The 56567-nt window shown below is 60.6% G+C and carries 46 protein-coding genes, 5 tRNA genes and 1 pseudogene; 17 read left to right on the top strand and 35 right to left on the bottom strand.

Annotated elements, in window-relative coordinates; genetic code table 11:
* Positions 1-230 (top strand): hypothetical protein (locus DCC24_RS12410; RefSeq protein WP_233242880.1); only part of this gene is annotated, 230 nt, incomplete at its 5' end.
* A 241-nt stretch (positions 231-471) separates the two neighbouring features.
* On the opposite strand, the gene glgB is transcribed toward DCC24_RS12410, so the two are convergent.
* The 8 genes from glgB to cysS form a co-directional block, all read right to left on the bottom strand.
* The gene (glgB, locus tag DCC24_RS10725) at positions 472-2718 is read right to left on the bottom strand and encodes a 1,4-alpha-glucan branching protein GlgB (RefSeq protein ID WP_110099904.1); all 2247 of its coding nucleotides are present in this window, start codon (positions 2716-2718) and stop codon (positions 472-474) included.
* Positions 2715-4823, bottom strand: a complete 2109-nt coding sequence (locus DCC24_RS10720; RefSeq protein WP_110099903.1) for an alpha-1,4-glucan--maltose-1-phosphate maltosyltransferase — start codon at positions 4821-4823, stop codon at positions 2715-2717. Before DCC24_RS10720 ends, glgB begins: the two co-directional genes overlap by 4 nt.
* A gap of 79 nt (positions 4824-4902) precedes the next feature.
* Entirely contained in the window at positions 4903-5694 is a 792-nt protein-coding gene (locus DCC24_RS10715) for an ABC transporter ATP-binding protein (protein WP_110099902.1), read from the bottom strand.
* A complete protein-coding gene (locus DCC24_RS10710; protein WP_110099901.1) occupies positions 5687-6664 on the bottom strand; it encodes an ABC transporter permease in 978 nt (325 codons plus the stop codon). Before DCC24_RS10710 ends, DCC24_RS10715 begins: the two co-directional genes overlap by 8 nt.
* Positions 6665-6763: 99 nt before the next feature.
* Positions 6764-7765: an ABC transporter substrate-binding protein gene (locus DCC24_RS10705; protein WP_110099900.1), complete on the bottom strand. Its 1002-nt coding sequence runs from the start codon at positions 7763-7765 to the stop codon at positions 6764-6766.
* An 81-nt stretch (positions 7766-7846) separates the two neighbouring features.
* Entirely contained in the window at positions 7847-9967 is a 2121-nt protein-coding gene (gene glgX / locus DCC24_RS10700; RefSeq protein WP_233242881.1) for a glycogen debranching protein GlgX, read from the bottom strand.
* A gap of 8 nt (positions 9968-9975) precedes the next feature.
* Positions 9976-10899, bottom strand: a complete 924-nt coding sequence (gene rlmB / locus DCC24_RS10695; RefSeq protein WP_110099898.1) for a 23S rRNA (guanosine(2251)-2'-O)-methyltransferase RlmB — start codon at positions 10897-10899, stop codon at positions 9976-9978.
* Positions 10896-12344: a cysteine--tRNA ligase gene (cysS, locus tag DCC24_RS10690; RefSeq protein WP_110099897.1), complete on the bottom strand. Its 1449-nt coding sequence runs from the start codon at positions 12342-12344 to the stop codon at positions 10896-10898. Before cysS ends, rlmB begins: the two co-directional genes overlap by 4 nt.
* A 183-nt stretch (positions 12345-12527) precedes the next feature.
* Between cysS and DCC24_RS10685 the strand changes: the two genes are divergently transcribed.
* Positions 12528-13070, top strand: a complete 543-nt coding sequence (locus tag DCC24_RS10685; RefSeq protein WP_110099896.1) for a hypothetical protein — start codon at positions 12528-12530, stop codon at positions 13068-13070.
* Positions 13071-13196: 126 nt separating this feature from the next.
* Here DCC24_RS10685 and DCC24_RS10680 read toward each other — a convergent pair whose 3' ends face one another.
* Positions 13197-13877 carry a response regulator transcription factor gene (locus DCC24_RS10680; protein ID WP_110099895.1) on the bottom strand — a complete coding sequence of 227 codons (681 nt, stop codon included), beginning with the start codon at positions 13875-13877 and terminating at the stop codon, positions 13197-13199.
* Positions 13874-15007: a cell wall metabolism sensor histidine kinase WalK gene (locus DCC24_RS10675; RefSeq protein ID WP_110099909.1), complete on the bottom strand. Its 1134-nt coding sequence runs from the start codon at positions 15005-15007 to the stop codon at positions 13874-13876. The genes DCC24_RS10680 and DCC24_RS10675 overlap by 4 nt, the downstream gene beginning before the upstream one ends.
* 321 nt (positions 15008-15328) lie before the next feature.
* Between DCC24_RS10675 and phoU the strand changes: the two genes are divergently transcribed.
* The gene (gene phoU / locus DCC24_RS10670; RefSeq protein ID WP_110099894.1) at positions 15329-15991 is read left to right on the top strand and encodes a phosphate signaling complex protein PhoU; all 663 of its coding nucleotides are present in this window, start codon (positions 15329-15331) and stop codon (positions 15989-15991) included.
* Between the two features lie 68 nt (positions 15992-16059).
* Positions 16060-17367: a DUF4921 family protein gene (locus DCC24_RS10665; protein ID WP_199223056.1), complete on the top strand. Its 1308-nt coding sequence runs from the start codon at positions 16060-16062 to the stop codon at positions 17365-17367.
* Positions 17368-17408: 41 nt separating this feature from the next.
* Here DCC24_RS10665 and DCC24_RS10660 read toward each other — a convergent pair whose 3' ends face one another.
* The 4 genes from DCC24_RS10660 to DCC24_RS10645 are packed head-to-tail and all read right to left on the bottom strand — an operon-like array spanning position 17409 to position 21868.
* Entirely contained in the window at positions 17409-18410 is a 1002-nt protein-coding gene (locus tag DCC24_RS10660; RefSeq protein ID WP_110099893.1) for a hypothetical protein, read from the bottom strand.
* Positions 18407-20689 carry a chorismate-binding protein gene (locus DCC24_RS10655; RefSeq protein WP_158524666.1) on the bottom strand — a complete coding sequence of 761 codons (2283 nt, stop codon included), beginning with the start codon at positions 20687-20689 and terminating at the stop codon, positions 18407-18409. Before DCC24_RS10655 ends, DCC24_RS10660 begins: the two co-directional genes overlap by 4 nt.
* Positions 20690-20734: 45 nt before the next feature.
* On the bottom strand, positions 20735-21481 hold the full coding sequence (locus DCC24_RS10650; protein ID WP_110099891.1) for a phosphoglyceromutase: 747 nt from the start codon (positions 21479-21481) through the stop codon (positions 20735-20737).
* A 42-nt stretch (positions 21482-21523) separates the two neighbouring features.
* Positions 21524-21868, bottom strand: coding sequence for a DUF2516 family protein (locus DCC24_RS10645; RefSeq protein ID WP_110099890.1), 345 nt, complete (start codon positions 21866-21868; stop codon positions 21524-21526).
* A gap of 84 nt (positions 21869-21952) precedes the next feature.
* On the opposite strand from DCC24_RS10645, the gene tmk reads away from it, so the two are divergent.
* The 4 genes from tmk to DCC24_RS10625 all read left to right on the top strand — a co-directional run bounded on the left by tmk (position 21953) and on the right by DCC24_RS10625 (position 25798).
* Positions 21953-22717 (top strand): dTMP kinase, encoded by a 765-nt coding sequence (gene tmk / locus DCC24_RS10640; RefSeq protein ID WP_110099889.1) that lies wholly within the window; start codon positions 21953-21955, stop codon positions 22715-22717.
* The gene (locus DCC24_RS10635) at positions 22714-23946 is read left to right on the top strand and encodes a DNA polymerase III subunit delta' (RefSeq protein WP_110099888.1); all 1233 of its coding nucleotides are present in this window, start codon (positions 22714-22716) and stop codon (positions 23944-23946) included. Before tmk ends, DCC24_RS10635 begins: the two co-directional genes overlap by 4 nt.
* Positions 23947-23963: 17 nt before the next feature.
* Positions 23964-25607, top strand: a complete 1644-nt coding sequence (locus tag DCC24_RS10630) for an alpha/beta hydrolase (protein WP_110099887.1) — start codon at positions 23964-23966, stop codon at positions 25605-25607.
* Between the two features lie 114 nt (positions 25608-25721).
* Positions 25722-25798 (top strand) — tRNA-Thr (locus tag DCC24_RS10625).
* Positions 25799-25856: 58 nt separating this feature from the next.
* Here DCC24_RS10625 and DCC24_RS10620 read toward each other — a convergent pair.
* The 3 genes and pseudogenes from DCC24_RS10620 to DCC24_RS12405 all read right to left on the bottom strand — a co-directional run.
* Entirely contained in the window at positions 25857-26921 is a 1065-nt protein-coding gene (locus DCC24_RS10620) for a tartrate dehydrogenase (protein ID WP_110099886.1), read from the bottom strand.
* Positions 26922-27020: 99 nt separating this feature from the next.
* Positions 27021-30326, bottom strand: coding sequence for a carboxyl transferase domain-containing protein (locus tag DCC24_RS10615; RefSeq protein WP_110099885.1), 3306 nt, complete (start codon positions 30324-30326; stop codon positions 27021-27023).
* A 99-nt stretch (positions 30327-30425) separates the two neighbouring features.
* A pseudogene (locus tag DCC24_RS12405) lies at positions 30426-31027 on the bottom strand (gamma-glutamyltransferase); the annotation flags it as partial.
* 62 nt (positions 31028-31089) lie between these two features.
* Between DCC24_RS12405 and DCC24_RS10600 the strand changes: the two are divergent.
* Positions 31090-31536 carry a DUF418 domain-containing protein gene (locus tag DCC24_RS10600; RefSeq protein WP_158524665.1) on the top strand — a complete coding sequence of 149 codons (447 nt, stop codon included), beginning with the start codon at positions 31090-31092 and terminating at the stop codon, positions 31534-31536.
* 16 nt (positions 31537-31552) lie between these two features.
* On the opposite strand, the gene DCC24_RS10595 is transcribed toward DCC24_RS10600, so the two are convergent.
* Positions 31553-32029, bottom strand: a complete 477-nt coding sequence (locus tag DCC24_RS10595) for a hypothetical protein (RefSeq protein ID WP_183145620.1) — start codon at positions 32027-32029, stop codon at positions 31553-31555.
* Positions 32030-32087: 58 nt separating this feature from the next.
* Complete coding sequence (locus DCC24_RS10590; protein WP_110099881.1) at positions 32088-33095, bottom strand: NAD(P)H-quinone oxidoreductase; 1008 nt, start codon at positions 33093-33095, stop codon at positions 32088-32090.
* A 148-nt stretch (positions 33096-33243) separates the two neighbouring features.
* On the opposite strand from DCC24_RS10590, the gene DCC24_RS10585 reads away from it, so the two are divergent.
* Positions 33244-33331: transfer RNA gene (locus DCC24_RS10585), tRNA-Ser, on the top strand.
* Between the two features lie 134 nt (positions 33332-33465).
* On the opposite strand, the gene DCC24_RS10580 is transcribed toward DCC24_RS10585, so the two are convergent.
* Positions 33466-35379 (bottom strand): AMP-binding protein, encoded by a 1914-nt coding sequence (locus DCC24_RS10580; protein ID WP_110099880.1) that lies wholly within the window; start codon positions 35377-35379, stop codon positions 33466-33468.
* Between the two features lie 191 nt (positions 35380-35570).
* On the opposite strand from DCC24_RS10580, the gene DCC24_RS10575 reads away from it, so the two are divergent.
* A tRNA-Ser gene (locus DCC24_RS10575) sits at positions 35571-35659 on the top strand.
* 218 nt (positions 35660-35877) lie between these two features.
* Positions 35878-36192 carry an XRE family transcriptional regulator gene (locus DCC24_RS10570; RefSeq protein ID WP_110099879.1) on the top strand — a complete coding sequence of 105 codons (315 nt, stop codon included), beginning with the start codon at positions 35878-35880 and terminating at the stop codon, positions 36190-36192.
* A 4-nt stretch (positions 36193-36196) separates the two neighbouring features.
* Here the strand turns inward: DCC24_RS10570 and DCC24_RS10565 are convergent, their stop codons facing one another.
* Together DCC24_RS10565 and DCC24_RS10560 are read right to left on the bottom strand one after the other, a co-directional pair.
* Positions 36197-37060, bottom strand: a complete 864-nt coding sequence (locus DCC24_RS10565; RefSeq protein WP_110099878.1) for a hypothetical protein — start codon at positions 37058-37060, stop codon at positions 36197-36199.
* Positions 37061-37116: 56 nt separating this feature from the next.
* Complete coding sequence (locus DCC24_RS10560) at positions 37117-38346, bottom strand: MFS transporter (RefSeq protein ID WP_233492069.1); 1230 nt, start codon at positions 38344-38346, stop codon at positions 37117-37119.
* Positions 38347-38544: 198 nt separating this feature from the next.
* Between DCC24_RS10560 and DCC24_RS10555 the strand changes: the two genes are divergently transcribed.
* Complete coding sequence (locus DCC24_RS10555) at positions 38545-39978, top strand: phosphomannomutase/phosphoglucomutase (RefSeq protein WP_110099877.1); 1434 nt, start codon at positions 38545-38547, stop codon at positions 39976-39978.
* A 14-nt stretch (positions 39979-39992) separates the two neighbouring features.
* Here the strand turns inward: DCC24_RS10555 and DCC24_RS10550 are convergent, their stop codons facing one another.
* From DCC24_RS10550 to DCC24_RS10540, 3 genes are all read right to left on the bottom strand, one after another.
* A complete protein-coding gene (locus DCC24_RS10550; protein ID WP_110099876.1) occupies positions 39993-40175 on the bottom strand; it encodes a hypothetical protein in 183 nt (60 codons plus the stop codon).
* Between the two features lie 63 nt (positions 40176-40238).
* A complete protein-coding gene (locus DCC24_RS10545) occupies positions 40239-40514 on the bottom strand; it encodes a hypothetical protein (protein WP_110099875.1) in 276 nt (91 codons plus the stop codon).
* 178 nt (positions 40515-40692) lie between these two features.
* A complete protein-coding gene (locus tag DCC24_RS10540; RefSeq protein WP_110099874.1) occupies positions 40693-42534 on the bottom strand; it encodes a phosphoenolpyruvate carboxykinase (GTP) in 1842 nt (613 codons plus the stop codon).
* Between the two features lie 329 nt (positions 42535-42863).
* Between DCC24_RS10540 and DCC24_RS10535 the strand changes: the two genes are divergently transcribed.
* Positions 42864-42937 (top strand) — tRNA-Arg (locus DCC24_RS10535).
* Between the two features lie 119 nt (positions 42938-43056).
* Here DCC24_RS10535 and DCC24_RS10530 read toward each other — a convergent pair.
* From DCC24_RS10530 to upp, 3 genes are all read right to left on the bottom strand, one after another.
* Positions 43057-43590: a histidine phosphatase family protein gene (locus tag DCC24_RS10530; protein ID WP_110099873.1), complete on the bottom strand. Its 534-nt coding sequence runs from the start codon at positions 43588-43590 to the stop codon at positions 43057-43059.
* Between the two features lie 36 nt (positions 43591-43626).
* A complete protein-coding gene (locus tag DCC24_RS10525; RefSeq protein WP_110099872.1) occupies positions 43627-44445 on the bottom strand; it encodes a winged helix-turn-helix domain-containing protein in 819 nt (272 codons plus the stop codon).
* A gap of 259 nt (positions 44446-44704) precedes the next feature.
* Positions 44705-45340, bottom strand: a complete 636-nt coding sequence (gene upp / locus DCC24_RS10520) for a uracil phosphoribosyltransferase (RefSeq protein ID WP_110099871.1) — start codon at positions 45338-45340, stop codon at positions 44705-44707.
* A gap of 64 nt (positions 45341-45404) precedes the next feature.
* Here upp and tadA point away from each other — a divergent pair, with 64 nt between their 5' ends.
* From tadA to DCC24_RS10505, 3 genes are all read left to right on the top strand, one after another.
* Positions 45405-45905, top strand: coding sequence for a tRNA adenosine(34) deaminase TadA (gene tadA, locus DCC24_RS10515; RefSeq protein ID WP_369860272.1), 501 nt, complete (start codon positions 45405-45407; stop codon positions 45903-45905).
* 75 nt (positions 45906-45980) lie between these two features.
* A tRNA-Ser gene (locus DCC24_RS10510) sits at positions 45981-46068 on the top strand.
* A gap of 236 nt (positions 46069-46304) precedes the next feature.
* On the top strand, positions 46305-47801 hold the full coding sequence (locus DCC24_RS10505) for a cytosine permease (protein ID WP_110099870.1): 1497 nt from the start codon (positions 46305-46307) through the stop codon (positions 47799-47801).
* 59 nt (positions 47802-47860) lie between these two features.
* Here DCC24_RS10505 and DCC24_RS10500 read toward each other — a convergent pair whose 3' ends face one another.
* From DCC24_RS10500 to DCC24_RS10475, 7 genes are all read right to left on the bottom strand, one after another.
* Entirely contained in the window at positions 47861-50488 is a 2628-nt protein-coding gene (locus tag DCC24_RS10500; RefSeq protein ID WP_110099869.1) for a putative Ig domain-containing protein, read from the bottom strand.
* 258 nt (positions 50489-50746) lie between these two features.
* Complete coding sequence (locus tag DCC24_RS10495) at positions 50747-51889, bottom strand: bifunctional 2-methylcitrate synthase/citrate synthase (protein ID WP_110099868.1); 1143 nt, start codon at positions 51887-51889, stop codon at positions 50747-50749.
* Positions 51890-51936: 47 nt separating this feature from the next.
* The gene (prpB, locus tag DCC24_RS10490) at positions 51937-52866 is read right to left on the bottom strand and encodes a methylisocitrate lyase (RefSeq protein WP_110099867.1); all 930 of its coding nucleotides are present in this window, start codon (positions 52864-52866) and stop codon (positions 51937-51939) included.
* A 49-nt stretch (positions 52867-52915) separates the two neighbouring features.
* The gene (locus DCC24_RS10485; protein ID WP_110099866.1) at positions 52916-54433 is read right to left on the bottom strand and encodes an MmgE/PrpD family protein; all 1518 of its coding nucleotides are present in this window, start codon (positions 54431-54433) and stop codon (positions 52916-52918) included.
* On the bottom strand, positions 54430-55122 hold the full coding sequence (locus DCC24_RS10480; RefSeq protein ID WP_110099865.1) for a GntR family transcriptional regulator: 693 nt from the start codon (positions 55120-55122) through the stop codon (positions 54430-54432). Before DCC24_RS10480 ends, DCC24_RS10485 begins: the two co-directional genes overlap by 4 nt.
* Positions 55123-55359: 237 nt before the next feature.
* On the bottom strand, positions 55360-55497 hold the full coding sequence (locus tag DCC24_RS12095; protein WP_158524664.1) for a hypothetical protein: 138 nt from the start codon (positions 55495-55497) through the stop codon (positions 55360-55362).
* Positions 55498-55564: 67 nt separating this feature from the next.
* Positions 55565-55909 carry a hypothetical protein gene (locus DCC24_RS10475; protein ID WP_110099864.1) on the bottom strand — a complete coding sequence of 115 codons (345 nt, stop codon included), beginning with the start codon at positions 55907-55909 and terminating at the stop codon, positions 55565-55567.
* Positions 55910-56567 lie beyond the last annotated feature (658 nt).

The raw sequence follows: 56567 nt of genomic DNA, 5'->3' as shown, positions 1-56567 counted from the left end.
CAACAAAAATGAAGTCACGCCCCAGAAAGAACGATCAAAAGGCAGGCCGGAAAAACCCACCACTGGCCAAACCACAACCCCAAAACCAACGAGGCAAAAAAGAGGCCATGGCAACCAAACAAAAAAAATTTGGCATCAACAAACTTGGCACACTATCGAGTTATCAAACAACCGTTCACTTTCGAACTTTAGCGAATTTTTATCGTTTCCGTCCGAAGCAACTTTACTAATATATGCTCGCCACTCTCAGCTTGTCAACTTGATACGTCGTGATCTACATCACAAGCGCTCTGGTGCGAGCTAATATTAGGTTTTTTGTGGATGATGATCCGGTTCGTATCCCGTTCTCATCTGTGCCGACCGATCTTCGTTTCCGAACATCTCCCGGGCACGAGTGACAACATTACACGCTTTTTGCGTGAGTGCAAAATCGGGGTGAACTCCTTGTACTTCCCCGCGATGTCAAGGGTTTTAGCGCGGTGAGAGGTACAGGGTCGTCAATGTGGGAATAGTGATCTGCGCTTCATTCTTAGAGGGGTTTTCTGCGTTTGGGCGCGTGGTGACCTGTCCCAGGTTCCCTCCTCCGTATCCACCGTATTCAACGGCGTTGGAGTTGAAGATTTCGTGCCAGACTCCGGGTACCGGCAACTCGACGGTGTGGTCTCGGTGCTCAATGCCGGAGAAGTTGGTCAAGCACAATACCGGGTGCTGGTTACGGTCCCAGCGCAGGAACGCCACCAGGTTTTTCTCTGCGGCGTGCGCGTCGATCCACCAGAACCCTTCCGGATCATCGTCGAGTTCCCACAGTGCCGGGGTCTTACGGTAGAGCTGATTGAGGTCGGCGATTTCGTTCATCACACCACGGTGGCTGAGATTTTCGATCAGCCTCCAGTTCAACCCGGCATGTTCGGACCATTCACGGTCGGTGGCAAATTCTCCACCCATGAACAATAGCTTCTTGCCGGGATGGGCCCACATGAAACCGTAGTAGGCGCGCAGTGTGGCCAGTTGTTGTTCTCGGGTTCCAGGGAACTTGTTGACCAGGGCGCCTTTGCCATGCACGACTTCGTCATGGGAAAGTGGCAAGATGTATTTCTCCGAGTAGGCATAAACCATCGAGAAGGTGATCTCGTTGTGGTGCCAGCTACGGTTAACCGGGTCTTCGGCAAGGTAGTTGAGGGTATCGTGCATCCACCCCATATTCCATTTCTTACCGAAACCGAGTCCGTCCCAGGAGGTCGGGGCTGTCACTCCGGTGAAGGCGGTCGACTCTTCGGCGACCATGACAATGCCGGGATTGCGCTGGTAAGCCAACTCGTTGGCCCGCTGTAGTAACGAAATCGCTTCGAGGTTGTAGTTACCACCGTAAACATTGGGGACCCATTCACCATCATTGCGCGAATAGTCGCGGTAGAGCATGGAGGCAACGGCGTCGACGCGCAGACCGTCGACGTGGAATTCTTCGAGCCAGTACAAGGCGTTAGAAATCAGGAAGTTGCGGACTTCTTGACGTCCGAAATCAAAAACCTTGGTCCCCCAATCGGGGTGCTCACCTAACCGCGGGTCCTCGTATTCGTACAGTGGTGCCCCGTCGAATTGGGCCAGTGCCCACTGATCTTTGGGGAAATGGGCTGGTACCCAGTCGACCAGGACTCCGATTCCGGCTCCGTGGAGTCGATCGACCAGGTATTTGAAGTCATCGGGAGTGCCGTAGCGTGACGTGGGGGCATAGTATCCGGAGACCTGATATCCCCAGGACCCACCGAAGGGGTGCTCGGCCAGGGGCATGAATTCCACATGGGTGAAGCCGTGGATGGTCACGTAGTCAACGAGTTGATCCGCCAGGGTGCGGTAGCTGACTTTGGTCTGCTCGTGCATGACTTCTGGGGACCAGGACCCGGCGTGAACCTCGTAGATCGAGATGGGACCGTTGTGGACATTATGGGTTGCCCGGTGAGTTATCCAGTCCTGGTCGGTAAAGGTGTAGGCCTTCGGGTGATTCGGATCGAACACCCGCGATGCGGTGGCCGGGGGGACTTCCGTCCAGCGGGCCATCGGGTCGGCTTTGTCGACCCACTGACCATGAGCGCCCAGGATCTGGAACTTGTAGTGGGCGCCGTGACCGACTTCGGGCATCAGTAATTCCCAGATCCCGGATTCTCCGAGGCTGCGCATGGCGTGGAGTCGGCCGTCCCAGTGGTTGAAGTCGCCGATCAACCGCACCGCGCGGGCGTTGGGGGCCCACACGGTGAAGGAGGTGCCACCGGTTTCGGGGTGAATCCTGGCTCCGAGAATCCGCCAGAGATCTTCCACCCCGTGCTCGGAGTGGAAAGCTGCGAGATCCTCGTTCGACACGGTCGGCCAGTGGCGGTAGGGATCGTCGATCTCGAACTGGTCATGTTCGTCATCGGTGTAGCTAATCACCAGACGATAGCCGGGAATATCTTTGGGGTCCTCATGAGCGATGGCTCCGACCCAAATCCCGTCGAACTCATGCACCAGATCAATGCGGTCCCCCTCCTCGGTGACCGCGGTGACCGAGCGAGCAAAGGGGCGCAACACGCGGATGGTGAGTACCCCGGGTACCGCGTGGGCGCCCAGCACTTGGTGTGGCTGGTGGTAGCGGGCTTCCGAGACCAGTTGCAGGATCTCAGCCGGCACCTCGAGTGGGGCCGGGCCGGTACGACGTTCGGAGGGGTTGAGTGGTTGGTGGGTCACGACTGTTCTTCCTCAGGGGGCAACACGGTGAGAATGTGCGCCACGTGAATTCCGGGGTCCAGCCGGATGTAGTTCTGATCGGACCAGGTCCAGACCGCGTCGGTGATCAGGTCCTTGACCTGAAACTCCCCGGTTGCGGGCAACTGCAGGGCCGCACGGTCCAGGGTGATGGTGGCTTCTTGAACATGTTCCGGGTCGGTGGTCAGCACGACAATCACCCGGTCGATGCTGTCGCTGTGTTCCGGCCCGAGACTGTCGGTGACCAGGTCTCGATCGCGGTGGATGCCTGCCGGGGTAGCGTTGCGCACCTTGGAGTAGACCAAAATGTTCGGGGTATCAGCGGAGTGCAACTGCAGGTTCTGCAGCTGCCCTAGTGCTGGGTGGGTGGCGCGAATGGCGTTAAGGTGTCGCAGATAGGGTGCCAGCGAGTTTCCGGCGGCTTCGGCACCGCGAAAATCCCGGGGACGGTACTGATATTTTTCGTTGTCGATGTATTCTTCCGCGCCCGGACGCGGGACGTGTTCGAAGAGTTCAAACCCGGAGTACACGCCCCACAACGGACTGGCAGTAGCGGCCAGGGTGGCCCGGATAGCAAAGGCCGAGCGTAGCCCGGACTGCAAGAACTCGGTCAGGATATCCGGGGTGTTGACGAAGAAGTTGGGGCGGTAGAACGCCGGGGTGTCGTGGGAGATTTCGTGCAGGTACCCGGCAATCTCGTCGCGGGAATTACGCCAGGTGAAGTACCCATAGGACTGCTGGAATCCGATCTTTCCTAGCGCGTGCATCATGGCCGGACGGGTGAAGGCTTCGGCCAGGAAAACCGTCTCGGGGTGGTCCTCCCGGACCGTGGCGATCAGCCACTCCCAGAACCACAACGGCTTGGTGTGGGGGTTATCGACGCGGAAAATCTTCACCCCGAGCTTGATCCAGTGCAACACCACCCGGTGGATCTCTTCAGCAAGGCCCTGCGGGTCGTGATCGAAGTTCAGCGGGTAGATGTCCTGATATTTTTTCGGCGGATTCTCCGCGTAGGCGATCGTGCCATCCAGCCGGGTGGTAAACCATTCGGGGTGTTCTTCCACCCACGGGTGGTCAGGAGAACATTGCAGGGCCAGATCCAACGCGATTTCCAGCTGGTGTTTACGGGCGGTTTTGACGAACCGTTTGAAGTCTTTCTTCTTCCCCAAATCAGGGTGGATTGCATCGTGGCCGCCCTGCGGGCTTCCGATGGCCCACGGGGAACCGGGGTCATGTTCACCGGCGGTGAGGGTATTATTGGGACCTTTGCGATGGGTGGTGCCAATCGGGTGAATCGGTGGCAAATACACCACTGTGAACCCCATCTCGGCTACCTCGGCCAACCGCTTTTCGGCGGTGGCGAAACTTCCGGATACCCAATGTCCAGTGTCTTCGTCGATATAGGCCCCCTCCGAGCGGGGGAAGAATTCGTACCAGCTCCCCTGACCGGCGGCCAGGCGTTGCACCTCTAGCGGATACCCGCCGGTGGTTCCCACGAACGAACGCAGCGGCTGATCTTCCAACACCTGCTGAAGTTCGGCCGTGTTGATCTGTTCCAGTCGTTGTTGTGGGCTCAGCGAAGAATCCCGCAACACGGTGACAGCGTCGGCGAACAGCTCGCAAGCCTGCGGAGTAAACTTCTGGCGTTCGGGGCGGGACCGTTGGACGCGTTCAAACAGGTGCACGCCCTCGTCCAACATCAGTTGCACGTCAACCCCGGCATCAACCTTGATCACCGCGGCCCGGTACCAGGTCAAAAAGTCATCGGCGTAGGACTCGATCGCGAAGGTGTGCCGTCCGAGTGCGGAGGGCCGGATCCTGGCGTGCCACCGGTCAGTTCCCGGGGCGCCGGGATGCATTCTGACCCGCTGGACTTCGTTCCCCTCCGGATCCAGCAACACCACGGTGACGCCCAAGGAGTCGTGGCCTTCCCGGAAAACGGTGGCGCTGACTGGGATATCTTCTCCCAGCACGGCAGTTGCCGGGTAACGCCCCTGATCGACCACCGGGCTGACATCGATGACGGGGATCCGGGTTACGCTCGGGATCACGCTCTCGGCGGTGGGATTGACCTGGTGGGGAATCATCACGGTCTCTACGCTACCGTGGGTCTGCACCACGGGGCCAGAGTTGCCGGATGAATCGTTGCCAATCAGGCCTGGATGCCTAATCCAGCAGGGTTTTATCGTCCAGGACGGCACCTTTGATGCTGGCGAATTTCTCCAGTAAGTCAGCAACGCTCAACTGGGATTTCTCCTCACCAGAAACATCAAAGATGATCTCTCCGTCATGCATCATGATGAGCCGGTTGCCGACCTGTAGCGCCTGGGACATATTGTGGGTGACCATCAACGTGGTGAGTTGCTGTTCTTCGACGACCTTGGCGGTCAGCTCGGTGATCAGCTGGGCCCGTTGCGGGTCCAAGGCTGCGGTGTGCTCATCGAGGAGCATCACCTGCGGATGTGAGAAGGTCGCCATCAACAGGCTCAAGGCCTGACGTTGGCCTCCTGACAACAACCCGACCTTAGTTTTCAACCGGTGTTCTAGTCCCAGTTCCAGCACCGTCAGCTCACGGGCGAATAACTCGCGCTGCTCGCGACGGACCGCCATTGCCAACCCGCGGGTGCGCCCGCGCTTGGCTGCTACGGCCATATTTTGTTCAATGGTCAGATCCGGCGCGGTTCCGGCCAGCGGGTCCTGGAACACCCGCCCGACCAGGGCAGCACGCCGGTGATCTTTAGTACGGGTCAAGTCCTGACCGTCGATCAACACCGAACCGGTGTCGGGCATCAGCTTGCCGGCGATCACGTTTAACAGGGTGGATTTACCGGCACCGTTCGACCCGATCACGGTGGCAAAATCGCCGTCGTTCAGGGTCAGGTTAATGCTCTTCAGCGCCCGGCGCTCGTTAAGCGTGCCGGGGAAGAAGGTTTTGGAGATATTGGTGAGCTCAAGCACGATGACCCTCCTGGGATGTGGCCCGCGGTGCGGTCCCCGCAGTATGTTCGCTGGGCAGGTATTCAGGCATGGGTTGGACCGGACCCAAGGGATCTGCGTTAATCTCGCGCTTGCGTCGTAGTCTCCGCACGATCTTGAGCTTGGGCAACAGCAGCGCTGCGATGACGATCAGTGCCGAAATCAGGCGCATGTCGTTGGGGTTCAGCCCCAGCTCGAGAGCCCCTTGGATCGCCAGGCGATAAAGGATCGACCCGACGACCACCGCGGTGGTGGCGATGAACACGTTGCGTTGACCAAACAGCGCCTGTCCGAGGATCACCGAGGCCAGCCCCACCAGGATCAGCCCGATACCCATCGAGATATCAGCCGATCCCTGTGACTGGGCGACCACGGCGCCACACAGGCCCACCAGGCCGTTGGAGACAGCCAGACCGATGATCTTCATGGTGTCGGTAGAGACCCCGAAACTACGCACCATCGATTCATTATTACCAGTGGCTTGCAACGCCAGACCGAGGTCCGTGGACAAGAACCAGTCCAGAATCAGCTTGATCGCCAACACCACGACCAGCAGGATCAATATCGACACCCAAGTACGGGCGTAGGGGCCCATCCAGGTGAAGATCGTCTCGGTACCCAACAGTGGCACGTTGGCCTGGTTACCCATGATGCGCAGGTTGATTGAATACAACCCGAGCATGGTTAAAATTCCCGCCAAGAGCGGGTTGATGCCACCTTTGGTGTGCAACAGACCGGTGATGATCCCGGCCAGCGCCCCCACCACGAAGGCCGCCAACATGGCCAGCAACGGGTTGCTGCCCCCATGGACCATCATCATCGCTGCCGTGGCGGCACCGGTGGTAAAGGATTGGTCCACCGTCAGATCTGGGAAATCCAGGATCCTAAAGGTCAGATACACACCCAACGCGAGCAACGCGTAGATCAGCCCGAGTTCAATACCCACCAGCATCTCGGTATCGGTTCCTTTTCGACTTGTCTTTGTCTTGTCCGTTATGTTGTTCTGTGTTTCGTTGATTCTCGAGCGGGCCTGTTGTCTGGCCGCGTTACCTTATTCGGTGTCGTCGCCGACGGTGACGGCCTCGTCGAGGGTCTCTTGCGGGAATTCCAGGCCCATCCGCTCGGCCGCGCCGGGGTTGACAGTCATTTCCATGGTGTCCGGCTCGGCACGGATGACGGCCATCTCTGCCGGGTCGGCACCGTTTTCCAGAATCTCGACGGCCATCTCACCGAGCTGTTGCCCCTGCGCATGGTAGTCGATACCAAAGGTGCCCACCGCACCGCGCTCGACCGAATCAGGTTCGCCGGCAAAGACTGGGATCTGGTGGTCTTCTCCGTAACCGATCACGGTTTCTAGGGTGGAGACAATCACGTTATCGGTCGGGACCCAGATGGCGTCCACATCCGAGAAGGTGTTCACCGCTTGCTGGACCTCGGAGGAGTTCGTCACGGTGGACTCTTCGATCTCGAAGTCGAGTTCTTCGGCGGCCTGACGAGCCAAGCGCACCTGGACCTCGGAGTTACTCTCCGCTGAGGAGTAGGGGATACCGATGGTGGTGGCATCGGGCATTACGTCACGGATCATCTGGAACTGGTCTTCGACCGGGTTCAGATCGGAGACTCCGGTGACGTTTCCACCGGGGGCTTCCCAGTCTTCCACCAGGTTGGCATCCACCGGGTCGGTGACAGCACCGAAGAGGATCGGACGATCGGTGATCGCCGACGCTACACCAATAGCCGAGGGGGTTGCCACGGCCACGATCAGATCCAGGTCGCTATTATTGGCGAAGTTCCCGGAGATGGAGTTCACCGTGGACTGGTCTCCGGCGGCATTTTGCTCATCGTAGTCAACCTCGAGTCCGGCTTCCTCCAGGGCCTCTTTGAAGCCTTCCCTGGTAGCATCCAGAGAAGGGTGAGCCACGTACTGGGAGATCCCGACCTGGTAGGACCCGCCGTCGCCTCCCCCGGAACCGTTATCGCCGCATCCAGATAGTGCCAGGCTGGCCATCACCGCGGTCGCGGATACTGCCAGTAGGTCTCGAGTGTGTTTCATGAGCTCTCCAGTGATCGGTGAGTTGAGTGATACAGTCACCGCTGCACGTGCAGTGACCCAGATTACTTTACACCTCAGAAGCTAGGACTCGTGCCGTTGGACGGAATACATCGACACAGAAAACGGGGCGATGGTGTCGGTCTCACCGGGATAGATTAGTCCACCTTGCCGCGGACGGTCCGGCACGTTGGTGGTCAGCTCACGGACAAAAGGCAGACCCGAGGCGACCGGGATAACGTGTTCCTCGTCTCCGTCGGCAACCTCTGTAGCCAACTCGGCCAGATCGGGGATTCGGAACTGTTCGGATTCCAGCCCCCCATTGAAGACCACGAGACCGTCGACACTACCTTCGGGGGCGGAGAGCAACATTTGCAAGAAACGCTCTTGCGGGGATTCCCACTCGACCGCGCTCATTGGCCGGCCTTCGCCGTTGAACCACAGCATGTTCGACTGCGAGGGGTAAGTGTAGGGCTGGCCGGCCATGAAGTTGCGCCGAATGGTCAGCAACAGGCGCACCGTATCGTGAAGATCTTTACCTTCGGGTGTGTCCAACAGCGACCAGTCGGTCCAGGAGATCTCATTATCTTGACAGTAGGCGTTGTTATTTCCGCCTTGGCTACGTCCGATTTCGTCCCCAGCAGTAATCATCGGGACCCCCAGCGACAAGGCCAGGGTCGCCAACACGTTGCGCTGGGTTTGCATCCGGGCTTGGGAAACCGACGGCAAATCGCTGGGACCTTCCACCCCGTGGTTATAGGACCGGTTGTTATCGGTTCCATCTCGGTTATCTTCGCCGTTGGCCTCATTGTGTTTGTGGTCGTAGCTGACCACATCGGCCAGCGTGAATCCATCGTGGGCGGTGACGAAATTGACCGAGGCCAGCGGCGAGCGCCCGGATTCGGCAAAGATGTTCTGCGAGCCGGCCAGTACATCGGCGAACCGTCCCAGGGTACTGGGTTGTTCCCCGCGCACCAGTGCGCGCCGGCCGAGCACCCAGAATTCACGGACGATATCGCGATAGTGGTCATTCCAGTCGCAAAATCCGGGCGGGAATTGCCCGGTCCGCCATCCTCCCATGCCGACATCCCACGGCTCGGTGATCATCTTGACTTTGGACAGCACCGGATCCTGGGTGATGGCCACCAACAGCGGGTGGGTTGGCGAGAAGGTGTTTTCCTCGTCACGAGCCAGGGTGGTCGCCAGATCAAAACGGAAGCCGTCGACCCCGAAATCACTAGCCCAGGTGCGTAGCGAGTCCAGCGTCATCCGCACCACGGCGGGATTGGAAAAGTCCAGCGCATTACCACAACCGGTGGTGTCGTCGTAGTGCTCACCGGTGGGGTCCCACCGGTAGTACGCACGATCGCCCAACCCGCGCCAGCACAGCACCGGGCCACCTTGGCCTTCTTCAGCGGTGTGGTTATAGACCACGTCCAGGATGACCTCCAGCCCGGCCTGGTGCAACAGCTTGACCATGCCCTTGAACTCGGTGGCCACCGCCGCTGGGCCTTGAGCCTGGGATTCTGCTGTGGCGTAGCGGGGGTGCGGGGAGAAGTAGTTGATGGTGTTGTAGCCCCAGTAGTTATCCAGCCCCTTATCGACCAGGTGATTCTCGGAGACACAGTGGTGGACGGGCAACAGCTCGATCGTGGTGATGCCCAGATCTTTTAGGTAGTCAATCATCACCGGGTGAGCCATGCCGGCATAGGTGCCACGCAGGTGCTCGGGGATGTGCGGGTGTAGCTTGGTCTGACCCGCCACATGGGCCTCATAGATGACGGTGTCACGCATTGGTACCTGGGGGCGGGTCACTCCGTCCCAGTCAAAGGAACTGTGCATGGCCACCGACCACCAATAGCCTTCCCGCTCGGTCACCGCAGCAGCGTAGGGGTCAAGCAGGATGGCCTCGAGGATGTCTTCATCGGCGGTGGCGCGATCGATGATGGCATACATCGCCCCGTCATGCAGATCCGGGATCACCCCGTGGTGCACGCCACCGCTCAATCCCGGCAACTGGACGCGAGTGAGATCCTCCAGGCCGGGAGTGTGGTCCAGCGGTAGCCCGGCGGAGGTGAAGACCACATCAGCGGCCTGCAACCCGGGCGCGTAGACGGCAAAGTTCTGCAACCAGCGGTCGGGAACTTGTTCTAAGGACTCGGACAGCCCCCACGGGTTGGGCCGTGAGGGATAGGTGGATGTCATCGTTTCAGTCATGCACGACCGTTTCGTTGGCGGGAAATTTCATACAGGCTCACGCCCACAGCCACCGAGGCATTAAGTGACTCGGTGGACTCAACAATCGGAATCGAGACAATTTGATCACAAGTATCTGCAACCAGTCGAGACAGTCCTTTTCCTTCGGAACCGACGACCACGCACAGAGGTTCCGTGGCGAGAGGAAGCCCCGGCAGGGTTTGGTTACCGTGGCCATCCAGCCCGATCACAAACATGCCGGCCTTCTGATATTCAACGAGCATGGTCGGCAAATTCACGACCTGGGAGACCGGGAGCCGAGCAGCGGCACCGGCAGACGTCTTCCAGGCGGTGGCGGTCATGCCCACCGAGCGACGGGCGGGCACCACCACGGTGTCGACCCCAAATGCAGCAGCAGAGCGGACCATCGCACCCAGGTTGCGGGGGTCGGTGATGGAGTCCAGAGCCACGATCAATGGCGGCTCGTGCCGGTAGCCACGGTTCCAATCCGCCATCAGCTGCAGGCCCAATTCCGTGGCGTCCTGGTACTTATAGGGCGGAATGTGCAGAGCAATCCCTTGGTGTTTGGCGTCCCGGGTCATCCGGTCCAGCTCGGGCATGGTGGCTTCTAGCACCGGAAGACCTCGATCGGCGGCGAGTTTCAAGGCCTCACGGATCCGTTCGTCCATGGTCACGCCGGTGGCCACATACAATCCAGTGGCTGGAATCTCGGTGCGCAGGGCTTCCACGACCGGGTTGCGTCCGGCCACCGCATCGTGTTTGGTTTTCGGCGCCTTCGTGGGTCGTTTTTTCTTGGGTTTATAGTTTTTGTGCCAGGTGCGATCCTCGGCTTTGGGAGTGGGACCTTTCCCTTCTAGACGGCGCCGTCCTTGACCACCACTACCCTTCGTGGGGCCTTTTTTCTTGCGGGGGTTGCTCATGGTCTCGATGTCCTTTCTGCCAGGTGCCACTCGGCGCCCGAAGGCGTGTCCTCGATGGTAATCCCGGCAGCGGCTAGCGTGTCGCGAATGGTATCGGCGGTAGCCCAATCTTTATCCGCGCGCGCCTGGGCCCGAGCGTCAAGCTGCGCCTGAATTACCGCATCCAGCACCTGGTTGTTTCCGGCCACGTCATCGTTTTCTGGGACATCATCCAGCCCGAGGACGCTAACCATCGTATTGACCTGATCCAGCGCTTGGGCCGCAGCGACAGAATCTCCGGTATCCAGAGCAATATTACCGGCACGCACGGTGGCGTGCAGAGCAGCCAACGCCTGCGGGACATTCAAGTCATCTTCCATAGCCGCCCGGAATTCCGGGGCCACCTGGCGCTCGCCGGTGGCCTCCACGGTACGGGTTGCCCGTGCTTGGAAGGACTCAATGCGTTCCACGGCTGCCTGGGCCTCTTGTAATGAGGAGTCTTGATAATCCAGTTGCGACCGATAGTGGGCCTGACCCAAGAAGTAGCGCACCGCGGTTGGGCGGGCCGAGGCCAACATTTGTTCGGGGGTGACAATATTGCCGATCGATTTCGACATTTTCTCCCCGTTGATCGTCACCAGCCCGTTGTGCAACCAGTATCGAGCGAACCCATCTCCGGCAGCCGTTGATTGGGCCAGTTCGTTTTCATGGTGGGGGAACCGCAGATCGAGGCCACCACCGTGAATATCGAACTGGGCGCCCAGATACTTGGTCGACATCGCCGAGCATTCCAGATGCCACCCTGGCCGGCCCCGACCCCAGGGTGAGTTCCAACCGGCGGTCTCGGGGTCTTTCGGGTCGGCGGCTTTCCATAGCGCAAAATCGCGGGGGTCCTTTTTCCCGCGCGGATCGGCATCGGCTGCATCCTGCATTTGATCGATGGACTGGCGAGTCAACGATCCGTACTCGGCCCATGAGGCCACCTCGAAGTACACGTCAGCTGAGCCGTCCAGGGCCGGATAAGCGTGTCCAGCCTCAATCAGCCGCTCAATGAGCACGATCATTTCCGGAATATGACCGGTCGCGCGTGGTTCATAGCTGACCGGACGCACCCCAACGCTCGTGTAGGCCTCGTGGAAGGCCCGTTCGAAACGGTAGGCCAGCACATACCATGGATCTTCGGACGGATACAGCGAATCGGGCTGAAAGTCTTCCCCATAGGAAGCCGCTGAGCGGTCGAGAATCTTGTCATCGATGTCGGTCACGTTACGCACCGAGATGACGTCGAAACCGCTGTACTCCATCCAGCGAATCAGGATGTCGAAAACAATAGCGGAGCGGATATGACCGACGTGTGGTTTGCCCTGCACGGTGGCACCACAGTAGTACAGCGAGACTTTACCGGGAACCAGAGGTTCAAAGTCGCGGATCTGTGCGGTCTTGGAGTCATAAAATCGTTGTGCCACGCGTACAGAGTCTACCGGGTCGACTTGCTGAACCCTAAGCTGGCATCGGCTGAATGTCGTCGGGTGCTCGGCTAGGCCCCGATGAGGGGATGCCATACAGAAGCATTCGCTAGCTTTTTACGGTAACCTCGGGGTTGAGTTATTTTGACTTTTTCATCGCACCTTTATTGAGGAGAAACCACCGTGAAGGGTTCTATTATCCGTCGCGCGACCGGAGTGGGATTGGTTGTCGCGGCCGCTTTCGGTACCAGCGGTTGCATGTTTATCAACGACCAGGCCACCACCATGGATTATGCGCCGTCCGACGGCGTCCAAGTCGAAGTCTCCGATATGGCGATCCGCAACCTGGCTCTGGTTTCTGATGAGCCCAATGGGGCCGGTCGCTTCATTGGTAGCCTGGATAACCGGTCGGATGCAGAGGCCACGGTCACTATTAAGGTCGGGTCTGACTCGGCCACGTGGACTGTTCCCGCCGGCGAACGGATTGCTCTGGAAGACGATGAGAACGCTGTGGTCATCGACAACACCACGGGTGCGCCCGGCGAGATGGTGGACTCTGAGGTCGAGAGCATGGGCGATTCAGCAGACCTTCAGGTCAGCGTGCTGGATGGCACTCTGCAAGAGTACCGGCAGTTCGTGCCGCAAGAAGACTTTGATCCGGAAGAAAACGTGGAACACCTGCAGGATTACGAAGGCCCCTACTCCGAGGACTACGAAGGGCACTAGCCCGCCTACCCCAGCGCGATCCGGGCCGTCCTACCGGCACACCACAACGGCGGTGGAACTGATCTTCACGATGCAGTCCCACCGCCGTTGTGGTGAGGAAAAGAAAACGCGACGAGAAGACGAGAACTAGAGCTCGAATTTATAGCCCAGACCACGCACCGTGACTAGATAGCGCGGTTCGGCAGGATCTGGTTCGATCTTGGTACGCAACCGCTTGACATGCACATCCAAGGTCTTGGAGTCACCGGCATAATCGGGGCCCCATACCCTATCGATCAGTTGCCCGCGAGTCAGCACGCGCCCGGAGTTGCGCAACAGCATCTCGAGGAGTTCGAATTCCTTCAGCGGCATCGCAATATTTTCACCGTCGACCGATACCACGTGCCGTTCAACGTCCATGCGCACATTGCCCGCTTCGATAATCGAGGCTTCGGTGTCTTCTGGTTCAGACTGGCGACGCAGTACCGCACGTACCCGGGCGACAAGCTCACGCGATGAATACGGCTTGGTGACGTAATCATCGGCGCCAAGTTCCAGGCCCACGACCTTGTCAATCTCGGAGTCCTTCGCAGTGAGCATGATGACAGGAACCGTCGAGTTCTGCCGAATCTGACGGATGACTTCGGTACCTGACTGTCCCGGCAACATCAGATCCAGCAATACCAGGTCAGCACCGTGGCGTTCGAACTCCTCAACCGCCTCATTCCCATCCTCAACGACGGTGGTTTCAAACCCTTCTCGTTCTAAAAGGTAGGACAGTGGATCGCTAATGGAAGGTTCGTCTTCCACCACGAGAATACGGCTCATGGCCGCTCTCCTTTCCCACCGTGATCGGTGGTGGTTTTCGTGTCATCTTTGTCAATAATATCCACAGTGTCAGGGTCGACAAGCGGAAGTCGGATCGTAAATGTCGATCCATGCCCCACGCGCGACCATACCGAAACTTCACCACCGTGGTTAGCAATCACGTGTTTTACAATACTCAGGCCCAGACCCGTTCCGCCGGTTCCTCGAGAACGGGCGCTATCGACGCGATAAAAACGCTCAAAGATGCGTTCTTGTTCGTCGACATCGATGCCCGGTCCCTGGTCCGTCACCGAGATTTGGACCAGGCCCTTAGCGATCTTGACGCCGATGCCCACCGTAGTGTCATCGGGTGAGTAGCTCACCGCGTTATCGATCAGGTTACGGATCGCTGTCATGAGCTGGTCAGCATCGCCGAAGACCATCGCATCGGCCATCTGCGCTGTCTTGAGCGTAATATTTTTCCGTTCAGCTTCCGTACGCACCCGATCCATCGCTTCACGGACCAGTCCAGGAATACGCACAGGTTCGGCCGTATCGACGTGGTCTTTACCCTGCAGGCGCGAGAGTTCGATAATGTCTTGCACCAAGGCACCCAAGCGCATTGATTCCACCGACAAACGATCGGCAAACCGTCGCACCGCCAGCGGGTCATCGGCTGCGTCATCGATCGCTTCGGCCAGCAACCGGATCGCGCCCACCGGGGTTTTCAATTCGTGGGAGACGTTGGCAACGAAATCATGACGGATCGCTTCGGTCCGAGAAACCTGTGAACGATCTTCGGCCAAGAGCAAAATGTATTCGTCACTCAATGGCGCCACCCGCAACTGGACCATCCAGGCGCCTTCTCCCAGCGGTCCACGCGGCAGTTCAAAGCGCTGGTCGATAATTGCACCATCAGCACGGACACGTCTGGTCAATTCGATCAGCTTGTGTTGGGCCAGCCGGTGGCCCCGAACCAGACCGAATGCATAGGCCGATGGATTAGCTCGCACTACACCGTCAACAGCGTCCACGACCGCATAAGCGCGCCCCACCACAGCCAAAACTTCAGCTGCGCCGGTGGGGATCGAGGGCTCGTCGACCTCGTAGTGGATCGCGTGGCGCTGTTCGGATGCTCTCAACGCCCACATGGCCAAAACACCCAGCACAACACCAGCTAATCCGCAGATGATGCCAATAACTACCGGGTCGTTCACACCTCAACACAGTACCGAATTTTTGGGCTTGCGTACGGAGAAAAACGCCTCTGGTCCACCGGAAGTTTTAAAGCCACCTATCGTGCACACCAAGCTAGTTTGTGTTTAAATGACGTTAACTTCAGTACGAGATGGTGGGACGTGGCCGCGCGCCTGCGGCCGGCTACTGTGCTGTTCTCCGTGCTCTGACTGCTCGTTAAACGGCGCGCTGACTAGACTGACAGCAAAGACACCCTAGAAAAGAGGACAATTCACATGCGTGAACTATTCCAGGCCGATATGAAGGCATTGGGAGACCAGCTGGAAGAAATTGCCGGTTTGGTGCGCCGTGCCGTTGAGCAGGCTCGCACCGCGTTCGAAACCGCCGATGTCGAGCTGGCTGAGACCGTTATTTCCGAAGATGCTCGGATCGACTATCTGCAGAACACCCTGGACGAGAAAGCCATCGAGCTGTTGTTGCTACAGTCGCCGGTAGCCACTGACCTGCGCACCCTGGTCGCAGCCCTGCGTATGTCGTCGTCGCTGGAGCGCACCGGCGACCTGGCTCGCCACATCGCTCAGCTGACCCGCTTGCGTTACCCCGAGCACGTCGTTCCGGAATCCCGCCGTGAAGCCTTCAAGGCTCTGGCAGACAACACCGTCGAGGTCGCCGTCAAGCTTGATGAACTGTTGAAGACTCACGACCTGGATCTCACCCGTGAGATCGTCAAGCTCAACACCGAAATCGACGAGATTCACGAAGCGAACTTCGCTGCCATTGCCGACCCTAGCTGGGAAGGTACCCCGTACCAGACCGCTGACGTCACCCTGGCTTCTCGCTACTTCGAGCGGATCGCCGATCACAGCGTTTCCATCGCTCGCAAGGTGGCCTACCTGGTCACCGGTGAGTGGGAGCCGAACGTGGCCTCCGCCGAGTAAGACTGTCACCTCTACCCCGCGCACGGCCCCGGTTCTCCACCGGGGCCGTTTCGCATACTGTAGGACTTATGGTTCCCACCTGGTCTGACACGCTGTACCCACCCCCGCTCACCAAGATGACCGACGGCACCGTCAAACAGACCAACCCATTTTCTGGCACCCAGGTGTGGACCGTCCCCGGCAGAGCCCATCGGCCCCTCAACGTAGCGAGCCCAGCAGTTAAGCCCCTCGACCCCGCCGGGGTCGACCACTTCTGTGCGTTTTGTCCCGGCAGACTGATGGACACGCCCCCGGAAAAATCCCGAATCACCGTGGGCTCAGCCATTCGGACCGGGCTAACTGCCAGCCAGGTGACCGAGGACCCGTGGAACTTCCGGCGGGTGCCCAACCTGTTCGAGATCCTCAGCTACGACTATTGGGCGAAAAACTACGGCTATCAGCTTTCTCATTCCGACCGTGATCGGATGCAACGGTATCTGGCAGATCCGGCAGGTCGGCAACACGTCGACGACATTGTCACCACCAAGCTCCAGGCCTCCGGTATCGAGTCGACCGCCACAGCCCGGGAAAACGCGACACTATCCTTCTTCGGTGGCGGCCACGAGCTGATCATCGGCCGCCACCATTTCCAGCCGGGAGCCACCCGGAGTGACCAGCTAGCCTCAGCCGGTACGTTGACACCCGATGAACATGCGGCGTTCTTTGAACTCAGCGCCGACGCGATGCACAGTATCTATGCCCACAACCGTTACGTGCGTTATGTCCAGGTCTTCCAGAACTGGCTCAAACCCGCCGGGGCAAGTTTCGATCACCTGCATAAACAACTGGTCGGCATTGACCAACCTCCCGTGTGGGCAGCACGTGAAGAAACTTTGCTACGCCAGAATCCCAACCTGTATAACGAAGCCGCCGTTGACTACGCTGGCTATCACAACCTCGTGCTGGCCGAAAACGAGCATGCGGTCATGCTCGCCGGGGTGGGGCACCGCTACCCCTGCTTGGAAGTGTGGTCCCGTTCCGAACACGCCCAGCCCTTCGACCACACCACCGACGAGCTACGGGGCGTCTCCGATCTCGTCCAGGCAATGCACGCCGCCACCGGTCCTCTCGTGCCGGCCAATGAAGAGTGGTACGCCCAGCCGATCGGTTCGGTTGTGAATATGCCGTGGCGGGTGCTGATGAAATGGCGGGTCTCCACGCTCGCTGGTTTTGAAGGTGGCACCAAGATCTATGTCAACACCATCGATCCCTGGACGCTACGCGATCGGGTCCTCCCGGAGCTCTTTCGACTCAGGGATGAGGGTCTCATTGCGGAAACGGTGGCAATCGGCGAGGAGTGCTCCTATCGGCTGAATTCACTCCGGTATCTAGATTGAGCAGTAGCGCACCGGGCAACCCAATACACTAGCCCCGCCAGCTAACCCGGCGCCACCTCGGTTAGCCCCTGTCGCCACTGTTGCTCCACGGGCCTGAAGCTGTCCAGCCACCGGAGGCGCAGGCGCTCGACCCATTCCAACAGATCCTGACTCACCGACGTCCGGCCTACGTTCGGAACAGTGTTCTCTGCCCCGGCCAAGATCACGGCGCTGGGGCCACGGTGCGCATTGAAATAGATGGCTCCCCCCGCTTGAGGATCGGTGACCCGGCGGAGGAAGTCATCGAGCAAGACCGTGCCTGCGGTGATGCGCATCGCCCCGAAGGTACCCCCGGTTTCTGCACACGCCTGTTGGAGCCAGGCCAGACTGCCGTCCACCAGTCTGGCCTCCCCGGAGAAGAACACCAGCTGATCGTCGTCAACCATCGCCAAGGCAGCGCTACCGGCTTCGCACACGGCTCGTCCGTCGTGGAGCACCACATCGTCGATGTCCACGTCCGCCTCTCGGATCGCCGTGGTCCGAGAGTCTTGGGTAAAGGTAGCCAATCTCGCCAGATCGGGGCCTTTGACCATCGGATACCGTCGTGGATCAGGGGTTGCCGGAATCCACAGGCGGGTTATCTGCCGGAACGGGGCCGCAACTCGTAACGACAAGGTCACCTTCGGCGTCGGAGCATCCCGGGCAGACCGATCCGGGATTTCGACCGCAATCCGGGGGAACAGATCCGGGCGCTCGGTGGTCGGGTTTGGCCGGTCGGTGACGTGTTCTGACAACGTTTGAATGCCTCGCCACCAAATGTGTTCGATCGGTGCAGTGCCACCGCTGAGGCAGGGCACAAGGCCAGCGGTCTCCGGTTGCGCACTCAATCGATACCACCCGTCCAGGAAGCGGTCTCGGTGGCGCCGGAGATCCGGTGCGGCACCGTGCCGAACCCGAAAAGACTCGGCCAACACCACCTGGTCCGCGTTCACTCGCCCCTCGGCGCTGGCCTCCGCCGGAACCGGGTCGAACCGGTCGCGGTTCAGGTCATAGACCAGCATCATGGTCGTTCCCCTTTCGGCCTTGTTCGGGTACTGTCGCCGGTCGTCTCCTGGACGGCGCGGTTGAGCGCGGTGATCAGCACCTGGGCTTTGAGATTGCGTTCGGCCAGTTCCGCCTGAGGGTTCGAGTCGGCGACAATGGCCCCACCGGCGCCGATCGAGACCCGTGATCCATGCCGGACCAGCGTGCGAATCACGATATTTAGGTCGGCTTCCCCTTGAGTTCCCAGCCAACCGATGGTGCCCGAGTACACACCCCGGGCGCCAGCCTCCAGCGCATCGATGATCTCCAGGGACCGGACTTTCGGTGCACCGGTCATCGACCCGCCGGGAAAGCTGGCTTCCAGTACCTCGGCCACGCTGGTCTGGGGCGCAAGCCGACCGGTAATAGTCGACACCATTTGGTGCACAGTTGCGTAGGTTTCGATATTCATCAGTTGTGGCACGTGTACGGTGCCGGGTTCGGCCACTCGGCTGAGGTCGTGGCGTAGCAGGTCCACGATCATGAGATTTTCGGCCCGAGTTTTCTCGTCGGTGGCCAGCTCGGCGATGATCTGCCGGTCGCGCTCGGGATCCGCGCTACGCGCCACGGTGCCTTTGATGGGCTTGGATTCGACAATTCGTTCCCCCACAGCGTTTTTCGAAATCGTCAGGAATCGTTCGGGCGAGCTACACAGGATCTCCAAACGATGATCGGTCCGACCGAAGCGGTCGAGCTCGAGCCCTGCAAAACAGTCAAAACACAAGTAACCCGAGTATGGCGCCGGGTTGGCCTGACGTAGCCGGCAATACAGCGCGAAGGTGTCGAGCTGTTCGGGCACGGTTTGGGTGTAAGTATCGGTCAGACATACCTCGTAGGCATCCCCGGCCGCCAGGTGTTCCTGGATCCGGTCGATTGCCTGTAGGTACTGCTCGTCACCCAGTTGCCAAGACCCGGTGTCACCGGGTGGGGTCAGCGAGCTGTCTTTGCTGAGGAGTCGCTCGTCGATTGCCGGTGGCGGGTCAGTCTGGGGACCCAGTGGCACCAGATCCTGGTGGAGATCATCCAGCAGCCGCGGGTCACCGATAGCGTAGAGGTGGACGGTATCGGGCTCGATCACAGTGAAACACTGTGGGCGCAACCAGTACCCGTCGGGTACCTGGGACCGATGACGTGGTGCCGTGAGGAGACCGGGGGTGATGTGCTGCCAAGCTTCATATCCGAAATACCCCAACCACCCACCACGGAATCCAACCGGCCCCGGGGCGGTGTGGCTGAGGTCAGTGGCGTCGGTTAGCAGGTGGTGGTCCTGCAAATATTCCAATACGTTCCCGCGGAGTTGCTGGAAGTTCCCGGCATCCGCAGCCGAGCCGGTGAGAACCCACAACTGCTCATCGGTGGCCCGGTAGCTGACCACTTGGGACAGCGGGCCGATATGTGCAGCCAGGATGCTGCGGATCGGTCCGGTGGCACCGGCTGAGCTGGGCGCGGAGGTATCCAGCCAGATCGCCACATCGGTCTCGGGCGTGCGCGCACGTGCGCGCAGGCGCGCGAAGGTCGCTGCGGTATCGGCCCGATACCCGTTGAGCTGGCGGTGATAGATCCGGTATTCGGCCCGGGCCTGGGGTTCCGGCTGGGATTGGGCGTGCTGGATGCTGGCCGACCGACTGTCCACAGGACTCTGGCAGGTGCTCCCGGATCCAGTAGGCGCGGTGTCTCCGAGAGCCAGAAAGTTCCGGATCAGATCTGGACCGTGCCCGGTCAGCACCGATTCGGGGTGATATTGCACTGCCCAGTGGTTGGTGGGCCCGCCCTGCTCATCGAGAACATTCAGCGCCATGACCACGTCATCCTCGGTGCGGGCATGCACCCGCATCCGGCCCTGAGGCAGATCGGTAACCTGCAACGAATGGTAGCGCACCGCGGTGGTGGGTTGGCGGATCCCGCAAAAGATCCCTTCCCCAGAGTGCTGGATCGCACAGACCTGGCCGTGGGCGGGGTGAGGTAGGCGGTCGATGGTGGCTCCGTGTAGCATCGCCAAGCCTTGCAGACCCAGGCAGACCCCAAGTACCGGAATATCACCGGCTGCTCGGATGATGTCGGCGGTGGCTCCAAAGTTTTGGGTTCGGGTGGGGGTCCCCGGACCGGGTGAGACCACCACATGTGTGTAGGCTCCGGCGCGCACTGCGGCCACCAGCTCAGCAGTGATCTCACGGTGTTCGACCACCGTGGGGGTGGTTGCCGAGATGGTAGCCAGTAGGTCGACCAAGTTATAGGTGTAGGAGTCCTGGTGATCGATCACCAGCAGACGGTGAGCCGACACCATCGTGGCGGATGGCCGGGCCGACTACTTGCCCTGGGAGGCCACCGCGGCAGCACCAGCTTCAGCGGCCTCAGGGTCCAGGTAGCGTCCCGGGGCGAGCGGGGCAAAGTCCGTATCCAGCTCGTAGACCAGCGGAATTCCGGTGGGGATGTTCAGCCCGGCAATATCGTCGTCGGAGATGTTCTCCAGGTGCTTAACCAGAGCGCGCAACGAATTACCGTGGGCAGCGATGAGCACGGTCTTGCCCTCGGCCAGATCCGGAATAATCGCGTCGTTCCAGTAGGGCAACAGACGCTCGAGCACGTTCTTCAAGCACTCGGTGCGCGGGGCGTTATCTCCCAGGTCCGCATAGCGGGGGTCACCGATCTGGGACCAGGTGGAGGAGTCTGCCAACTCCGGCGGAGGCGTATCGTAGGATCGACGCCAGATCATAAACTGTTCTTCGCCGTACTCATCGCGTACTTCGGTCTTATTCTTGCCTTGCAAGGCACCGTAGTGGCGCTCATTCAATCGCCAGGAACGCTTGACCGGAATCCACTGCCGATCAGCGGTGTCCAGAGCCAGATTCGCGGTGGTAATGGCCCGGCGCAACAGCGAGGTGTGCACCACATCGGGCAAAAAGCCACCCTCAGCCAGCAGGTCGCCGGCGCGGGTCGCTTCGGCGCGACCATTCTCGGTCAGCGGGACATCCACCCACCCGGTGAACAGGTTCTTTTCGTTCCAAACACTTTGGCCGTGACGCAAGAGCACGAGACGATAATTTTGAGTCATGGCTCCAGCATATCGGGTCTTGTCGGTCACCTCACCCGCGGACTAAAAGGCGTATCCGCCGGTATCTCCTTTGATCTCTCGGCGCGGACCGGCCAAGTACACCGCAGCCACACACAGCGCTACCAGAGTCAGCAGGCCGGTGGTTCCAACCTGGTAGAACAACAACGGCAGGGCGGTCATGATGGTACCGACGGCCGCCGAGATCCCGGTCAGCAACAGCCAGAAGTTTTTCGACTGACGTCCCACAGCCAGGAAGTCACGACTTTTGCGCCCCAGGCAATCGATGAACGCCCAGAGTTGGATGACCAGTGACACCACGGCAAAAATGATGCTGAGCCAGTGCTCAATGGTCAGCACAATCGCCCCGGGGGTAGATAATGTCAGCATGATGCTATTCTACGCGCAGATCCTGGTTTCGATCTCGATCACACCCTGAGTGTTGCTCGTCGGGTTTTGGGTAGACTGATCCGCGTGAGTCACCCCGCACCTGATCCTGCTTTTGCCCGTCGCCCGGACGCGCTCGACGACCGCACCGGGTATTTTGTGGTGTTTGAGGGTGGCGACGGTGCCGGCAAATCGACCCAAAAATCCCGGTTGCACAAGTTGTTGGCCGGTTTGCCGTGGGTGCATCCCGATCAGCGGATTATCCACACCCGGGAACCCGGCGGGACCCCGCTGGCCGAAAACGTCCGGACTTTACTGTTGGAGTCCCCACAGGAGCACATCACGCCGTTGACCGAGGCGTATCTATTCGCCGCGGCACGCGCCTCCCACTGTGCTGAGGTGATTGGCCCGGCACTACGGTCCGGACACGTGGTGGTCAGCGATCGTTTTCTGGCATCGTCAGTGGCCTACCAGGGGGCCGGCCGTCAGCTGGGCGAAGATCTGGTCTCACGGCTCAATGCCCCAGCGGTGGCGGGACTACGTCCTGATCTGACCATCGTGTTGGATCTCGACCCCGAGCTGGGCGCGCACCGACGCCGGGCACGACAACACAGTGTCGGTGAGGATCGAATCGAATCGGCCGGGTACGCCTTTCACACGCGGTTGCGGAACTCTTTCCTCGCCCAAGCGGCCGCCGATCCCGTACACCACCTCGTGTTGGATGCCACCGGTGAGGTCAGCGACATCGCCCACACCATTGCCCAGCGCGTGCAGCAGGATCTGCTGACCCGGGCATTGATCGAGCCGACGGCGTCGACCGGACCCGCGGGGCCCCCGGAGTCGCGCCGATGAACCACACCGTCAACTCCAGTTTCGCCACTGACTCGCATCTCTCGCGCCAGTTTCCGCCGGTCTGGCACCATCTGGCCGGCCAGCGCCACGTGATTGCCCAACTAACTCGTCCCGAGACACTGCGCGCCCCAGCCCACGCCTGGCTGTTTACCGGGCCTCCGGGGTCGGGTCGCTCCACCGCTGCCCGAGCTTTCGCCCAGTCGCTAGTCTGTCAGCGCGAGGAGCTCGCCGAACGTGGTTGCGGGCAATGTCCGGCTTGTACCACGGTGGCGGCCGGCTCTCACCCGGATGTGAAGATCCTGGCCACCGAGAAGGTCAACTACACGATCGAGGAAGTCCGCTCCCTGGTCGCCGAGGCCCAGGACCGCCCGGCCACCGCGCGCTGGCGGATCTTCATCATGGAAGATGCCGACCGGATGACCGAACGGGCCACCAACGTGTTGCTGAAATCCATTGAGGAACCCCCCGAGCGCACGCTGTGGATCTTGTGTGCCCCCTCCCCGGCCGATGTGTTGATCACTATTCGATCCCGCACCCGATCGGTCAACTTGGCGATCCCCTCGCTGGAGGATGTCACGGATCTGCTGGTCTCCCGCGACGGTCTCGACCCGCAACGAGCGCGATGTGCTGCCCAGCTGGCTCAACACCATGTGGGAATGGCCCGCTGGTTAGCCAGTCACGACGAGGCAATGCGCCGCCGGGATGAGGTGGTGCGCCTGCCACTGACCATTCGCACCGCCTCGGCAGCGGTGGCAGCCGCCGAAGAACTCGTCGCACTCACCAAGCAAGAAGCCGATGACTCGGCCACCGAACGCAATGCCGACGAACGCGCCAGCCTGTTGCGGTCCTTAGGGTTGAACGCGGATGAAACGATTCCGCCGAAACTGCGCCACCACGTCAAACGTCTCGAGGAGGAACAGACCGCCCGAACGAAACGTAGCGTGCACGATGCATTAGATCGGGCGATGATTGATCTGAGTGGATTGTACCGGGATGTGTTGATGATTCAGCACGTTCCGGATGCCACGACCCGTCACGATATCGAGCTGATCAATCCGCATTTGACCGATCAGCTACTCGACTACGCCCGTACCGTGACCCCGGCCCACCCTCTCAACGCGCTACAGGCCATCAACGAGGCCCGGCTACGCCTGCGGAGCAATGTCCCGCCCCAGCTGGCCCTGGAAGCCATGTTTCTGGCCTTGATCCCACGCCGACCCCGCCCCTGAGTGAGGAAGGATCACCGATGCCCCCATCCCCTACCGCCCCACGCTGGCTGTCTGACCGCACTACCACGACCGCTCTGGCGGTCATCACCGCGCTGAGTCTCGGGCTGTCGGCCTGCTCGTCTGAGCAAGACCAGAACAGCACTAACACCGGTCGCGATTCGCAGCCTGTCACTGACGGCCAGGGCTCTGAGGAACCCACCGAGAACGGACAGCCCGAGGATGAGAACCCCGGTATCTCTCGGGAGGCTGGCACCCTGGAGTCCTACTACGATCAAGACCTGACATGGTCCGAGTGCGAGCAGACGACGGACTTCGAGTGCTCGATGGTGCAAGTCCCCTTAGACTATGACCACCCCGAGGAGGCCTCGATCCAGATTGCGGTGACCCGTCCGGCCGGGACCGACGCGGATCAGCCCAGCCTCCTCGTCAACCCCGGCGGACCGGGTGCCTCCGGTGTTGATTTCGTTCAGCAAGACCCCGAGACCCTGTTTTCCCAGGATCTGCTCGAGGCCTTCAGCATCACCGGTTTTGATCCCCGCGGGGTGGGTGATTCCTCTGCGGTGGAGTGTTTCGATGATGCCGGTACCGATGAGTTGCGCGCCGTTGATGAGGGCGATCTCTCCGGCGATGAGGGGTTAGCGCAGGTGCGCGAGCAGGCCGAAGAGTATGCCAGCGTCTGTGATGAGAATTCCGGTGAGTTGCTCGATCATATCGATACCGATAGTGCTGCCCAGGATATGGACATTCTGCGGGCCGTGCTCGCAGATGAGAAGCTGAGTTACCTGGGTTATTCCTACGGCACCGCGTTGGGTGCCAGCTACGCGGAGCAGTTCCCGGATCGGGTTGGGGCCATGGTGCTTGACGGCGCGCTCGATCCGGCGGTGGGCACCGACGAGATCACCTTGGCTCAGGCCGAAGGATTTGAACAAGCCCTCCACGCCTGGGCCACCTGGTGCACCGAGACCCCGGATCAATGTCAGCTAGAGGGCTCCACCACGCAGATCGTGGAGACCGTCCGCGACCTGCTAGCCGATGTCGCCGAGACGACGCCCACCGCCGCCGATGGGAGGGATGTGCCGATCGGGACCTTCGTGTCAGGGCTGATCGTGCCTCTGTATTCCGAAGCGTCGTGGCCGTTGCTAGGGCAGGGCGTGACCGAGGCCATCGATGGTGACCCGTCGCTGGTGCAGTCCTGGGCTGATATCACGGCCGACCGGGCCCCGGATGGCACCTACACCACCAACAGTTTTGACGCCTTTAATGCCATCAACTGCGCCGACCACCCGGTCAATGCCGATCAACAGCACATGGATGCTCACGCCGAGCAACTCGCGCAGGTCTCCCCGACGTTTGGACCGTATATGTCTCATGGAGCGATCGCCTGTGACGTCTGGCCGATTGAGACCCCCGAGCCACGCCGTGAAGTCTCTGCCACCGGGGCAGACCCCATTGTCGTGGTGGGCACCACCGGGGATCCGGCTACCCCCTACCAGTGGTCTGAGGCCCTGGCCAATCAACTCGATTCCGGCGTGTTGGTCACCCATCAGGGTGAAGGCCACGGCGCCTACGTTGTCGGTAACGATTGCATCATCGAGGTGGTGGATGACTACTTGATCCACGGCACCGTACCGGAGGACGGCACCATCTGCCCGAACGCCTAGTCCTCGCCCTGGCGTGCCCCGAACGTCTGTGGTCAGCTGTCATGCTTGAGCACAACGTTTTGCTCAACGGCCACCGCAACCGCTATGATTTCTAGTCGTGGCTTGTTCAGCCTCGCCTCCTTAGCTCAGCTGGCCAGAGCAGCTCCCTCGTAAAGAGCAGGTCACCGGTTCGAATCCGGTAGGAGGCTCCAGACGTGCCCGGTCCGAGTGCCCGGGTTTTCAACGCCCCCGACCCGCAACGCTGATCTCTCAGCGAGTGACCCGTTCAGCAATGGCGGTTCCCAGCTCTGCGCACCCCGCGGTCCCGCCGAGATCCGGGGTGAGCACCGCGCCGTCAGCCAGCACCTGCTCGAAGGCGGTGACGATCGCCTGCCCCGCCTCGCGGTACCCCAAGAAGTCCATCATCATCGCACCGGCCCAGATTTGGCCAATCGGATTGGCGATCCCCTGGCCGGCGATATCCGGGGCGGAGCCGTGCACCGGTTCGAACAGCGAGGGAAACCTACCGGTCGGATTGATGTTCCCGCTCGGGGCTATCCCGATGGTTCCGGTGCACGCCGGACCGAGATCGGAGAGAATATCACCGAACAGGTTCGAGGCCACCACCACGTCAAACCGGTCCGGGTGCAAGACGAAGTGGGCTGCCAAAATATCAATGTGGAATTTTTCAACCTCCACTTGGGGGAAGTGTCTGGCGTGCTCAGCCACCCGCTGATCCCAGTAGGGCATGGTGATCGAGATGCCATTGGATTTAGTTGCCGAGGTCAGTTTCCGCTGACGCTGCTCGGCCAGCTCGAAGGCGAATTTCACGATCCGGTCTACCCCGGTCCGGGTCATCAAGGTCTCTTGGACCACGATTTCTCGTTCGGTGCCCTCGAACATGGTGCCACCAATGCGGGAATACTCCCCCTCGGTGTTCTCCCGGACCACCACGAAGTCAATCTCTCCGGGCTGACGGTGGGCCAACGGTGAGGGAACCCCGGGCAGAAGTTTCACTGGACGGAGATTGACGTACTGGTCGAACTCCCGGCGGAATGTCAGTAGCGAGTCCCACAACGAGATATGGTCGGGCACCGTCTGTGGCCACCCCACCGCACCAAAATAGATCGCATCAAACCCGCTGAGAATCGCTTTCCAGTTCTCCGGTAGCATGTGCCCGGTTTGCGACCAATACTGTGCCGAAGCAAACTCAAAGTGCTCAAATTCTAGGGGCACCTGATACGCTTCAGCAACGGCCTGTAAGACCTTGAGGCCTTCGGGCACGACTTCGTGGCCGATACCGTCTCCGGCAATCACTGCAATCCGATGAACCATGGTTCCTGTTCCGCCTCTCTGTGTGGATCGGTTGTGCCGTGAGCTGTCTGAAACCACTCTACGGTGCACGCTGGTATGACTCTGAGCTACCAGCCGTACTTAGGGGCGCACACCGAAGCAGGGCGCCCCGAGAAGACGCGGTAGCACCCGGTAGGCGTCATGGATCCACTCGCACAGTCGCCGGCGGGTGGTTCGGGGATCAATGATGTCTTGGACGCTGAACGTTTCGGCGGTTCGAAACCGTGAGGAGTACCGTTGCAGTTGTTCGGTGATCTCTGCCAAGCGCTGTCCCGGATGGGGATGAGTCGCCAACTCAGAACGGAACGCCGCCTCGATTCCGCCTTGGGATGGTAGCGACCCCCAATCTCCCGAGGGCCAAGCCCAGCTACGCACCGCCCGGTGCCGGTTGACAATCCCAGCACCACCGACCCCGTACACCCGCCGCAGAATGATCTCGGCCTGCGGAATCGTGGCCTGATAGATCGCACTGATTGCCCGAGCACCGAGCCGGATCGTGGCATCTCGTTCCGCGCGGGAGCCGATCGTCATCCCGGCCTGATCGGTCAAACTCACCAACGGCACGTGGAAGGCCTCACACAGGTTCACCAGGCGCTCGACCGCCATCGCACCCTCGCGGGATAACGTCGCACCGTGGGCCGGATTAGCGGTGATGACGCCAACCGGGTGTCCGTCTAGTCGCGCCAGCGCCGTGTAGGTGCCGGCCCCGTATTCGGCGAAGCGGAACACCGAGCCCCGGTCAAAAATACCCTCCACGATCGGCTCGATGGCATAGATCTGTCGTTCGTTGCGAGGAATCGCCGAGACGAGGGCCTCATCGGCTCGATCCACCGGGTCATCGGTGGCAATGGCCTCGGGGATCTCATCGACCGAGGACGGAAGGTAGGACAGAAACTCCCGGACCAGCCGATAGGCGGTCTGTTCATCGGCCACGATTCGTTCCACGGTGCCGTTGCCTCGGTGCACGGTGGCCCCGCCGAGTTCTTCTTTACTCAAGTCTTCACCGGTGGCGGCTTTGACCACCGGTGGTCCGGCCGTGAACAGTTGCCCGATCCCCTCGATCATCACCCCGAAATGAGACATAACAAACCGAGCCGCGCCGAGCCCGACCGTAGGGCCAGCACACACCGAGACCACCGGAACCCGGGAAAGATTGTCGACCACGTGATTCCACGCCGGGTTGACCGGCAGATACATTGCCTGGGCATCCAGCACTTTGGTGACCGACCCGCCCCCACTGGCCCCGTCGAGCACCCGCACCATCGGGACCCGCATTTCCCCGGCCAGTTGCTCGGTGAAGATTTGTTTGTCATAGATCGCGGCATCTCCGGATCCACCACGGATCGTGAAATCATCAACCCCTAACAGCACCCGTCGCCCCGCGAGCAAGGCGGTGCCGGACAAATAATTGGTGGGTTTGACCCGGATCAGACGACCCTGGTCATCGTACTCACCGAATCCGGTCAGCGCTCCGATCTCGGCAAAGGAACCTTCGTCAGCCAACTGTGCGATCCGTTCCCGTGCGGTAAGCTTACCCGCGGCGTGCTGGCGTTCGACTTTGGCTGTACCCCCGTGCTGGTGAGCGAACTCGCCTCGCCGGGCTAGCTCGTCCAACTCCGGTTGCCATTCCTCGAGGTTGGTCGAGCTGGTCCGGTCCGAACCCGCCGGGCGATCGGGGTCACTGGACTCGCTCGAGACGGCATTGTGGTCGGACATCGACTGACCATAGGCCAGTGGTTGCCCAGCTTCGACGGTGTCTCCGACCTCGACCAACACACCCTGCACCACGCACTCGGTGCGCGCCCGTACGGGATGTTCCATTTTCATCGCTTCCACCGTGGCCACCGTCGTCCCAGCCGGCACACGCTCGCCCGGTGTCGCCTCGACCGAGATCACGACCCCGGTGACCTGGGTGCTGATGGGTTGCGCCCCTTCAGGAACCGCGCGCCGGCTCTCTGCGGTGACCTGATGTGGAAGCGCTGCCCGCCTAGCTGATACGTCCTGCAACTGGTCGTCTAGTTGCCCGACTGGCGGGTGCTCTCGTAACTGCGGCAGTCGAGCCTGGAGATATCCGGTGGTGATAGCCCCGGACCGGAACTGCTCGTCTGTCAGGATCGCATGCAACAGGCCACGATTGGTGTCCACCGGAGCGGTCGAAAGGTCCTGTAACGCCCGGGCGGTCACCTGAGCAGCCCCGGCAAAGGTCTCCGAGCGTCCGATCACCTTCGCGATCAGCGAGTCGAACCGGGGATTGATCACCGCGGGTGCCCGAAGCGCGGTATCAACCCGCACATAGCGCCCGGCCGGTAACGATAAATGCTCCACCGTGCCCGCGGTGGGGGTCACCGTTCCGTCGGCCTCCAATACCTCCGCGTTGACCCGGACCTGAATCGCATACCCTCGCGATACCGGTGGCTGGTCCAGACCGAGTTCCGTCAGTGATGCCCCGGCCGCCAGGTGCAACTGAGCGGCCACCAGATCCACACCGGTGATCTCCTCGGTCACCGTGTGCTCGACCTGCAAGCGCGGATTGACCTCCATAAAGTAGAGGTCGTCGTCGGGTCCCTGACCGGTCACCAAAAACTCCACCGTCGCCAACGACCTCAACTGCACCGCCTCAACGATCCGTCGCGCCACTGCAGTCAGACGTTCCCGTAGCTGCTCGCTCAGGTGCGGGCTCGGCGCGATTTCCACGATCTTTTGGTGGCGACGTTGCACCGAGCAGTCTCGTTCTCCCAGCTGTTGCACGTGGTGCCCGTCTCCGATCACCTGCACCTCCACGTGGCGCGGGTCGGCCACGAATTTTTCGATCAGCACATCTGCGGCCCCGAAGAACTGTTGCGCTTCCCGGGCGCACTCGCGCATCAGTGACTCCAACTGCGCCGGATCCGACACCCGGCGCAACCCTCGCCCGCCACCACCGGCGAGCGCCTTAATCATCACGGTGCCGTGCTCAGCCAAGAATTCTTGAGCCTGTGGCAAGTCCGGGTTCAACCCCGTGGCAGGAACGACCGGACCCCCCACCGAGACAGCCAACTGTCGCGACCGGGCCTTATCACCGAAAACCTCCAGCACGTGCGCATCAGGCCCGACGAACACGATCCCAGCCTGCTGGGCGGCCCGGGCTAGCTCCGGATTCTCTGAGAGAAATCCGTACCCAGGGTGAAGGTAACTGGCCTGCACCGACTGCGCGGCTGCGATCACCTGATCGATATCCAGATACGGCCCCACCCCGGTACCGTTGAGCTCCACCGCCACGTCGGCGTGCCGGATGTGTGCCTGATCGTCGGCGGTATAGACCACGGCGGCGCTCATCCCCACCGCGTGGATTGCCTCCACGATACGCACGGCAATCTCTCCACGGTTCGCGACCAGCACGGTGGGCATCGTGGTCCTCCTGATCAAGGGTCTGAGACCTACGTCACTGAATATCCCTGTGAAGTCAATCACCGCCGGGGTGACGGTGTCAATGCAAGAGACGCCGCATCAGCCGGCCCCGGTCGAATCGCCGTCTATAATCTCCACGTCGCCATCGCGACGGGGATCTGGTGCCCCGGTGAGGGTCCTGGCCTCATAGTCGATCTCCAAGGCCTGAACGCTGCCGAATACCGCGTCGTTGCGGGTAGTGACCTGAATCTCCCAGCCCTGGTCCTCAGCCAGTTGCGTCACCTCGGCAGCAGGTTCCGTTTCCAAGGCCAAGGTTGAGCCCTGCAGACTGTGTCGCGGTCCGGTAACCGCCTGCTCAAGGCTGGCTCCGCTCAACGTCCACGGCAACACTGTGGAGGCCAAAATATTCGGGATCTGATGTCCCCCGGGGAACCAATGCCCAACACCGGCCGCCCTTGATCATCCAGGAGTAACACCGGTGCAGACCAACTGACCGACTTCCGTCCAGGCGCGGGCTGATTCTGCTCAGTGTCGAGTGCCGCGAACCGGTTAAGCTGATCGTTGAGAAAGAACCCGGCCACATACTCAGACTGATCCCCTCCCCAAAAACTGGTCAGGGTCTGCGTCATCGAAACCGTCATCCCACTGTCATCCACCACGGTGATGTGGGTGGTATTACCGGCTTGCACTGCTTCGGTCTGACGTTGATCGAGCTCAGCCTCGGCCGGCTGGAGCGAGGCCGCCCGTCGTTCAGCGCGAGCTGGTGTTCTTCGGCCTGGCCGCCACGGTCATCGGCCTGGGTACCGCGACCGCGTTATTGCACCTCTTCGGTCCTGTGGGCTCCGAGGCCGGTTGGGATCAGCTACGTACCGCGCAGGGGCACTCCGAAATGCCGTTATGGTTGCTCTCCAGCATCGGGATCGCAGCGGTTATTCTCGGTGTTTGTCTGCTAACCCAGCATTACCTGAAACGGTGGGTCCCGGCCCTGGTATCGGCCGGACGTCTCGCCTTTACCGTCTATTTGACCCACTTGATCATTCTGGCCCTGGTCATCCGTCCCGCCCCGGAGAACTTAGCCCAGGGATATCTGGTCACCATCGGCCTGTCAGCAACCCTCGTGCTAGCCGCCCACGGCTGGTGGGTGAGGTTCGGCACTGGTCCGGCCGAACGCCTGCTGTCCTGGCCACCCCGGCTACGGACCAACCCCTGATCGAGGTCCGCCCGCCCTATGACGTCAGATCGGGTAGTGCGGCCTCAGCGGCCTCAATGTCCTCGATGACTTTCTGGGCCCGACGACCGACGGTATACACATCGGTTTGCCCCCGTCGGAACATCGCAGCCGCCTGGGCCACCGCCGCCAAATCATTGGCAGCCCGTGAAATCCACCGGTGCAGATCCTGAAATTCTCCGGGCACATCAAGGCTCTGCTGATCGGGGCTGGCCCGGCGCGCGGCCACACACAATGCCCGCACCCTGGGCAACAGATCGGCCAAAATATTGCCGGCGTTAATCAACCCGTTGCGTTCTTCAGCCGAGACGAAACCCTGGACGTTGCGGGCGTATTCCTCATCCGGGTCCACGATCTGCCAATAGCGTTGCAGCGAGCGATGAAACCGGTCGTGGGCCTGACGCCACAAATGGTGACCCAACTCCCGGTCATCGCGACGTTGTTGGCGACGACGCGCAAAGGGACCCAGCTTCATCGCCTCAGCTACTTTCGGTCTCGGTGTTCTTCTGTACTGTTTCGTCTGAGCTGGTATCTTACGCCTCGGGCATCCGTAACACGATCTTGCCCTGTCGCTCAGCGTCACCAAACCGGTCGAAGGCCGCTGCGACATCCGTGAGATCAAACACCTCCGGTTCGGAGACACAGATCCGACCGTCTGCGATCAACGGCCAGAGGTGAGCCTGTACTCCTGCGAGCACCTCGGCTTTTTCCTCAGCGGTCCGTGAGCGCAACCGGGTTCCGGTAAACCAGGCCTGTTTGGCCATCAGTCGCATCACATTCAGTGTTCCTTTGGCTCCGCCCTGGGTGCCAATGGTAACAACCCGACCGCCACTAGCCACCGCTTTGACGTGGTCCTCCACATAGGCCCCGCCCACGGTATCCAGGATAACGTCGGCACCGTGGCCGTCGGTCAGCTCCATTACCCGATCGACAAAACTCTCGCTCCGGTAGTTAATGGCCTCGGCACCCATCTGTTGCACGGCCTGGCACTTGGACTCGCTTCCGGCGGTGGCGATCGGGCGCAACCCCAGGCCGAGCCCGGCACGGATCGCAAACTCACCGATCCCTCCGGTACCGCCGTGGATCAGCACAACGTCGCCTGGCTGAGCCCCACCCTGCATCCACACATTGGCCCACACCGTGGCCGCGACCTCAACGAGTCCGGCCGTCTGGGTCATGGACGTATTCTCGGGCAAGGGCAACAGCTGGCGGGCATCCACCGCCACGTATTCGGCGTAACCGCCCCCGGCCAGTAGGGCGCACACCGGCGTACCGAAGTCCCAGTGACCGGCCTGGGCACCAACGGCTTCAATGGTGCCGGCCACTTCCAGTCCGGGAATCTCGCTGGCACCTTCCGGAGGGGGGTAGTTACCGGCCCGCTGGTGGATATCGGCCTGGTTCATCCCGGCGGCAGCAACTTTGATTAATACCTCCCTCGCACCGTATTCCGGGACCGGCTCCTCGACAACTTTCACCTCACAGGGGTGGTCGACCGAGGGCTGATCGTGTCCTGCGGGGGTGTGAAACCGTACTGCAAACATGCCTTCATTGTCTCAGACCTGTGCTGGATATAACACCACAGATGCTCATCGCCCTACCCTTGCTGGGTGGTTCGTCTCGTCGCGAGGGTCATGGTCGCGTCATCTGAAGGTGCCGATCGGGATCAAGACCTGTATGATAGTGCGGTCAGGACGGTTGGCCGAGCGGCCGAAGGCGCTGGTCTTGAAAACCAGTAGGCGGTAACCCCGTCTCGTGGGTTCAAATCCCACACCGTCCGCTGTCAGTGGTCTGTTAACTCACGTGCGATGAGTCAGACAGACCGCAACGCACGGCCCCTCGACGCATCAGGCTACGTCGCTTCGCAGTCTGGACGTCGAGGGGCCGCTTCTGTGAGCGGTTCTGTGGATCGAACTAGCCGTTCAGTCGGGTGGTTTCCTGCCCGAAGCTGTCCAGCACGCTGGCGTTTTCAATGGTTGATGGCGTGTTGTATTCCTTGCCCTCGACAATGTCACGCATTGTCCGGCGCAGGATCTTGCCCGAACGGGTTTTGGGCAACGCGGAGACGATCTCAACATCTCGGAATGCTGCCACCGCGCCAAAGTCTGACCGAACTTTGGCGATCAGCTCTTCGGCCAGTTGCTCCTGAGAAATCTCGGCACCATCTGCCAAGACAACGTAGGCCACCGGTTTCTGACCTTTGAGCTCATCGGCCACCCCGATCACGGCACATTCGGCCACCGCGTCATGTTCTGCCACCAGACCTTCCAAAGTCCCGGTCGACAGCCGGTGTCCGGCCACGTTAATCACATCGTCCGACCGACCCAGGACGAAAATGTAACCATCCTCATCGATAAACCCGGTGTCCCCGGTGAGATAGTATCCCGGAAACGTTTCCAGATACGAGCGCTTAAATCGATCTTCCTCGTTCCAAAGTCCGATCAACGCCCCGGGTGGCAACGGAAGCTTGATGACGATATTGCCTTCCATCCCGTCAGCCACGGGTTCTCCGGCTGCATCCACGATAGAGACTTGGAATCCGGGCATCGGCACCGTCGGGGAGCCGGGCTTGAATGGGAGCTTTTCCAGGCCACGGGGGTTGGCCGCCACCGGCCATCCGGTTTCGGTCTGCCACCAGTGATCAACCACCGGCTTGCCAGTGATCTCGACAATCCAGTGGTAGGTGGCCTCATCGAGTCGCTCCCCAACCGAGAACACGTTCTCCAGACGAGACAGATCGTATTTCTTCACTTCCTCACCGCGCGGATCTTCTTTCCGGATCGCGCGGAATGCTGTGGGAGCCGCGTAGAGCATCTTCGCTCCGTATTCTTCCGCGACCCGCCAGAAAGCTCCAGCATCCGGGGTGCCCACCGGTTTCCCCTCGTAGAGCACGGTGGATGCCCCGGTGATCAGGGGTCCGTAAATAATATGCGAGTGCCCCACCACCCAGCCGATATCGGAGGCCACAAATGCCACCTCACCGGCATGCAGGTCGTAGATACGGGGCATCGACCACTCCAACGCGGTGGCGTACCCACCTTGGTCACGCATGACAGCCTTGGGCTTCGAGGTGGTACCCGAGGTGTGAAGCAGGTACAGCGGGTCACAGGAGGCCACCGGCACGGCCTCCGCGGCGCTAGCCGTGGCGACTGTCTCGTCCCAGTCCAACCATGATGGATCAAAGTCTCGGGCCTCTTCGTCGAACTGGGGCCGTTTTTTGACAATCACATACTCCGGTTGATGCTCTCCAGATTCGATGGCGGCCTTGATCGGTGGCAAGTACGGGATCTGTTTCGTGCGTTCGATCCCGCCAGACGCCGTGAGCACCACCTTCGGTTGAGTATCGTCCATTCGTGTGGTGATCTCTTTGGCAGCAAAACCGCCGAAGGTCACCACGTGGATCGCTCCCAAACGGGCACAAGCCAGCATCGCCACCGCCGCCTCGGGAATCATTGGCATATAGATCAACACTCGGTCACCCCGGGTCACGCCGAGATCCTGCAGAGCTCCAGCGGTTTGGGCGACCTCCTCCAGCAACTCCTGGTAGGTCACGGCTCGCTTATCCCCGGTGACCGCCGAATCGTAGTAGATCGCGATTCGATCACCGTGACCGGCAGCAACGTGCCGATCTAGGGCTTGAACCGTAATGTTGATTTCGCCATCAGGAAACCACCGCCAGTGGAACTCATCGGGTTGCTCGACTGCGACGCTGGGAGCCTTCTCCCACTGAAGCGACGCTGCGTTCTCCAACCAAAACTGCTCTGGATGGTCTGTGGCGTAGCGGTAGACATCCTGATAGGTCTGATTCGTCGTAACCTGCTGGTTCATCACATCATCTCCATGATTGTCGTTGTGATGGTGTCAATGCCTTCCTTGAGAGACAACATACAGCAGGAGTGATCTGAAGCACAATTGCTAGACTGGGGTCAGTCACGGACCGTCGCTTCATCTGGCTGTTTTGAAGATCGAGCCCCGGGTTAGCTATGCTAAGAGAGTTGTGCCTACCTCAGGGCGCATCTGGAGGCGTGCCAGAGCGGCCGAATGGACTTCACTGCTAATGAAGGGTCCGGGTTAAACCGGACCGGGGGTTCAAATCCCCCCGCCTCCGCGTATAACCCCGGGAACCGTCGAGTTTCCGGGGTTTTTCGTTGCAAATAAAGGGAGGTAGCGGAATTGGACCCAATCGTGTTCGTGTCATTTATGCCCCCAAAACGTCAGGTGATACGACAAAACTAGGATCACCGCGGTATCACAACCCACGCTTAACAGTGGTCGGTGGCACAGCAGACCCTAGAATCCCCGCGTGGCACATGAGACTATGGGGATATGAGTCAACAACTTGAATTCAACGGTCATTTGGCTCGGGCTGCTCGGGCCATTGCAGGTGTCAACCCCATGTACGTCGCACAGGAAGCGGGACTATCTCGCCAACAGCTCCGCGACTTCGAAAAGGGTGTGGGCGAACTTTCCGAGGCCGAGTCCCGCCAGCTCAAAACAACGTTGGAGCATCTCGGGGCCCGATTCATCACCGAGGATGCCCACGGTGGTCAGGGGGTGCGCGCCAAATTCCCCCGGAGCAAAGTGACCCAGGTGGAAAACTGGGAAGGTGAAGGCGGACCGGTTGGCGAGGACGACGCTTAGAGGCCTAGGCGTCGTCTTGGGGATTATTATCCTGTTGCGACAAGATTTGCATCAGGTCCATCGCTTCGGGCACCGTGAGCATGGTGTGCTCTGACAGGGTTTGGGCTGCCTCGTCAATGCGGTGATCACGCACCATCGCCCGTAACTGATCTCGTAGCCACGGTGGGAGGTCCTCACTCGAGAGTTGCACGGTGCCGTTATCGCGCATGACTTCGACCTGGAAGCCACGAGGCTCCGGGGTGCTGAAATCTTCGTTTTCCCACTCGACGGGAACCGTGAGGTCGGTCAGTTCCTGTTCTCCGTCCTCCGTTGCCGGGGACTGCTCCGAGCCAGCCTGATCAGCCGATGTAGCACCATCGGAGTCATCCGGTACTGAGCGGTCTGTCGGGGTCAGATCGTCCTGGTCGCGCTGGTCGTCCCGATCGTTTAGAGGAGTATTCTCAGCACTGTCACGTGCCATGTGGGGCGTGTCCGGTTCCGAGGACGACACGGCCTCGTCGATGCTGATCCATTCCTGTGGGTAGGACGCCAGGGCCTGCACATCCAGCATCGCATCCATCGAGGACACACCGGTCGCCTCACGGTACCGCATGGCGGCCTCCCGCATCTTACCGACGGCAATCAGTCGATAAACCTGGCGGTGGTCTTCTTCATCCAACCGCGTGGAGGCTTGCGCTGCGGTGATCGGTGAAATCCGTTCGGACAATCCACCACCGCGTCGCTGAGACCCGCCACCGGTCCCCGAGGAGGACCGAGACGGCTTGGAGGAGCCGTTATTTTTCTTCGCCACAGCGGCTACCCCGCGATACCCCAGGGCAACAAGAACAGCAACACCAAGGATGATGAGCACGGGGATCAGGTATTCCATGGGGACAATTCTACGGTCCCCTAGCGCATTCTGTCGCCCTCATGTGGTCACATGACCTACCCGCGACGATCGCGGATCCCCCGGGTGATCACAACGGCTACCACCAGCAACGCCGCGGTGAGGGTCAACACGATGGTCATCATCACGGTGCCCGGCCAACCGTGGGCATCCAACAACACTCCGCCGAGCCATCCGAAAAGACTCGATCCAGCGTAATAGCAGAGATTGTACAGCGCCGTGGATTGTGCCCGGCCGGCCACCGCGGCCGCACCCGCCCAGCCGGAGGCCACTGAGTGGGCGGCGAAAAACGCTCCGGTGAAAATGATCAGCCCCCACAAGATCGCCCACACATTGGGGACTAGTGTCAGCGCCACCGAGATCACCATGGCTGCCGAAACCGCTAGCAGCACCGTCGCTGGCCCGTAACGGGTGGCCAAACGCCCGGCCATCGGAGAGGTGACTATCCCCATCACGTAGGCCCAGAAGATCACGGAGACCACCGCAGCGGGCAAGAAAAAAGGTTCGGTCATCAGGTGGTATCCCAGGAAGTTGTAGATCGCAACGAACCCGCCCATCAGCAACATGCCCTGCAGATAGGTGACGATCAATTGCGGGGATTTCAGATTGCCGGTGATCGCCACCAACGCGTGTTTGATGCTGTGCCCGGAGGGTGTGAACCCTCTGGCATCGGGGCTGAGCAATAAGAATCCGATCCCTGAGATGCCGGCGATCACCACGACGATGAGCATCCCGACTCGCCACCCGGCCCAGTCGCCGATCGGCGTGGCGATCACCCGGCCGATAAGTCCGCCGATCACGGTGCCTGCGATGTAGGTTCCGGCAGCTTGGCCGGCATACTTGCGATCAACTTCCTCATTCAAATAGGCCATCGCCAGGGCCGGGACCCCGCCGAGACTGATGCCTTCCAGGAGCCGGAACACCAGCATGAGGTTGAACGACGGCGCAACCACCGAGGCAACGGCGAAGATCAAGGCCGCCATCAGCGCGATGGCCATGGCTTTTTTGCGTCCCAGACGATCACCAACGAAAGACCACGGGATCACCGCCAGCGCCAGCCCGGCGGTGGCCATCGAGATCAACAGTGCGGCTTGATCGGCGCTGATCTGCACATCCGCCGAGATCAGTGGTAGTAGCCCTTGGGGTGAGTACAATTGGGCGAACGTGGCGATCCCGGCTAACAAGAGGCCCGCCAATAACCGGCGGTATCCGGCGGTCTGAGGCACGTGCCCGTGCCACGCCCGGGTGGCTGTGTGCTGATCATCCACGATTCTCACCCACAGTCTGTCTCGCCTCCTGACCGGTCTGTTCGTCTCATTCGGTGGGTGCGGTACGGTGCCCAGCTGGTCGGTAACTGGAGTGCACCGTCATTCTCAGCCCGGCCTGTGGCCGAGCTCCCGGGGTTGGGAACTCCAGCGTCTGCCGAGGCTCGGCACAATCGGCACTGACTGACTAGAGTGTCTGCTGTGAGTTCTCAAACACCAGATGTCGTTGACCTATCCGAATCGTTTAAAGCCTACGATGTGCGTGGCATTGTCGGGTCCACCATCACCGATGACTCCGTGCGGGCGGTGGGAGCCGCTTTCGTGGATGTGCTCGAGCTGGCCGGTGCCACTATGCTCGTCGGTGGCGATATGCGCGCCTCCTCACCGGAATTCATGCAGGCCTTCGCCGACGGCGCGCGATCCCGCGGGGCCAATGTCACCAGCCTGGGGCTGATTTCCACCGACATGCTCTACCACGCCACGGGAGTATTGAACGCTCCGGGCGTGATGTTCACCGCCAGTCACAATCCGTCCTCCTATAACGGGATGAAGATGGCGCGTGCCGGGGCCAGCCCGATCTCGGCCGACACCGGCCTGGCCGAGATTCAACAGCTAGCCCAGCGCTACCTGAACGAGGGCGGGATTCCTGCGGTGGAAAACCCCGGCGAGTACTCCGATACCGAGACGTTGACTGACTACGCCACGTTTTTGCGCTCCCTGGTGGATCTGTCTCACATTCGTCCGCTGAAGATCGTGGTGGATGCCGGTAATGGCATGGCTGGCAAGACCACCCCGGCGGTGCTGGGTGATGAGCTTCTCGAGGCGCTACCGATCGAGATCGATCCGCTGTACTTCACCCTGGATGGTACTTTCCCGAATCACCCGGCCAACCCGCTGGAGCCGGAGAACCTCAAGGATGTGCAGGCACGTGTGCGCGAAACCGGCGCCGATCTAGGGCTGGCCTTCGACGGTGACGCCGACCGGTGCTTCGTGGTCGATGAGAACGGTGACCCCGTCTCGCCCTCGGCAATCACCGCGATCGTGGCTCAGCGTGAAATTCAGCGTGCTCAGGCAGAGGGTGAACAGACCCCGGTGATTATTCACAACCTGATCACTTCCCAGGCGGTCCCGGAGCTGGTGACCGCCAGCGGTGGACGACCGGTGCGCACCCGAGTGGGGCACTCCTTCATCAAGGCGGTCATGGCCGAGGAAAATGCTGTCTTCGGTGGTGAGCACTCGGCCCACTACTACTTCCGGGACTTCTTCAACGCCGACACCGGCATGTTGGCGGCCATGCACGTGCTGGCCGTGCTGGGTAGCACCGAACGGGCCATGTCCGACGTGGCCGAAGAATTCAACCCCTACATCGCCTCCGGCGAGATCAACTCCGAGGTTGCCGATAAGGAGGCTGCCACCGCGCGGGTGCTGGAGGCCTTCCAGACCGACTCTGCCGATAACGACCTCACGGTTGACCGGCTCGACGGGGTGACGGTGGCCTCCCAGTCCGGTGGCTGGTGGTTCAACGTTCGGCCTTCGAACACCGAGCCCTTACTACGGTACAACGGTGAGGCCCAGGACGAATCCGTGATGGCTGAGGTTCGTGATCGGGCCTTGGCCGCCATTCGCGATCAGTAATCCGGTCGGGTTCTTTACCCCGCCAGCGCCAAGGGAAGCACTCCGTGGGTGGTCTCGGCAAGCGCGGTCACCAGGTGATCGGGCACCTGAAAGCGCTGGTGAACCTGTGCGCGACGAAACGCCGAGTTCCCGCCCCGGACCGACACCACCGCGATCGGGCGCTGGTCCCCATCCCATTCGGCCAGTAGTTGTACCACCGTAGTGAGGACCGCCGCGGGAATCTATCGGTCGCCAGGGTTTTCAGCAATAACTCCAAATGGCTACGTTTCAGGGCCACCGCGGTCTCTGGCTGGGTGATCGATGTGGGACCGTGTTCGGTGAGATAGTCCAACACTCGGGGCGCCCAGGCGGATCACGAATCCCCGATCAGGATTATCGAATCCCATCCCCAGGGCCGAGGTGGCCACCAGGGCGGTCAGCTCGTTGTTGATGAGTTGCTCTTCCAGCAGCCGTCGCTGTGCCTGCTCGGCGAGGTTCCGGTCGAGCCCCGCCGATACGTGCTGGCCGTTGTGCGGATCCTCAGTGCCCTGGGTCATCGCACCGGCCTCATCATGCTGACATCATGCTGATAGAGCACCAGCCGGGCGATCAGGAAGAAAGCACCTCCCCGATACCCCGGAGCCACCACTGCCCCGTCATCGTGCTGAAATGTGCACGGTCACGGGGCAACGGTGACAGTCGGTGCTGACCGCCGTGTTCGAGGGTCAGGTGGAGTTATGCCTGCAGATCCGCCTTGAGCTGGTCGAGTCGCTCGCGCATGGCCTGTGGCAGGCTGTCGCCGAATTTGTCGAACCATTCCTCGATCAGTTCGACCTCGGCCTTCCATTCATCGCGGTCGACGTGCAACGCAGCATCAATTTGGCCCTGGGACACATCCAGGCCGGTCAGATCCAGCGAATCGCGGGTCGGGACGTGACCGATCGGTGTTTCGATCGCCTCGGCTTCGCCCTGCAGTCGCTGGACGATCCACTTCAGCACGCGAGAATTTTCGCCGAACCCGGGCCAGGCGAAATCGCCGTCGGCGGTGCGACGGAACCAGTTGACCAAGAAGATCTTGGGCAATTTCTCGGTGCCGATCTGATCTTCCATATCGAGCCAGTGCTGTACATAGTCACCGGCAGCGTATCCGATGAACGGCAACATCGCCATTGGGTCCCGACGTACCTCGCCGACCTGGCCTTCGGCCGCGGCGGTGCGCGCTGAGGACAGTGTGGCACCCTTGAAAACGCCGTCGGTCCAGCTAGTGGCTTCGGTGACCAGCGGTACCGTGGTCTTCCGGCGTCCACCAAACAGGATCGCGTCCAGCGGCACGCCATTGGGCTCGTTGTACTCCGGGGCCAGCATATCGGTCTGGGTGATCGGGGTGCAGAACCGCGAGTTGGGGTGGGCAGCTGGGGTATCGGAGTCCGGAGTCCAGTCCTGACCCCGCCAGTCAATCAAATGCTCCGGGGTGTCTTCGGTGAGACCTTCCCACCACACGCCCCCTTCATCGGTCAGGGCGACGTTGGTGAAGATACTGTTGCCCTTGGAGATTGCCCGCATCGCGTTGGGGTTGGTGGACCAACCGGTGCCGGGAGCGACACCGAAGAAGCCGAACTCGGGATTGACTACCCGCAGAGTGCCCTCCGCGTCCGGGCGGATCCAGGCAATGTCGTCACCCAGGGTCTCGGCCTTCCACCCTTTCACGGTCGGGTCGATCAGCGCGAGGTTGGTCTTACCGCACGCCGAGGGGAAGGCGCCGGTAATGTACCGGACATCGCCCTGCGGGCTGGTGAGTTTCAACACCAACATGTGCTCGGCCAGCCATCCCTCGTCGCGAGCCATGGCTGAGGCGATACGCAGCGAGTAGCACTTCTTGCCCAACAGAGCATTTCCGCCGTATCCGGAACCGTAGGAGACAATTTCGCGGCTCTCGGGGAAATGCACGATCCACTTCGTGTCATTACACGGCCAGGCGACATCCTCTTCGCCCTCTTCCAGCGGGGCACCCACCGAGTGCAGGGCAGGGACGAAGAAGGCTTCGGTCTCAGTCAGCCGGTCCAGCACATCCTGGCCAATCCGGGCCATGATCCGCATCGAGAGCACCACGTAGGGCGAGTCGGTGATCTCGACACCGAACTTGGGGTCATCGGCGTCCAAGTGCCCCATCACGAAGGGGATCACGTACATGGTGCGCCCACGCATTGAGCCGGCGAAGGCGTCGTTAAGGATGGCACGCATTTCCCGAGGATCCATCCAATTATTGGTGAATCCGGCGTCGGCTTTCTTTTCGGAGCAGATAAAGGTCCGCCCCTCCACTCGGGCCACGTCACTGGGGTCCGAGAATGCCGCATAGGAATTGGGGAACTTAGGATCGGTCAGCTTGGTCAACGTTCCGGCCTCAACCAGTTCCGCCGCGAGCCGATCATACTCCTCTTGCGATCCGTCCACCCAATAGATGGAGTCCGGCTGAGTACGCCCGGCGACCTCCTTGACCCAATCCAGCAGGTCACGGTAGGTCGTGGGCGCATTCTCCTCCAGTGCGGAGAGATCATTCGAGGCAACATGAGCAACCATGTGGGTCCTTAGAGTCTAGGGTCTCGGTTTAAACGGAGTCAGCACGCTCATCCACCCGATGCTGGGAGCTACCTCAGCCCACCAATCGGATCATCGCCACTAACACGCCGTTGTATCAGCACGTGATGAGTTCAGTGTTACTCCTGTGGCCAGTCTATCAGCGCCCCAGCGGAATTTCCCTCTTATTCATATCGGCCCCTTAGACGTCGCTGAGGTGTCGCTTGAGATCGTTGCGCGTCGAGACCTGAGGTGCGTGTTCACGCGGGTTTTGCCTCAATTTGGCATTCAGTTCTGATCCGCGTATAGTATTCAACGGTCATGATGACCCAGCGCCCTTAGCTCAGCTGGATAGAGCGTCTGTCTACGGAACAGAAGGTCAGGGGTTCGAATCCCTTAGGGCGCGCTTTTTATGTCCGAGATCACATCCGCCCTGATGTGGGTTTTCAGTTTTTGGAGCATTCCCCTTTGGGTATTCGGCCCGATCTGCGGACTTTGCCAATTACCACCAATTACCGCGGTTGATCAGCCCCGCGGTGCGATGAAATCCACCATGCGCGCATCCCGCCCATCCAGCTCCGCCCAACGCGCTGAGATCTCAAAAACTTGGATGCCCAGCGTGGGGTAATGCTCGGCCATCCGGATCACCGATTGCTCGTCAGAAGCGACCGAGGCCAGTCGCATCCCGAGGTCTTGTACCCACGGCATATGTCCCACCACACACAGTGTGCGCACAGATTCTTCGGTTTCATTGATCACCGATAGCGCCTGGGCCGCGGTGGCCTCATAAAGCCGTGGATCCAACGCCGGAGTCACCGCCTGCTCGCCGAGCTCGGAGAGAATCCAGGTGGTGGTCTGTCGGGTGCGTACCGCATCCGAGGTGATGATCTGGTCGGGGATCAGCCCCCGAGTCAGAAGCCACTTCCCCGCTTCCGGGGCGTCTTGAGCTCCGGTGGCTGATAAAGTGCGCTCATGGTCAGCCACCCCCAGACCGTGTTCGGCTTGAGCGTGCCGGATGATCACTAATGTTTTCTGCTGATCGTTACCTCGCACAGTCATCACGGCATACCCTCACTGCTATCGTGGCCACCCGATCTAAATGGAATATTCCGGAGCAGCCCAGACCACCACTTCGGGGTGCTCGTAGAAGCGGTACCCCTGACCGCGCACCGTCCGTACCGTGCCGGAGAGACGTCCCAGCTTGGAGCGCAAGCGGCGGATATGCACATCAATGGTGCGTTCATTGGGAACCTCATCGCTTTCATCCCACAGCGCGTGCAACAGCTCGTCACGATTCACCGTGCGGGATCCGTTGTCGATCAGGTAATTCAACAACTCGAACTCTTTGAAAGTCAGATTCAACGGCTCACCGTCCAGCAACACTTCGCGGCGGGCCAGGTCGATCAAGACACCGGGCTGACGTGTCGAGACGGGAGCTGGTGGCTGGGCCAAGTCAGGACGAACCCCGGCATTCATCGTCGGATCGCCCAGCACCTGCCGGACCACCTCGAGGTCATCACCGGCAGCTCCGGCCGGGGCAACGGCCACAGCTGCGTGAGTATCCGCCCCGGGAACCAGCGATTCCACGTAGTGGCGCAATTCATTGGCCAGCCTGGTCAGCGAGGTACCAGCCGCCGAGGCCAGTCCTTCATCCATGCCAACGTAGATCACGAATCCACGTGCTTCAGTTTCCTGCGCCACCGGCTGTAGACCCGGGTGGGCCTCGTCACGAGCCATCATGGTCGAGGGCTCACGCACCTGCCCGTCCGCGCGGGCATGATCAGATTGCATCGCCTCAGACTCAGCACGCCGAGAAGTATGATGCGCTTGCTCCTGGACCATCCGAGCTCGTTCGGCTCGACGGCGAGCATTGCGGACGGAAATGTGAACGTATCCTTGGGCTGAGCTGGACATAGAATGCAATTCCTTACACAGACTCTGCGACACTACGCTGTCCCCGATCCATCGCACTCCCATCGTGCGATTCATCCGGCGAGACGAGCGTCGCCTCGACAATGTTCTATCCCCTTAGATTCCCCCGTAACATTCCCGTAATGCAAGTACACGGCCCACCCATATCCCACATACTGAAATTCTCAGCCCTGAATATGAGAAAAATCACGCGTAATATAGCGATGCATTCCTTTTGGACCCAAGAAATCCCTGTATAGGATTACTCCGCCGTACCGTAGAGCCGGTCGCCGGCATCACCGAGGCCTGGAGAAATATAGGCCTGTTCGGTCAACCTATCGTCGAGTGCTGCCACAAAAAGATCGATGTCCATCTGGTGGTATGCCTCGTCGACCTTCTTCAACCCTTCCGGAGCGGCCACCAAGCAAATGCAGGTCACCCGCCGAACTTTGCGTTCGTGCAGGAAACGGATAGCCTCCACCAGCGTTCCCCCGGTGGCCAGCATCGGGTCGAGAACGAAACAGTGGCGTCCGGCCAGATCCCCGGGGAGTCGTTCGGCATAGGTGATGATATCCAAAGTTTCGTCATTGCGTTGCATCCCCAAGAAACCGACCTCAGCGGTCGGAGTCATCGTCATCATGCCTTCCAACATGCCCAGACCGGCCCGCAAGATCGGGACCACCAACGGACGGGGCGCGGCCAGACGGGCGCCTGTGGTCGCGGCAACCGGCGTGTTGATCTCGACCTCTTCCAAGGGTAGGTCCCGGGTGGCTTCATATCCCAGCAACGTCACCAGTTCGCTGGTGAGCTGACGGAAAATATGTGACGGCGTATTCTCATCGCGCAGCGCGGTGAGTTTATGGGCAATCAAGGGATGATCAACAACGTGGAATCGCATGCTCCAAACTCTACTCAACCCGACTGGATTTCCTGAGAACGGGCCCACGGCTAAGCTGTGATACGTGACCGAAACAGGAGCCTGTGATCCTCCCTGCGGGCCCGGCCCATTGCCGGACCGCGCCCAGCTCGAAATATGGATGCAAACTGCCATGGATCTTGCAGAAACAGCCACCCGCGCCGGCGACGTTCCCATCGGAGCCCTCCTCGTCAACCACACCGGCACTGTCATTGGCCAGGGCTACAACCGTCGCGAAGTCTCTGGCGACCCCACCGCTCACGCTGAGATGCTGGCCATCCGCCAGGCCGCCTCGGCTGATTGGCGTCTGGACAACTCCACGTTGATCGTCACGCTCGAGCCGTGTGCAATGTGCGCTGGGGCAATTGTGGCCGCCCGGATCCCCCGCGTGATCTTTGGCGCCTGGGAACCCAAGACCGGCGCCTGTGGATCAATTTTGGATGTTCTGCGGGAGCCACGATTCAATCACCAGGTCGAAGTCATCGCCGGCATCATGGCCGAGGAATCCGCTACTCTATTGCGCACCTTCTTCCGCGCGCGCCGCTAAGCACATCGACTCAATTGGAGAGTGCACGCAATGTCAGCTATGCTGTGTGGGTCAAGTTTCCTCCGGGAAACTTCAGGTAGCGTGTCCGAGCGGCCGAAGGTGCGACACTCGAAATGTCGTGTACGGTAACCCCGTACCGAGGGTTCAAATCCCTCCGCTACCGCCGAGTTACGGTCCCACGACATAGTTCTGGCTATGTTGTGGGACTCTTTTATGCACTTTTATGCACCTCGGGGTCCTGGTCGGCTACTGTGTCAGGTTATGACGCTGTTCACCGTGAGTTTTCCACTATTGAGACCACCTGTCTCCAATGCGTCACTATCATTATTCTGATCAATAATGTTCTGCATCACTGACAAACGCACTCACTCTTCACCACAACGACAAGGGGCCGAATTTATGAGCACCAAACCGCTGGTCGAAACCACGGGGATCGAGGTTATCGCCCCCGAGCAACGCACCGCTAAACCCGCCGACCTTTTTAAACCCTGGTTTGCCGCCAATATTTCGGTCTTCGGCATGAGCTACGGCGCCTGGGTTTTGGACTTCGGCATTTCGTTCTGGCAGGCCTTCGTTGTGTCGATCATCGGTATTGTCGTCTCGTTCTTACTCTGTGGCCTGATCGCGATCGCCGGGAAACGTGGCTCTGCCCCCACCATGGTGCTCTCACGGGCAGCCTTCGGCGTCCACGGCCAAAAAGTTCCCGGCCTGATATCCTGGCTGACCTCCATCGGGTGGGAAACGTTCTTGGCCATCTCTGCGGTGCTGGCCACCACTGCGGTGTTCAGCACCATGGGTTGGGGGGATGGCACCGGGATTCAAGTGATCGCGGCTCTTTTTGTCTCCGCTGTGATCGTCGCCGCCTCGGTGGCCGGTTACCACACGATCATGAAGCTCCAGGGATTTTTGACCTGGTTTACCGGCGTGGTCACCATCATCTACCTCATCCTGGTGATCCCCCAGATCAACTTCGCTGCGGTGTTGTCCACCCCACCGGGAAGCTTGCAACAGACTATCGGCGCCATGGTGATGGTCATGACCGGATTCGGCCTGGGGTGGATCAATATCGCCGCCGACTGGTCGCGCTATCAGCCCCGTTCCGCCTCTGACGCTGCGATTGTCTTCTGGAATACCCTCGGTGGTGCCGCGGCTCCGATCATCCTGGTCACCATCGGACTGTTATTGGCCGGCTCCGACCCTGTCCTGATCGATGGAGTCGCCGAAGACCCAGTGGGCACGCTGACACTGCTACTGCCTACCTGGGCGATCATCCCGTTTTGGCTGACTGCACTGCTGGCCCTAGTCTCCGGGGCGGTGCTGGGCATCTACTCCTCCGGGCTGACCCTGCTCAGCCTAGGTATTCGAATCCCCCGCCCGGCGGCAGCCGGCATCGATGGGCTGATCCTGACCGTGGGGACCATCTGGGTGGTGTTCTTCGCCGAAGACTTCCTCGGCCCATTCCAGTCCTTCCTGATCACCCTCGGTGTACCCCTGGCTGCCTGGGCCGGCATCCTCATCGCAGATATCCTCACCCGGCGCGTGGACTATCACGAGCCCTCCCTATTCAACCCCCGCGGTCTTTATGGTTCCTGGGACCTGATTTCCCTGGTGACTTTCGTCATCAGCTCGATCATCGGCTGGGGACTGGTGATCAACCAATTCGCCGCCGAGGCGCCGTGGAACAACTGGCAGGGCTATTTCCTGGGGCCTCTGGGCGGAAAAGACGGCGACTGGGCCTACTCCAACCTTGGTGTGATTGTTGCACTGGTGCTCAGCTTCGTCGTCACCTTCCTCGCACGTCGTCCGATCATTCGCGCCCAAGAAGCTCGCGCTCGTACACTCCAGCAACAAGCCGACCAACACGACGGGGAGCCCCACCCCGATCTCTCGGCGTAGCACTCCCCGAAGGTCGTGAGACTGCACGAGACCCCCTCACGAGGCCACGCTGGTCTCAATTAGGCCTGGCGACGGTGGCGCATCAGCACCCACCCCAGTCCGATCGACAGCGCTGCCAAACCGAGCGCTCCCAACGTGATTGTCGCACCGCTTGCCGCCAAGGTTCCCTCGCTGTCTTCAGTTGCCTGGGAGTCCTCAGCTGAGGTGTCGCCTTCGGTATCCTGAGCTTGGTCCTCACCGGCATCCTGGCCAGAATCCTCACCAGATTCCTTGTCAGAGCCGGCCTGGTCATCGGTGTCAGTGTCGTCACCGTCGGTGTCGTCACCATCGGTGTCGCGACCGGGCTCTTCACTCGGTTCTTCGGTCTGATCCTCGATCGGTTCATCAGACGACTCACCGTCACCAGGCGCATCAGTCGGGTCCTCAGTCGGCCCCTCCTGAGCAGCTTCAACGGTCAGCGTGAAGGTGATCTCATCAGCGGAGTCACCAGACTCATTCTGAGCCCGCACCGAAACCTCGAAACTTCCCTCATCGGTCGGAGTTCCTTCAATCGCGCCGGTCTCAGCGTTGTAGGACACGCCCTCGGGCAAGCCATCAACGGTGATATCCAGTTCAGCATCGGCCGGCTCGACCGAAACGGCGATCGGGTCGATCTCTTCGTTGATGGTCACCGTCTGATCAGCGATCTCGGCGATACTCACCTGCAGGTTTTCTGGTTCCGGCTCAATGACGAACCGCACCGACTGGGTGTCTTCACCAGCTTCACCAGTAGCCGTCACGGTAGCGGTGAAGGTTCCCGCCTCAGTCGGAGTTCCCGAAATGACGCCGGTTTCACCGTCATAGCTCAGACCACTCGGCAGACCGGAGATCGTGACCGTCTCCGCGTTGTGCGTTACGACCTGAACATCCTCAATGGGCTCGTTGACCGTACCGTGAACGTCGGAGATCGGGTCCACACGCACCGGTGCCTGTGGCTCAGACTCGTCAGCCTCACCCACGCGGACCTCGTCGGTCCGTAGCATGGTGCTGCGCGCGCTCAGGGAGATAGGCACGGTGTACTGGTCCGACTCAGGAATGTAATTCCGTGGGATCGAGGTGTCGTAGCTGGGCGCGTCGAAGGAGTCCAAGGTCGGCGAGTAGGTGTTGATCGTGACCTCGCTGTCGTCCACATCGAACTGCAACAGGCGCATGAACCCGGTCCGGCGCTCTCCGTCAACCTCATAGTTCTGGTAGTCGGCCAGCATTTCGAAGCTGGGTGCACCAGGACCGTTGTGGTTCACGTTCCAGGCGGTACCGTGATAGTGACCCGACAGCACCATCACGACGTTCTCGTTGGGCTCGACGACCTCATCGCGAATGTAGAACCCCTCACCCCCCAGGAACCCGTGGAAGCCATACGGCGCGATCCCCGAGATGGAACCGTCATCGTTATTCGAAGCCTGCAGGTAGGCGTGGGTGAACAGTAACCCATCGCGATCGGGGAAAGACTGGAAGATCTCACTGGCCCACTGCCGCATCTCGCGACTGTGACCGTACGGCAGGTGCACGGCAACGAAATCCTGTCCCGCAGCCGAGAACAGGTCGTAGTGCGCCGCGTTGTCGCCTTCGGCCCAGGGGCCACCGTATTCGGCATTCTCCCAAGTATCCGACAGCGCCTCGTAGCGCTCCGGTCCGAAGAACTCGTTGTACAGCGAGTTATCTTCCCGGCCCCACTTATTATCGTGGTTACCCGGCAAAATACCGTTGGGGACCCCGCCATCATCCAGGATCTGCTGCATCTGCGAGGCAAAACCGAACTCCTTGCGAGCGTGCTCGGCGGAGTGGTTGAGGTTCATGTAGTTTTCGATGATGTCACCGGTGTGACCGGTGTAGGCAATCTTGCGATCCTCAGCGTTGTCCACGATCCACTCAACCTGGTCGCGGTAGACCTGACCGAAGCGCTGGGCTACTTCCGGATCCTCAGACACGGCCCCCTCAGCGAGGAACTGCGTGTCCGTGATGTGGGCAATCGAAAAATCATAGGTGCTGGGATCGCGGAAGCCACCCAGTGCCGGGGCGTCGGTGGGGTTCCACTCGGTGGAACCGGTCATGTGTGGATCCTCGCCCACCACGGCCACGTAAGCCAGTCCCTGATCGTTGAAGGCCTGGGTGCCTAGCAACGCGCTGAGCTCGGTGTTCTCGGGGGCCTGCCCCTGCTCATCGGCGGCCAGCTCCCACTCGCCTGCCTGCTGATCCCAGACCATCAGCTGGACTTTCCGGTTGGGGTCCACCACGGCGGTGACGGTGATGATCTGGCCGGCCCGAGCATTGTCGACCTGGTAGATCTGGTACGGCTGTCGCCCCGGGCCCTCAGAGTTGGTATCCAGCGTCTGCTCGTCCAGCTGTGCTACCTCGCGGGGTGCCTGCTCGTAGGACTGTTCGGTGGGGTTGACCAGCTCTTCGTCAAAGGTGCCCGAGATAACGTTGAACTGGATCTGATCCTGCTCGTTCTGATCAGTCTGCTGGCCTTCATCATTGGACTGCCCTTGGTTGCTCGCCGTAGCCGGTGTCACCGCAACGTTGGTGATAGTGGAGGTTGCCACCAGAGCGCCAGCCGCAACGGCCGCGCACGTAGCGCGCAATGCCAGGCCGGCAAGTGACAGGGTTCGTGGTTGATCTGCGGGGTGTGGTGATGGTGAAAAGCGCATAGTCCCTAGGGTAAAACCACCAGTGATACCGGAAGTTAATCCACACCTTAACGTTCGGAGAATTGCTGACCAGCCGAAGACGAACACCCTCTCGGTGCTCTCGCGACAGCTCCGTGCTGTGAGCAACGTCCGACGACACCAGGTTCACCGTCAGGGCACCCGTGTGGCTCGGCTTGCCACAGCGTGGCCTATCACAGCTCGGCCCCGGAACCCGCCACAACCGCAGATCCCGGGGCCGAGCAGCGATGTCACGACACATTAGGACAGGTGACGCTCCTGGGGACCGTTGTATTCCGACAGCGGGCGAATCAGCGAGTTATTGGCACGCTGTTCCATGACGTGGGCGGTCCAACCGGTCAACCGGGCAGCGATGAACAGCGGGGTGAACATCTCGATATCGAAGCCCATCAGGTAATAGGTAGGCCCCGCCGGGTAGTCCAGGTTGGGTTTGATATCTTTGGCCTCCGACATGGCGGTTTCCAGTCCGTCGTACAGGCCCATCAGCTCTCCACGACCGTAATAGTCCACCATGGCATCCAAGGCCTGTTTCATGGTCGGCACGCGCGAGTCGCCGTTCTTGTACACCCGGTGGCCGAAGCCCATGACCTTCTTCTTGTCGGCCAGGGCCTGTTCCATCCAGCTCTTGGCCCGAGCAGCGGCCTCTTCGCGGGATTCCTCGGTACGGATGCCGATCTCCTCGAAGGTGTGCATCACGGCCTCGTTCGCCCCACCGTGGAGCGATCCCTTCAGAGCCCCGATGGCACCGGTGATCGCTGAGTGCATATCGGCCAAGGTGGAGGTGATCACCCGCGCGGTGAAGGTGGAGGCATTGAAGGAGTGCTCGGCGTAGAGGATCATCGACACTCGGAACGCATCCACGACCTCGGGGGCCGGCTCTTCGCCAAAGGTCATCCACAAGAAGTTCTCGGCGTAGTTGAGATCATCGCGGGGCTCGATGATCTCCTGACCACGCCGGCGGCGCTGATCGTAGGCCACCACGGCCGGGAACGCCACGAAGATCTCTTGGGCCTTGGCCAGCTCGGTCTCCGGGGAGGAGTCTTCCGAACGATCGTCGCGGGCACCCAAAACGGAGACGGCGGTCCGGCCCACATCCATCGGATGGCAGTCGGTGGGCAACAGGTCAATGGCTTCTTTGACCGCTGGGTCCAAGGCCCGATTGGCGCGTTCGAATTCGGTGAACGCAGCCAGTTCTTCCTCGGTGGGAAGCTCGCCCGTCCACAGCAACAGTGCTACTTCTTCAAAGGACTTCTCTGCGGCCAACTCCTGGACCGGGTACCCGCGGTAGAGCAGGGAATTAGTCTCAGCGTTGACCTTGGAGATGGCGGTGTAGTCTGCGACAACTCCGGCCAGTCCTTTCTTGATCTCGGTGTTCTCACTCATGGTTGAGAGTATTCCTTCCACATCTAGTGCCCTCCGCGACCAGAGGTCTAGAGGTTCTCAGCGTTCTGTTCAATGTCCAACCCGGGCACCTGGAAGTTGAAAATTCCGGTGTCGAAGGTGTTGTAGGCCTCGTAGTCCACCAGCTCGTATAGCCTGGCGCGGGTGAGCATCTGGTCCACGGCGGCTTGCTGCGTCCCCGAGGAAGCAATCTCATCCAACACCCGTTCGGCGGCTCCCATGGCTGAGCGTAGCAGTGTGACCGGGTAGATCACCACTGCGATACCAGCATCAGCCAGCTGCTGGCGGGTGAATAGCTCGGACTTACCGAACTCGGTCATATTGGCCAGCACCGGGACATCCACGGCCTGGCAGACCTGCTCGAATTCGCTCAGGTCCTTCATCGCCTCCGGGAAGATCGCATCCGCTCCGGCATCGACCAGTGCCTTGGCCCGATCAATGGCGGTGTTCAGGCCTTCCACGGCCCGGATGTCGGTGCGGGCCATGATCAGGAAGTTCTCATCGATCCGGGCATCAGTCGCAGCAGCAATGCGTTTGATCATGGTCTCGGTGTCGACTACGTTCTTACCATCTAGGTGTCCGCACCGCTTCGGGTTGAACTGGTCCTCGATGTGGGCCCCGGCCAGGCCGTTCAGCTCCAACATTTGCACCGTTCGAGCCACGTTCATCGGCTCGCCAAATCCGGTGTCAGCATCCACGATGGTCGGCAGGTCAGTCATCCGGGCGATCTGCCCGGCGCGGGTAGCCACCTCAGATAGGGTCGTCAGCCCGATATCGGGTAGCCCCAGGTCATTGGCCAGCACCGCGCCGGAGACGTAGACGCCATCGAAATTCTTTTCGGCGATCAGCTTGGCGCTGAGCGGGTTGAATGCTCCGGGAAACTGCACGGCAGCCCCGGGTTTGAGAATCTCCCGCAGGTGTTGACGTTTCGCTTCGGGGGCGACGGTGGAGTACAACATAGCGTGTCATCCTCTCCTTACGACATACATCGGTCAGGCACGACCAGATCTAGAACAATCCCCGAGGATCATCGGCCGGATTGATCACACCGGCTGTCGCGCGAATGTTGAGCTGTCCCAGCTCACCGGCCGGCAGGTTTTCCAGATCCTGGACCACCGACAGGAAGCGCTGGATCTCTTCTTCATCTACCACACCCTCAGCCAGTGCGCGGAACTTGTTGATGTACTGCTCGCGACCGAAGGGACGAGCACCCAGCGGGTGCGCATCGGCCACAGCGATCTCGTCGGTGATCACCGATCCGTCGGTCAGGGTGATGGTCACCGAACCGCCGAAGGCCTTCTCATCTAGATCAAGCGAGTGGTACCGACGGGTCCATTCCGGGTCTTCTTCGGTGGTGACTTTGTGCCACAGGGCCACGGTATCCTCGCGACCGGCACGCTCGGGCGCGTAGGAATCGACGTGGTGCCAGGTACCATCCTGCAGAGCGACGGTGAAGATATAGGGCACCGAGTGGTCCAGGGTCTCCCGCGAAGCGGTGGGATCGTACTTCTGCGGGTCGTTGGCTCCGGAACCGATCACGTAGTGGGTGTGGTGCGAGGTGGCGATCTTGATCGATTCAACGTTGGCCGGATCGGCCACCTCGGGGTGCTCGTGGTGCAACTTGCGTGCCAGATCGATCCAGGCCTGGGCCTGGTACTCGGCGGAATGCTCCTTGGTGTAGGTATCCAAAATGGCCAGCTTGGCTTCGCCAGCCTCGGGCAACGGGACGGTGTATTCAGCGTCCGGGCCATCCAGCAACCAAGCGATCACGCCATCCTCGCCTTCGTAGATCGGCACCGGCGAGGTCTGCCCGCGCAGGGCACGGTCCATAGCTTCCACGGCCATCTTGCCGGCAAAGGCCGGTGCGTGCGCCTTCCACGTGGAGATTTCGCCCTTCCGCGACTGACGGGTCGCGGTGGTGGTGTGCAACGCCTGCCCGATGGCCTGGAAAATGGTCTCCACCTCGGCCTTGAGCACGGTTCCGATACCGGCTGCCGCCGAAGGGCCCAGGTGGGCAACGTGATCGATCTTGTGAGCGTGCAGACTGATCCCCTTGACCAAATCGACCTGGATCTCGTACCCGGTGGCCAGACCGCGGATCAGATCGTGGCCGGAGGCCCCCACGTGTTCGGCGGCGGCCAGAATCGGCGGGATGTTGTCTCCGGGGTGCGAGTATTCGGCGGCCAGAAACGTGTCGTGGTAGTCGAGCTCGCGCACGGCCACGCCGTTGGCCCAGGCTGCCCATTCCGGGGAGGTTTTTGTGTCCACGCCGTAGATCGAGGCCCCGGAACCACTGTGGGAAGCCTGATGTGAGGTGGCCTGCGCGCGGGCCGAGACGATCGGAGCGCGGTTCAGTGAGGCAATGGCCACCGCGGCGTTGTCGATGATCCGGTTGATGATCATCTCGCGGACCTCCTCGGTCACCTCGACCTCGTCGGCGGCAACGCGAGCGAGCTGATAAGCCAGTTGCTCTTCTCGGGGCAGGTTCTCTTCGGAGCGGTAAACCCGTACTGTGTGGTCTTTCATGATGTTCTGTCACATGTCCTTTCATGATCTGCCGCAATGGCGGCGTTGAATGCGGGGGTCAGGGCGTGGTCAAGAATGTGTTGGAGGGCGTGGTGCAGATGGAGGGTGGTCGCGGCTTGGGCAACATCGGGATCACCGTTGGCCACGGCCCGGGCGATCTCTGCGTGTTCGGAAGCTGAGGCGCGCAACCGGTCCGGATCATCTTGGGCCATCAGTCGCACCCGTTGCAGGTGGATCCGCAGATTTCTCACCGCGGCGGTGATATATGAGTTCTGCCCGGCCTGGTCGAGCCGGTCATCAAGCTGGGACACCAGCTGATAATAGGGTTCGGATTCCAGTGTGTGTCGCCGGGCAGCGTTCTCAAAAGCTTCGGCCAACTCCACGAACGGCTCACGGTGCATCTGATCAGCACTCGCGGCGGCTCGGGCGATCGCTGTTTCGAGCAACCGGCGCAACTCGAACATGTGACGCACTTCCGGCAACGAAACATCGGAGACCGTGGTGGCTCGAGTCCCCTGCTGGGTGGCCAAGCCGTCAGCGACCAGCCGGGCAATGGCTTCTCGCACCGGTGTGCGGGATACACCGAGTCGCTCCGAGAGTTCTACTTCAGCCAGTACCTTTCCCGGGGCTAAGGTCCAATGGATGATGTCATCCCGAAGTGTTTCGTAAGCTAGGTCACTTGCTCTCACATCACCCCAGTGTATACACAGTCGTGCTCGAGACCGATACCTCATGGCACTTTTCCCAAACATCAGCCAGCGCCCCACGGTCGATGTATACATCGGGGATCGGGGTGGATGAGGATGAGGACGATGGCCAGATGGCCACTGGATAGTTGGACTGTCTCCCGGGGCATAGCAAACTGCCCAGATAAATGGTCGGCTTCCTGGTTTTCTCGTCCGCGGCAAGGGAGGGGTTGCTTTCCCTCATGGCTGAGTCGTCAAGGTCCTCATGGGTGCCTGGTCGTTATGCGTGAAGGACTCGCCGTCGGTCACCACGAAGGATTCCTGATCGGGCAGGTCCCACACATCCAGCGGGTCGATGGTGGTCTCGTCCTGCTCCATTCACCCTCATATTTGTCAGTGTTAACCCCATCGATTCGAGCTTCGATCCCAGCGACCACATCACCGATCAGCTCCCGGTATAGCCCTGGTCGAACTCCACGGATGCTACGGCCGAGGGATCGGGGATATCTACACTCACCGTGACGGTGACATCACCGCCCCACGAGGAGTCGTTTGTACCTTCAGACCCGTGAAACACAGAGATTCCAGGCAAGGCAGACATCACCACCGGTGGGGCCCGTATCGAGTGCTCCAGGTCCTCGGCAGCGGTTTGGAGGTACGCTTCGGTTGTGGAAGTGCTCGTCCAGTCATCAAACACCACGCCCCGCTGACCAGCGGTGGCGAGTTCAAACGTGACCGTGTGCTCCCGTCCGCCCTGGGTCAAAACCGCCTCCACAGGAATGTGGTGCATCGTATTTGGGGGTGTGGGAGGGGCCTGAAGTTACCGGTTTCGTGATGGCTTCGCCCGGTCCGTTGGGCGTTGGTGGGCGGGTGAAGAATGCGAGTATGTTTTCTGTTCGGGGTTTGCGTGTTCGTCCGAGTCGTTTGAGCTCCTCCAGTCATCGGCGACTGGATCGTATGGGCCGGAGATGACTTTGTGTAACAGCGTTGTGCCGTCGCCTCTCTCGGGTGCTGTAGGCGGTGACGATGTCCTGGTAGAGCCCCCAGGTCACGTCGACAACGGTGAAGCCTGGGTTAGCCAACAGGTTCATGATTGCTTCCTGTTCCGTTGTTGTGATGGGGGCTTGGGCAGAGGGTGCCTGTCAGCAGGGTCTTATCTGCCCGGTGCAGCGGGCCAGCGGGTTGTCGGGTTGCTGGGTTGTCGGGCGGGCCACGACGGACAGTCGTCTGGTGCTGAATCCCACACCGTGAGGGATCAACCGAGCAGAGGACATACTGGCATTTTTCACCCGCCCACTAACGCCCAACGGGCCGGCCTAAGCCCGTTACATTCATTTGTAGGTCCTCATCAGAGGATCTGGTCGCTGGTCCTGGTATGGTTTTTTTGCCCTGTCATCGATGATCCGGGGGGTGTTGCCGCCAGGAGTCCAGGACGCGCGTTGACTGCT

The sequence above is a fragment of the Auritidibacter sp. NML100628 genome, assembly GCF_003185985.1.
GTDB classification, from domain to species: Bacteria; Actinomycetota; Actinomycetes; order Actinomycetales; family Micrococcaceae; genus Auritidibacter; species Auritidibacter ignavus.
Note: the sequence above shows the minus strand (reverse complement) of the source record. Positions and strands in the feature narration are given on the sequence as shown.

Coding starts and splice junctions, on each gene's coding strand:
- DCC24_RS10720 (WP_110099903.1), bottom strand. CDS start 4,823: ATGATTCCCCACCAGGTCAATCCCACCGCCGAGAGCGTGATCCCGAGC.
- DCC24_RS10710 (WP_110099901.1), bottom strand. CDS start 6,664: ATGCTGGTGGGTATTGAACTCGGGCTGATCTACGCGTTGCTCGCGTTG.
- DCC24_RS10705 (WP_110099900.1), bottom strand. CDS start 7,765: ATGAAACACACTCGAGACCTACTGGCAGTATCCGCGACCGCGGTGATG.
- glgX (WP_233242881.1), bottom strand. CDS start 9,967: ATGACATCCACCTATCCCTCACGGCCCAACCCGTGGGGGCTGTCCGAG.
- rlmB (WP_110099898.1), bottom strand. CDS start 10,899: ATGAGCAACCCCCGCAAGAAAAAAGGCCCCACGAAGGGTAGTGGTGGT.
- DCC24_RS10680 (WP_110099895.1), bottom strand. CDS start 13,877: ATGAGCCGTATTCTCGTGGTGGAAGACGAACCTTCCATTAGCGATCCA.
- DCC24_RS10675 (WP_110099909.1), bottom strand. CDS start 15,007: ATGTGGGCGTTGAGAGCATCCGAACAGCGCCACGCGATCCACTACGAG.
- phoU (WP_110099894.1), top strand. CDS start 15,329: ATGCGTGAACTATTCCAGGCCGATATGAAGGCATTGGGAGACCAGCTG.
- DCC24_RS10665 (WP_199223056.1), top strand. CDS start 16,060: ATGGTTCCCACCTGGTCTGACACGCTGTACCCACCCCCGCTCACCAAG.
- DCC24_RS10660 (WP_110099893.1), bottom strand. CDS start 18,410: ATGATGCTGGTCTATGACCTGAACCGCGACCGGTTCGACCCGGTTCCG.
- DCC24_RS10650 (WP_110099891.1), bottom strand. CDS start 21,481: ATGACTCAAAATTATCGTCTCGTGCTCTTGCGTCACGGCCAAAGTGTT.
- DCC24_RS10645 (WP_110099890.1), bottom strand. CDS start 21,868: ATGCTGACATTATCTACCCCCGGGGCGATTGTGCTGACCATTGAGCAC.
- DCC24_RS10635 (WP_110099888.1), top strand. CDS start 22,714: ATGAACCACACCGTCAACTCCAGTTTCGCCACTGACTCGCATCTCTCG.
- DCC24_RS10630 (WP_110099887.1), top strand. CDS start 23,964: ATGCCCCCATCCCCTACCGCCCCACGCTGGCTGTCTGACCGCACTACC.
- DCC24_RS10620 (WP_110099886.1), bottom strand. CDS start 26,921: ATGGTTCATCGGATTGCAGTGATTGCCGGAGACGGTATCGGCCACGAA.
- DCC24_RS10615 (WP_110099885.1), bottom strand. CDS start 30,326: ATGCCCACCGTGCTGGTCGCGAACCGTGGAGAGATTGCCGTGCGTATC.
- DCC24_RS10595 (WP_183145620.1), bottom strand. CDS start 32,029: ATGAAGCTGGGTCCCTTTGCGCGTCGTCGCCAACAACGTCGCGATGAC.
- DCC24_RS10590 (WP_110099881.1), bottom strand. CDS start 33,095: ATGTTTGCAGTACGGTTTCACACCCCCGCAGGACACGATCAGCCCTCG.
- DCC24_RS10580 (WP_110099880.1), bottom strand. CDS start 35,379: ATGAACCAGCAGGTTACGACGAATCAGACCTATCAGGATGTCTACCGC.
- DCC24_RS10570 (WP_110099879.1), top strand. CDS start 35,878: ATGAGTCAACAACTTGAATTCAACGGTCATTTGGCTCGGGCTGCTCGG.
- DCC24_RS10565 (WP_110099878.1), bottom strand. CDS start 37,060: ATGGAATACCTGATCCCCGTGCTCATCATCCTTGGTGTTGCTGTTCTT.
- DCC24_RS10545 (WP_110099875.1), bottom strand. CDS start 40,514: ATGACCCAGGGCACTGAGGATCCGCACAACGGCCAGCACGTATCGGCG.
- DCC24_RS10540 (WP_110099874.1), bottom strand. CDS start 42,534: ATGGTTGCTCATGTTGCCTCGAATGATCTCTCCGCACTGGAGGAGAAT.
- DCC24_RS10530 (WP_110099873.1), bottom strand. CDS start 43,590: ATGACTGTGCGAGGTAACGATCAGCAGAAAACATTAGTGATCATCCGG.
- DCC24_RS10525 (WP_110099872.1), bottom strand. CDS start 44,445: ATGTCCAGCTCAGCCCAAGGATACGTTCACATTTCCGTCCGCAATGCT.
- upp (WP_110099871.1), bottom strand. CDS start 45,340: ATGCGATTCCACGTTGTTGATCATCCCTTGATTGCCCATAAACTCACC.
- DCC24_RS10505 (WP_110099870.1), top strand. CDS start 46,305: ATGAGCACCAAACCGCTGGTCGAAACCACGGGGATCGAGGTTATCGCC.
- DCC24_RS10500 (WP_110099869.1), bottom strand. CDS start 50,488: ATGCGCTTTTCACCATCACCACACCCCGCAGATCAACCACGAACCCTG.
- DCC24_RS10495 (WP_110099868.1), bottom strand. CDS start 51,889: ATGAGTGAGAACACCGAGATCAAGAAAGGACTGGCCGGAGTTGTCGCA.
- prpB (WP_110099867.1), bottom strand. CDS start 52,866: ATGTTGTACTCCACCGTCGCCCCCGAAGCGAAACGTCAACACCTGCGG.
- DCC24_RS10485 (WP_110099866.1), bottom strand. CDS start 54,433: ATGAAAGACCACACAGTACGGGTTTACCGCTCCGAAGAGAACCTGCCC.
- DCC24_RS12095 (WP_158524664.1), bottom strand. CDS start 55,497: ATGGAGCAGGACGAGACCACCATCGACCCGCTGGATGTGTGGGACCTG.
- DCC24_RS10475 (WP_110099864.1), bottom strand. CDS start 55,909: ATGCACCACATTCCTGTGGAGGCGGTTTTGACCCAGGGCGGACGGGAG.